Source organism: Dictyoglomus sp. GBS, assembly GCF_055179815.1.
In genome coordinates, this window is sequence record NZ_CM143687.1 from 1,035,625 (window position 1) to 1,093,295 (window position 57,671).

At 32.1% G+C, this 57,671-nt stretch carries 60 protein-coding genes, 5 tRNA genes and 1 other RNA gene (2 of these 66 only partly in view); 54 read left to right on the forward strand and 12 right to left on the reverse strand.

Translation table 11 applies throughout. The features are described from left to right. From dnaB to ACY3IT_RS05220, 53 genes are all read left to right on the forward strand, one after another. On the forward strand, window positions 1–888 hold the 3' portion of the coding sequence (gene dnaB, locus ACY3IT_RS04960; protein WP_463081878.1) for a replicative DNA helicase. The gene continues 474 nt to the left of window position 1, outside the view; the window shows 888 of its 1,362 coding nt (coding positions 475–1,362); its start codon lies off the left edge, out of view; its stop codon occupies window positions 886–888. 75 nt (window positions 889–963) lie between these two features. Further along, entirely contained in the window at window positions 964–1,446 is a 483-nt protein-coding gene (locus tag ACY3IT_RS04965; protein ID WP_148807469.1) for a roadblock/LC7 domain-containing protein, read from the forward strand. Window positions 1,447–1,471: 25 nt separating this feature from the next. Next, window positions 1,472–2,059, forward strand: coding sequence for a GTP-binding protein (locus ACY3IT_RS04970; protein ID WP_463081879.1), 588 nt, complete (start codon window positions 1,472–1,474; stop codon window positions 2,057–2,059). Further along, complete coding sequence (argB, locus tag ACY3IT_RS04975) at window positions 2,052–2,825, forward strand: acetylglutamate kinase (protein WP_463081880.1); 774 nt, start codon at window positions 2,052–2,054, stop codon at window positions 2,823–2,825. Before ACY3IT_RS04970 ends, argB begins: the two co-directional genes overlap by 8 nt. Window positions 2,826–2,843: 18 nt before the next feature. Next, window positions 2,844–4,235, forward strand: coding sequence for a GumC family protein (locus ACY3IT_RS04980; protein ID WP_463081881.1), 1,392 nt, complete (start codon window positions 2,844–2,846; stop codon window positions 4,233–4,235). Beyond that, a complete protein-coding gene (locus tag ACY3IT_RS04985) occupies window positions 4,235–5,338 on the forward strand; it encodes a DegT/DnrJ/EryC1/StrS family aminotransferase (protein WP_463081882.1) in 1,104 nt (367 codons plus the stop codon). Before ACY3IT_RS04980 ends, ACY3IT_RS04985 begins: the two co-directional genes overlap by 1 nt. A gap of 15 nt (window positions 5,339–5,353) precedes the next feature. Continuing rightward, a complete protein-coding gene (gene galE, locus ACY3IT_RS04990) occupies window positions 5,354–6,343 on the forward strand; it encodes a UDP-glucose 4-epimerase GalE (RefSeq protein WP_463081883.1) in 990 nt (329 codons plus the stop codon). A 24-nt stretch (window positions 6,344–6,367) separates the two neighbouring features. After that, window positions 6,368–6,829, forward strand: a complete 462-nt coding sequence (smpB, locus tag ACY3IT_RS04995; RefSeq protein ID WP_463081884.1) for an SsrA-binding protein SmpB — start codon at window positions 6,368–6,370, stop codon at window positions 6,827–6,829. 1 nt (window position 6,830) lies between these two features. Continuing rightward, window positions 6,831–7,182, forward strand: a transfer-messenger RNA (tmRNA) gene (ssrA, locus tag ACY3IT_RS05000). Between the two features lie 42 nt (window positions 7,183–7,224). Beyond that, window positions 7,225–8,907 (forward strand): N-acetylmuramoyl-L-alanine amidase, encoded by a 1,683-nt coding sequence (locus ACY3IT_RS05005; protein ID WP_463081885.1) that lies wholly within the window; start codon window positions 7,225–7,227, stop codon window positions 8,905–8,907. Further along, on the forward strand, window positions 8,900–9,700 hold the full coding sequence (gene murI / locus ACY3IT_RS05010; RefSeq protein ID WP_463081886.1) for a glutamate racemase: 801 nt from the start codon (window positions 8,900–8,902) through the stop codon (window positions 9,698–9,700). Before ACY3IT_RS05005 ends, murI begins: the two co-directional genes overlap by 8 nt. Next, window positions 9,690–10,787, forward strand: a complete 1,098-nt coding sequence (locus ACY3IT_RS05015) for a M20/M25/M40 family metallo-hydrolase (RefSeq protein ID WP_463081887.1) — start codon at window positions 9,690–9,692, stop codon at window positions 10,785–10,787. The genes murI and ACY3IT_RS05015 overlap by 11 nt, the downstream gene beginning before the upstream one ends. Window positions 10,788–10,792: 5 nt before the next feature. Then, window positions 10,793–11,209, forward strand: a complete 417-nt coding sequence (glmS, locus tag ACY3IT_RS05020; protein ID WP_463081888.1) for a methylaspartate mutase subunit S — start codon at window positions 10,793–10,795, stop codon at window positions 11,207–11,209. A gap of 2 nt (window positions 11,210–11,211) precedes the next feature. Beyond that, complete coding sequence (glmL, locus tag ACY3IT_RS05025) at window positions 11,212–12,579, forward strand: methylaspartate mutase accessory protein GlmL (RefSeq protein ID WP_463081889.1); 1,368 nt, start codon at window positions 11,212–11,214, stop codon at window positions 12,577–12,579. Between the two features lie 12 nt (window positions 12,580–12,591). Continuing rightward, the gene (locus ACY3IT_RS05030; protein ID WP_463081890.1) at window positions 12,592–14,043 is read left to right on the forward strand and encodes a methylaspartate mutase subunit E; all 1,452 of its coding nucleotides are present in this window, start codon (window positions 12,592–12,594) and stop codon (window positions 14,041–14,043) included. 4 nt (window positions 14,044–14,047) lie between these two features. Next, the gene (locus tag ACY3IT_RS05035) at window positions 14,048–15,298 is read left to right on the forward strand and encodes a methylaspartate ammonia-lyase (RefSeq protein WP_463081891.1); all 1,251 of its coding nucleotides are present in this window, start codon (window positions 14,048–14,050) and stop codon (window positions 15,296–15,298) included. Next, on the forward strand, window positions 15,291–16,631 hold the full coding sequence (locus tag ACY3IT_RS05040; RefSeq protein ID WP_463081892.1) for an acyclic terpene utilization AtuA family protein: 1,341 nt from the start codon (window positions 15,291–15,293) through the stop codon (window positions 16,629–16,631). Before ACY3IT_RS05035 ends, ACY3IT_RS05040 begins: the two co-directional genes overlap by 8 nt. 5 nt (window positions 16,632–16,636) lie before the next feature. Then, window positions 16,637–16,951 (forward strand): DUF4387 domain-containing protein, encoded by a 315-nt coding sequence (locus tag ACY3IT_RS05045; RefSeq protein WP_463081893.1) that lies wholly within the window; start codon window positions 16,637–16,639, stop codon window positions 16,949–16,951. Continuing rightward, on the forward strand, window positions 16,944–17,786 hold the full coding sequence (locus tag ACY3IT_RS05050) for a fumarate hydratase (protein WP_463081894.1): 843 nt from the start codon (window positions 16,944–16,946) through the stop codon (window positions 17,784–17,786). The genes ACY3IT_RS05045 and ACY3IT_RS05050 overlap by 8 nt, the downstream gene beginning before the upstream one ends. Next, window positions 17,783–18,310, forward strand: coding sequence for a FumA C-terminus/TtdB family hydratase beta subunit (locus ACY3IT_RS05055; RefSeq protein ID WP_463081895.1), 528 nt, complete (start codon window positions 17,783–17,785; stop codon window positions 18,308–18,310). Before ACY3IT_RS05050 ends, ACY3IT_RS05055 begins: the two co-directional genes overlap by 4 nt. 6 nt (window positions 18,311–18,316) lie before the next feature. Beyond that, entirely contained in the window at window positions 18,317–19,237 is a 921-nt protein-coding gene (locus ACY3IT_RS05060; RefSeq protein ID WP_463081896.1) for an alanine-tRNA synthetase second additional domain-containing protein, read from the forward strand. Window positions 19,238–19,239: 2 nt separating this feature from the next. Next, on the forward strand, window positions 19,240–19,962 hold the full coding sequence (gene rph, locus ACY3IT_RS05065) for a ribonuclease PH (RefSeq protein ID WP_463081897.1): 723 nt from the start codon (window positions 19,240–19,242) through the stop codon (window positions 19,960–19,962). Continuing rightward, a complete protein-coding gene (rdgB, locus tag ACY3IT_RS05070; RefSeq protein WP_463081898.1) occupies window positions 19,959–20,561 on the forward strand; it encodes an RdgB/HAM1 family non-canonical purine NTP pyrophosphatase in 603 nt (200 codons plus the stop codon). The genes rph and rdgB overlap by 4 nt, the downstream gene beginning before the upstream one ends. A 3-nt stretch (window positions 20,562–20,564) precedes the next feature. Then, window positions 20,565–20,942: a RidA family protein gene (locus tag ACY3IT_RS05075; protein ID WP_463081899.1), complete on the forward strand. Its 378-nt coding sequence runs from the start codon at window positions 20,565–20,567 to the stop codon at window positions 20,940–20,942. Window positions 20,943–20,968: 26 nt separating this feature from the next. Then, entirely contained in the window at window positions 20,969–21,646 is a 678-nt protein-coding gene (locus tag ACY3IT_RS05080; RefSeq protein ID WP_463081900.1) for a rhomboid family intramembrane serine protease, read from the forward strand. A 15-nt stretch (window positions 21,647–21,661) separates the two neighbouring features. Continuing rightward, window positions 21,662–22,504 carry an SDH family Clp fold serine proteinase gene (locus ACY3IT_RS05085; protein WP_463081901.1) on the forward strand — a complete coding sequence of 281 codons (843 nt, stop codon included), beginning with the start codon at window positions 21,662–21,664 and terminating at the stop codon, window positions 22,502–22,504. Window positions 22,505–22,601: 97 nt separating this feature from the next. Beyond that, a complete protein-coding gene (gene hrcA / locus ACY3IT_RS05090; protein WP_463081902.1) occupies window positions 22,602–23,639 on the forward strand; it encodes a heat-inducible transcriptional repressor HrcA in 1,038 nt (345 codons plus the stop codon). An 8-nt stretch (window positions 23,640–23,647) separates the two neighbouring features. After that, complete coding sequence (locus tag ACY3IT_RS05095; RefSeq protein ID WP_463081903.1) at window positions 23,648–24,388, forward strand: RsmE family RNA methyltransferase; 741 nt, start codon at window positions 23,648–23,650, stop codon at window positions 24,386–24,388. Between the two features lie 4 nt (window positions 24,389–24,392). Beyond that, window positions 24,393–25,646 carry a MiaB/RimO family radical SAM methylthiotransferase gene (locus tag ACY3IT_RS05100; protein ID WP_463081904.1) on the forward strand — a complete coding sequence of 418 codons (1,254 nt, stop codon included), beginning with the start codon at window positions 24,393–24,395 and terminating at the stop codon, window positions 25,644–25,646. Between the two features lie 16 nt (window positions 25,647–25,662). Further along, a complete protein-coding gene (gene rpsU, locus ACY3IT_RS05105; protein ID WP_148807442.1) occupies window positions 25,663–25,833 on the forward strand; it encodes a 30S ribosomal protein S21 in 171 nt (56 codons plus the stop codon). 7 nt (window positions 25,834–25,840) lie between these two features. Continuing rightward, window positions 25,841–26,737, forward strand: coding sequence for a PhoH family protein (locus tag ACY3IT_RS05110; RefSeq protein WP_463081905.1), 897 nt, complete (start codon window positions 25,841–25,843; stop codon window positions 26,735–26,737). Next, a complete protein-coding gene (gene ybeY, locus ACY3IT_RS05115) occupies window positions 26,734–27,165 on the forward strand; it encodes an rRNA maturation RNase YbeY (protein ID WP_463081906.1) in 432 nt (143 codons plus the stop codon). Before ACY3IT_RS05110 ends, ybeY begins: the two co-directional genes overlap by 4 nt. Next, the gene (locus tag ACY3IT_RS05120; RefSeq protein ID WP_463081907.1) at window positions 27,153–27,530 is read left to right on the forward strand and encodes a diacylglycerol kinase; all 378 of its coding nucleotides are present in this window, start codon (window positions 27,153–27,155) and stop codon (window positions 27,528–27,530) included. The genes ybeY and ACY3IT_RS05120 overlap by 13 nt, the downstream gene beginning before the upstream one ends. Window positions 27,531–27,572: 42 nt before the next feature. Then, complete coding sequence (locus ACY3IT_RS05125) at window positions 27,573–28,823, forward strand: hemolysin family protein (protein WP_463081908.1); 1,251 nt, start codon at window positions 27,573–27,575, stop codon at window positions 28,821–28,823. After that, complete coding sequence (locus ACY3IT_RS05130) at window positions 28,820–30,421, forward strand: CTP synthase (RefSeq protein WP_463081909.1); 1,602 nt, start codon at window positions 28,820–28,822, stop codon at window positions 30,419–30,421. The genes ACY3IT_RS05125 and ACY3IT_RS05130 overlap by 4 nt, the downstream gene beginning before the upstream one ends. Beyond that, entirely contained in the window at window positions 30,421–30,813 is a 393-nt protein-coding gene (gene cdd, locus ACY3IT_RS05135; RefSeq protein ID WP_463081910.1) for a cytidine deaminase, read from the forward strand. Before ACY3IT_RS05130 ends, cdd begins: the two co-directional genes overlap by 1 nt. Further along, on the forward strand, window positions 30,813–31,706 hold the full coding sequence (gene era, locus ACY3IT_RS05140) for a GTPase Era (protein WP_463081911.1): 894 nt from the start codon (window positions 30,813–30,815) through the stop codon (window positions 31,704–31,706). Before cdd ends, era begins: the two co-directional genes overlap by 1 nt. Before the next feature lie 17 nt (window positions 31,707–31,723). Beyond that, entirely contained in the window at window positions 31,724–32,383 is a 660-nt protein-coding gene (deoC, locus tag ACY3IT_RS05145; RefSeq protein ID WP_463081912.1) for a deoxyribose-phosphate aldolase, read from the forward strand. Further along, entirely contained in the window at window positions 32,367–33,080 is a 714-nt protein-coding gene (recO, locus tag ACY3IT_RS05150; RefSeq protein WP_463081913.1) for a DNA repair protein RecO, read from the forward strand. The genes deoC and recO overlap by 17 nt, the downstream gene beginning before the upstream one ends. 5 nt (window positions 33,081–33,085) lie before the next feature. Then, window positions 33,086–33,973: a glycine--tRNA ligase subunit alpha gene (gene glyQ / locus ACY3IT_RS05155; RefSeq protein ID WP_463081914.1), complete on the forward strand. Its 888-nt coding sequence runs from the start codon at window positions 33,086–33,088 to the stop codon at window positions 33,971–33,973. Window positions 33,974–33,977: 4 nt separating this feature from the next. Further along, window positions 33,978–36,041 (forward strand): glycine--tRNA ligase subunit beta, encoded by a 2,064-nt coding sequence (gene glyS, locus ACY3IT_RS05160; protein WP_463081915.1) that lies wholly within the window; start codon window positions 33,978–33,980, stop codon window positions 36,039–36,041. Between the two features lie 92 nt (window positions 36,042–36,133). Then, window positions 36,134–38,803, forward strand: coding sequence for a pyruvate, phosphate dikinase (gene ppdK / locus ACY3IT_RS05165; RefSeq protein WP_463081916.1), 2,670 nt, complete (start codon window positions 36,134–36,136; stop codon window positions 38,801–38,803). Between the two features lie 51 nt (window positions 38,804–38,854). Further along, window positions 38,855–39,889, forward strand: a complete 1,035-nt coding sequence (locus ACY3IT_RS05170; RefSeq protein WP_463081917.1) for a deoxyguanosinetriphosphate triphosphohydrolase — start codon at window positions 38,855–38,857, stop codon at window positions 39,887–39,889. After that, a complete protein-coding gene (gene dnaG, locus ACY3IT_RS05175; protein ID WP_463081918.1) occupies window positions 39,890–41,632 on the forward strand; it encodes a DNA primase in 1,743 nt (580 codons plus the stop codon). It begins immediately after the preceding gene. 26 nt (window positions 41,633–41,658) lie between these two features. Then, window positions 41,659–42,684 (forward strand): RNA polymerase sigma factor RpoD, encoded by a 1,026-nt coding sequence (rpoD, locus tag ACY3IT_RS05180; RefSeq protein ID WP_463081919.1) that lies wholly within the window; start codon window positions 41,659–41,661, stop codon window positions 42,682–42,684. Window positions 42,685–42,722: 38 nt separating this feature from the next. Beyond that, a complete protein-coding gene (infC, locus tag ACY3IT_RS05185; protein WP_463083627.1) occupies window positions 42,723–43,262 on the forward strand; it encodes a translation initiation factor IF-3 in 540 nt (179 codons plus the stop codon). Further along, window positions 43,255–43,455 (forward strand): 50S ribosomal protein L35, encoded by a 201-nt coding sequence (rpmI, locus tag ACY3IT_RS05190; protein WP_463081920.1) that lies wholly within the window; start codon window positions 43,255–43,257, stop codon window positions 43,453–43,455. The genes infC and rpmI overlap by 8 nt, the downstream gene beginning before the upstream one ends. An 18-nt stretch (window positions 43,456–43,473) precedes the next feature. Further along, window positions 43,474–43,815, forward strand: coding sequence for a 50S ribosomal protein L20 (gene rplT, locus ACY3IT_RS05195; RefSeq protein WP_463081921.1), 342 nt, complete (start codon window positions 43,474–43,476; stop codon window positions 43,813–43,815). 11 nt (window positions 43,816–43,826) lie between these two features. Beyond that, window positions 43,827–44,633: a TrmH family RNA methyltransferase gene (locus ACY3IT_RS05200; RefSeq protein WP_463081922.1), complete on the forward strand. Its 807-nt coding sequence runs from the start codon at window positions 43,827–43,829 to the stop codon at window positions 44,631–44,633. Next, window positions 44,626–45,645: a phenylalanine--tRNA ligase subunit alpha gene (pheS, locus tag ACY3IT_RS05205; RefSeq protein ID WP_463081923.1), complete on the forward strand. Its 1,020-nt coding sequence runs from the start codon at window positions 44,626–44,628 to the stop codon at window positions 45,643–45,645. Before ACY3IT_RS05200 ends, pheS begins: the two co-directional genes overlap by 8 nt. A 12-nt stretch (window positions 45,646–45,657) precedes the next feature. Next, the gene (pheT, locus tag ACY3IT_RS05210) at window positions 45,658–48,054 is read left to right on the forward strand and encodes a phenylalanine--tRNA ligase subunit beta (RefSeq protein WP_463081924.1); all 2,397 of its coding nucleotides are present in this window, start codon (window positions 45,658–45,660) and stop codon (window positions 48,052–48,054) included. After that, complete coding sequence (locus tag ACY3IT_RS05215; protein WP_463081925.1) at window positions 48,055–50,385, forward strand: endonuclease MutS2; 2,331 nt, start codon at window positions 48,055–48,057, stop codon at window positions 50,383–50,385. It abuts the gene before it with no gap. A 3-nt stretch (window positions 50,386–50,388) separates the two neighbouring features. After that, the gene (locus ACY3IT_RS05220) at window positions 50,389–51,459 is read left to right on the forward strand and encodes an LptF/LptG family permease (protein ID WP_463081926.1); all 1,071 of its coding nucleotides are present in this window, start codon (window positions 50,389–50,391) and stop codon (window positions 51,457–51,459) included. Between the two features lie 2 nt (window positions 51,460–51,461). On the opposite strand, the gene ACY3IT_RS05225 is transcribed toward ACY3IT_RS05220, so the two are convergent. The 11 genes from ACY3IT_RS05225 to ACY3IT_RS05275 form a co-directional block, all read right to left on the reverse strand. After that, window positions 51,462–51,926, reverse strand: coding sequence for a 23S rRNA (pseudouridine(1915)-N(3))-methyltransferase RlmH (locus ACY3IT_RS05225; protein WP_463081927.1), 465 nt, complete (start codon window positions 51,924–51,926; stop codon window positions 51,462–51,464). Next, a complete protein-coding gene (locus tag ACY3IT_RS05230) occupies window positions 51,926–53,095 on the reverse strand; it encodes a S1C family serine protease (protein ID WP_463081928.1) in 1,170 nt (389 codons plus the stop codon). Before ACY3IT_RS05230 ends, ACY3IT_RS05225 begins: the two co-directional genes overlap by 1 nt. Continuing rightward, window positions 53,092–53,910 (reverse strand): pyrroline-5-carboxylate reductase, encoded by an 819-nt coding sequence (gene proC / locus ACY3IT_RS05235; protein WP_463081929.1) that lies wholly within the window; start codon window positions 53,908–53,910, stop codon window positions 53,092–53,094. The genes ACY3IT_RS05230 and proC overlap by 4 nt, the downstream gene beginning before the upstream one ends. Window positions 53,911–53,928: 18 nt before the next feature. Continuing rightward, complete coding sequence (locus tag ACY3IT_RS05240) at window positions 53,929–55,176, reverse strand: glutamate-5-semialdehyde dehydrogenase (protein ID WP_463081930.1); 1,248 nt, start codon at window positions 55,174–55,176, stop codon at window positions 53,929–53,931. Between the two features lie 57 nt (window positions 55,177–55,233). Continuing rightward, window positions 55,234–55,482 carry a putative signal transducing protein gene (locus ACY3IT_RS05245; protein WP_463081931.1) on the reverse strand — a complete coding sequence of 83 codons (249 nt, stop codon included), beginning with the start codon at window positions 55,480–55,482 and terminating at the stop codon, window positions 55,234–55,236. Next, complete coding sequence (locus ACY3IT_RS05250) at window positions 55,475–55,888, reverse strand: SoxR reducing system RseC family protein (protein ID WP_463081932.1); 414 nt, start codon at window positions 55,886–55,888, stop codon at window positions 55,475–55,477. Before ACY3IT_RS05250 ends, ACY3IT_RS05245 begins: the two co-directional genes overlap by 8 nt. An 18-nt stretch (window positions 55,889–55,906) precedes the next feature. Next, a tRNA-Thr gene (locus ACY3IT_RS05255) sits at window positions 55,907–55,981 on the reverse strand. Between the two features lie 28 nt (window positions 55,982–56,009). Continuing rightward, a tRNA-Asp gene (locus ACY3IT_RS05260) sits at window positions 56,010–56,088 on the reverse strand. Window positions 56,089–56,115: 27 nt separating this feature from the next. Then, window positions 56,116–56,191, reverse strand: a tRNA-Val gene (locus ACY3IT_RS05265). Between the two features lie 4 nt (window positions 56,192–56,195). Beyond that, window positions 56,196–56,273 (reverse strand) — tRNA-Glu (locus ACY3IT_RS05270). An 8-nt stretch (window positions 56,274–56,281) separates the two neighbouring features. Next, a tRNA-Lys gene (locus ACY3IT_RS05275) sits at window positions 56,282–56,357 on the reverse strand. 170 nt (window positions 56,358–56,527) lie between these two features. Between ACY3IT_RS05275 and ACY3IT_RS05280 the strand changes: the two genes are divergently transcribed. After that, window positions 56,528–57,514: a Gfo/Idh/MocA family protein gene (locus tag ACY3IT_RS05280; protein WP_463081933.1), complete on the forward strand. Its 987-nt coding sequence runs from the start codon at window positions 56,528–56,530 to the stop codon at window positions 57,512–57,514. Here the strand turns inward: ACY3IT_RS05280 and ACY3IT_RS05285 are convergent. Further along, window positions 57,506–57,671, reverse strand: partial view of a DUF362 domain-containing protein gene (locus tag ACY3IT_RS05285; RefSeq protein WP_463081934.1) — the 3' end only. It continues 974 nt past the right edge of the window; only the last 166 of its 1,140 coding nucleotides appear in the window; the start codon falls outside the window, past its right edge; its stop codon occupies window positions 57,506–57,508. The genes ACY3IT_RS05280 and ACY3IT_RS05285 overlap by 9 nt on opposite strands.

Here is a 57,671-nt window from a genome sequence, read left to right on the forward strand (position 1 = left end):
AGAACTTTAGTACCTCTTAGAGATATACTTGCAAAAAGTTTTAAAGAAATAGAGAGATTACACCAAACTGGAAAACCGTATACGGGTATTCCTACTGGATTTTGGGATTTGGATAGAAAAACTGGGGGTTTACAACCTTCTGATCTTATTATTGTGGCTGCAAGGCCTGGTATGGGAAAAACATCCTTTTGTTTAAATATTGCCCAACATGTAGCCTTAGAAGAGCATTTACCCGTTGCTATTTTTAGTTTAGAAATGTCAAGTTTTCAATTGGCTTTAAGACTTTTAGGGTCAGAAGCCCAAATAGATATTCACAGGTTGCGAACTGGTCAGATTAAAGAACATGAGTGGCCAAAATTAGCAAGAGCTTTTGGTAAACTTGCTGAAGCACCTATTTTTGTTGATGATACTCCTGATTTGAATGTTATAGAGATGAGAGCAAGAGCAAGAAGATTAAAAGCAGAAAGAGGACTTTCTCTTATAATTGTGGATTATTTACAGCTTATAAGGTTGCTCGATAGAGATAAGAGCGAGCATCAACAAATATCAGAAATCTCAAGAGGATTAAAATCCTTAGCCCGTGAATTAGAGGTTCCAGTAATAGCTATATCTCAGTTATCAAGGGCTGTGGAAACAAGAGCAGAAAGAAGACCACAACTTTCAGATTTAAGAGGGTCTGGAGGCTTAGAGCAAGATGCTGATGTAGTAATTTTTATATATAGAGAAGGATATTATAAGGCTCAAGAGTCAGAAGTAGAATCAGATATGCCAGAAGAGGTGGAAATCATAATAGCTAAACAAAGAAATGGACCCACAGGAACTGTGAAATTGCTGTTTCTCAAAAATTCTACTTCCTTTAAATCGCTAAGCCTAAGAGAAGAATTCTAAGTTTGACTATAGGCTTTTAAAGGATTATAATTTTTGTAAAAGTTTTAATTAAGTAATATCTAAGGAGGGTTCTAAATGGATGAAAGAGAACAGATATTATCTTTAGTTATATCATTGGAGGACCAGGAGGAGATTGAGCGTTATTTGGGACAATTTTTATCGGAATCAAAAGCTAAGGCTGCTCTATTGATAGATAAAAGTGGTACTGTTATTGGTGGTAGAGGAACTGCTTCTCAGTTTGATTTTGTAACTATATCTGCCTTGGCTGCAGGAGCTTTCTCTGCGACTCAAGAACTGGCAAAACTTCTTGGAGAAGAAGAGTTTTCTTTAATATTCCATCAAGGTAAAAGAAACCATCTGCATATATCCCATATTGAAAAACAAGTATTGCTCTTAGTTATTTTTGATGATTCTACTACATTAGGAATGGTAAGACTTTTTGCACAAAAAGCTTGCGAAAATTTAGCTAAAATAATCAAGAAAATTAAGGAAAAACAGAAAGATATTCCAAAAGCTGAATTCAATTTTAATGATATAGAAGATTTCTTTAAAAAGTAAAAATTTTTAGAAAAGGTGAAAGTTTATGGCTGTTTTAAATTATGCTGCAAAAGAGATTACTTGTAAGATTGTTTATTGTGGTCCCGGTTTAAGTGGTAAGACTGTAAATTTACAACAAATATACAAAATGGTTTCTCCTGATAGGAGAGGAGAATTAGTTTCTTTAGCTACAGAAACAGAAAGAACTCTATTTTTTGACTTTCTTCCTTTAGATTTAGGAACAGTTCAAGGTTTTAAATTGAGATTCCAATTGTATACAACCCCAGGTCAAGCTTTATATGAGGCAAGTAGAAAACTAATTTTAAGGGGAGTGGACGGGTTAGTTTTTGTAGTGGATTCTCAGAGAAGCAGATTGGAAGAGAATGTTAGAATTTTTGAAGCATTAAAAAGGGAGTTGGCAGCTGTTGGTTATGAGTTTAATAATTTACCATTTATTTTCCAATATAACAAAAGAGATTTGCCTGATATAGTAAGCGTTGAAGAGTTAAATGAGAAGCTAAATCCTGAAGGTAAATATAAATATTTTGAGGCGGTTGCAATAGAAGGAAAGGGAGTAATGGAAACATTGAAAGCTATATCTCAGGAGGTTTTGTTAAAGTTAACCCGTGGATAAGAAAAATATTAACTTAATAAAAATAGGTGGAAATCTTTTAAATAAGCTACACCTTTTTTTAAAAGAGATAAAAAATTTGCATGAAAAGGGAGAAAATTTTGTTTTGGTTCACGGTGGAGGAAAAGAAATTAATTTTTGGATGGAGAAATTTGGATTGGAGCCCAAATTTATAAAAGGAAGAAGAGTTACAGATGAGGAAACACTAAAAATTGTAGAGATGGTCCTATCTGGAGATATACAAGGAAAGGTTTTATCCCAAATGAAAAAAGAAAATATAAAGGCTGTTGGGATCAATGGTAAGTCTATTTTTTATTGTAAAAAATTATATATTGATGATATTGATCTTGGTTTTGTAGGAGAGGTTATTAATGTGGAATTGGAACCTATTAATGCTTTGTTAGAAAAGAGATATGTGATTGTAATATCATCTATAGGGGTGGATAACGAGGGAAATTCTTACAATATAAATGCTGACACTGCAGCATTATCCTTAGGAGTTTTTCTTAGAGTTAATAGGCTTATTTTCTGTACTGATGTTCCAGGAGTTATGATCAAAGAAGATGGTAAAGAAATAGTTATAAAATCTCTTAATGTAGATAAGGCTTTAGAACTGATAAAAAATGGAAAGGTAACTGGAGGAATGATTCCTAAGATTGAATCTTCTTTATTTGCTGTTAAAAATGGAGTAGAAAAGGTACAAATATGGGGAGGAGATGATTTCTCAAAAGTTTGGAATTATGAAGAGGGAACTTTATTCTATGTTTGAGAATAAGGGGGAAGGGTAATGAATGAAACAAGATATGATGACGAAATAAGCTTAGTAGAGCTTTTTTTTGTTGTTTGGCAAAGAAAAAAGCTCGTAATATCTTTATTTTTAATATCAACTATTATAGCTCTTCTTTATAGTTTACTTTCTCCTAAAATTTATGAATCTAAAGCTGTTATACTCCTTCCTACTCAAAATACTAGTAGTTCTTCCTTAGCAGCTTTGGCTCAAAGTCTTCCATTTTCTCTTGGTATTGGTTTTCCTACAACACCTTCAGCTAATTTGGTGGCCATTTTAAAAAGTAGAACAGCCGCAGAATATGTTTTTGATAAATTAAATTTAGAAAATTATTTTAAAGAGAAAACTAAAGAAGATGCTTTAGAAAAATTGATGAAAAGCGTTAAAATCACAACTAATGATAAAGAAAATACTATAACCATAACTGCAGAAGCCAAGGATCCAAAACTCGCATCGGACATAGCAAATACTTATATAGAAGCCTTAGAGAAGATAAATGCATCTCTTAATATATATTCAGCGAAGAGAACAAGAGAATTTTTAGAGAAGCAAATAGAGAGGGTTAAGAAAGAGCTTGAGATGGCTGAAAATCGCTTAAGAGAATTTCAAGAAAAAAATCTTATTTTTGATGTGAATGAGGAGGCAAAGACTGTTATTGATAATTTGGCAAAGCTGGAAGGTGAAAGACAGATAACTTTGGTATCTTTAAATGTAGCAAAGGAAAGTCTTGAAAATCTTAAAAATGAGCTTATAAAACAGCAAAAATTACAAAAAAAAGATTTACTTGCTATTACTTCTCTTACAGCCACATCAACTATTCTTTCTGATCTAAGAAATAAACTTATTTCTCAAGAATCAGAATTAGCTATGCTTACTATTGATTATGGGGAAAATCACCCCAAGGTAGTTTCAATGAAATATGCAATAGAGCAAACAAAGAAACTTTTGAGAGATGAATTAGAGAGAATATATAAAGCCATAAATGATACTTCCCTTTATGATCTGTTTAGCCTTCAGATTAATATTTTAAGTAATGAAGCAAAAGAAAAAGCGCTGAGTAGAATTTTAGAAGAATATCAAAGAAAACTTTCTAATCTACCAGAATTAGGTTTGCGATTAACAAAATTATTAAGGGATGTAAAGGTACAAGAAACCATTTATACCATGCTTTTGTCCCAATATGAACAAGCAAAAATAGACGAGACTAAGGAGATGGTTAACATATCAGTTCTTGATCCTGCAAAGCCACCCATAAAAAAATCAAAACCTTCTACCGTTCTTAATGTGCTTATAGCAGGAATAAGTAGCGTATTTTTAGGTATCTTTCTTGCTTTTTTCCTCAATTTTTGGGAAGGATTTAAAAGAGAATGGAGTAAATTGGGAGGTAAATAATGAATATTCCAGCTTTTGATTTGAAGAGACAATATAAAAAACTATCTTCTGAGTTATTGCCTGTTTTAGAAGAAGTAATGGCAAAGGGGCAATTTATATTAGGTGAGAATGTGGAACTTCTTGAGAAAGGACTTGCAGATTATTGTGGTACAAAATACGCAGTAGGAGTTGCTTCAGGTACTGATGCCCTTTTATTGTCTTTAGAAGCCTTGGGTATTGGAGAAGGAGATGAAGTTATAACAACTCCTTTTACTTTTTTTGCTACTTCAGAGATAATTTCTCTATTAAAAGCAAAACCAGTTTTTGTAGATATAGATTCTAAAACTTTTAATATAGATCCTAATAAGATAGAAGATGCAATAACCCCAAAGACAAAAGCTATTATTCCTGTACATCTTTTTGGACAGATGGCAGAGATGGATGATATTGAATATCTTGCTGAGAAATATAATCTTTATGTTATAGAGGATGCTTGTCAAGCTATAGGAGCGGAGTATAAAGGTAAGCGAGCTGGAAGTATTGGGAATACTGGATGTTTTAGTTTTTTCCCTACGAAAAATTTAGGTGCTTATGGTGATGGTGGTTTAATTACAACTAATGATGAAAAATTGTATGAAAAGATAAAGCTACTTAGAGTACATGGAAGTAGGAAAAAATATTATCATGAATTAATAGGTCATAATAGTAGATTAGATGAAATACAGGCTGCTATTCTTAGGATAAAATTGAAGTATTTAGATCATTGGATTGAGAGAAGAATAGAAATTGCGAAGATCTATTCGGAGGGTCTAAAAGATTTAGATATTAAAGTACCTGAAGTAAAGCCATATGTGAAACATGTATTCCATCAATACGTGATAAGAACTAAAAATAGAGATGAATTACAGGAGTATCTCGCTAATAAAGGTATTGGTACTGCTATATATTATCCTTTACCTCTTCATCTACAAGAATGTTATAAGGATTTAGGTTATAGAGAGGGAGATTTTCCTGAGGCTGAAAAAGCAAGTAAAGAAGTTATTGCATTACCGATGTGGCCAGAGCTTACCAATGAGGAAGTAGATTATATTATTGAATCAATCAGAGAATTTTTCATAAATTGAAGGAGGACTATCATAATGGGATATATACTAGTAACTGGTGGCGCAGGATATATAGGAAGTCATGTAGTTAAAGATCTTCTTAAAAAGGGATATGAAGTTTTGGTTTTGGATAATTTAGAGAAAGGGCATAAAAAAGCCATATTGTCTAAATATTTTGAGAATATAGATTTAAAAAATAAAGAAAAGGTAAAAGAAGTTTTTAATAAGTATAAAATTGATGCAGTTATGCATTTTGCAGCTTTGAGTACTGTAGGAGAGTCTATGCAAAATCCTGCTAAATATTACGAAAATAATATATTAGGTGGATTGAACATTTTAGAATCGATGAAAGATTTTGGAGTTAAATATTTTATTTTTTCTTCGACTGCAGCTGTATATGGCGAACCTAAAATTATTCCAATTCCAGAAGAACACCCTAAAAATCCTACTAATGTTTATGGATCTTCGAAATTGATGTTTGAAGAAATATTAAATTGGTATGATAAGCTTTTTGGGATTAAGTATATTTCTCTTCGATATTTTAATGCTGCTGGTGCAGATATGGAGGGAGAATTAGGAGAGGATCATAGACCTGAAACACATTTAATACCTATAGTCTTAAAAACAGCCTTAAAGCAAAGAGAATATGTAGAAATATATGGTACAGATTATCCGACCCCTGATGGTACATGCATTAGGGATTATATACATGTATCCGATCTTTCGAAGGCACACATTTTGGCTTTAGAAGCTTTATTAAATGAAAGGAATTCTGAGGTTTTTAATCTTGGTAATTCAAAAGGATATTCTGTCAGGGAAGTTATAAAAACTGCTGAAAAAGTTGTAGGTGAAAAAATTCCAATAAAAGAGGCACCAAGAAGACCTGGGGATCCGGCAGTGCTTATAGCAAGCTCTGATAAGATTAAAAAAGAATTACAATGGCAACCTGATTTTCCAGATTTAGAAACCATGATTTTATCTGCATGGAATTGGATGAAAAATCACCCCTTTGGATATTCGGAGTAAAATTTGATATAATTTATATAGAAAATGGCAAAGGAAAAAAAGATTGTAGCAGTAAATAGAAAAGCGAAGCATGATTACTTTATCTTAGAGACTTTTGAGGCTGGTATTTCCTTGACAGGTACTGAAGTAAAGTCTCTAAGAAGTGGTAAAGTAAGTATGCAAGATAGTTATGCTGATGTTAAAAACGGTGAGGTTTGGATTTATAATCTTCACATAAGCCCTTACGAGCATGGTAATATATATAACCATGATCCTAAGCGACCAAGAAAGTTATTGCTGAATAAGGATGAGATTGCTTATCTTGTAGGTAAAGTTAAAGAAAAGGGCTTGACATTAATTCCTTTATCTATATACTTTAATGAACGTGGTTGGGCAAAAGTAGAGTTAGGATTAGCAAAAGGTAAAAAGTTGTACGATAAAAGAAAAGATTTGGCAGAAAAAGCTGAAAGAAGAGAACTAGAAAGATTATATAAGATGAAGTATTAGTGGGGGCGATTGGTTTCGACAGGGAGTACAAGGATCAAAAGCTGCAAGCCGAGGTGCCGTTGCCTCGTAAAACAACGGCAAAAAAGAAGTGCCAACACAAATTTAGCATTAGCTGCTTAATTTAGCAGCTACGCTCTTCTAACCCGGGCTGGCAGGGTTAGAAGAGTGTCATAGTTAGCCAGCTGCCCCTCCTGATTCCCGTAAGGGAGGGTAAGATAATAGGGGATAGGCGCTTACAGAATCCTGCGGGAGGGAGTCTGTAAGGGCCGAAAATCTTAAAACTCCCGCTAAGCTTGTAGAGGCTTTTGGTTCTTGCTCTCTGGACGCGGGTTCGACTCCCGCCGCCTCCACCAAAATTATTAAAGTAACCATAATGAATTGAGGAGTTAACAAAGTTGAAGAAAGTAAGCATATATATTTTATTTTTTTTGTTTTTTAATATTCATCTTTCAGCAATAATTTTGGGAGAAGAACCCTCTTCTCTTGAAATAAATTTTTTGGGCGAGAAAACTAAAATTCTTACTGTTTTGAAAATAAAAGATTCAGAAATATATATGCCTTTACCCTTGTTTGCATCAACCTTTAAATATGATTTTTCCCAAGAAAATAATAAGGTAGTTCTTTATCGAGAAAAAAAAGAGGTTTTTTCCGCAAACATTGGAGATAAAAAGTGCATAATAAATAAGAAAGAAACTACCCTTTTATATCCTATTATAAGAGAAGATGTTATATATTTTCCTTTGTCATCTTTTTTTAGATTATTGGGGTATAGAATCTATCTAAAAGAGAATACTATTTTTATTGTTCATGAAGTTTTAGAAATAAAATATTCTAAAAATTTACTATCTATAGCTTTTAAAGCAGAATCCCCTGTTGAAGTAAAAACTTTAGTATTGCAAAATCCTTCTCGCCTTGTGATTGACCTTTTAAATACAGTTTATATAAACAACAAAGGAGAAATTATACCTAAAGATGCTAATATTAAAAATATTCGTTTTTCCCAATTTAATGTAGCTCCTTATATTGTTAGAGTTGTAATAGAATTTAAAGATAAAATCCCTAATTATGATATTAAACTAAATGATGGTAATATTTATGTCAGATTTTTGGGAAATGATATAACAGAAGAGAAAACCCAAAAACAAAATACTAATGTTCAATCGGTATTAACAGATTTAAAATGGAAAGAGGAAAAGGATAGTGTAGATTTTTTTCTTACTTTTCTTGGAACTTATACCTTTCAGGAAAAAAAGATTTTATATGATCCTCCAAGAATTTATTATGATTTCATAGGTTCGACTTTTTCTTTGACTTCTCAAGAGTTAACCATAAATGTATATCCTGTTAAGATTTTAAGATTTGGTTTAAGAGATGAAGGTAAAAAGATTATGAGATTAGTTTTTGAGACATATACAGATTCAATTCAAACTGCGGAAGAAATAGGGGAAAATGCACTAAAAATATCTTTTAGAAAGGAAGCGCTAAGTTCAGAGGAAAATAAATTAGAAAATAATGATTTTACTATTTTTATTGATCCAGGACATGGAGGTACTGATCCTGGTGCTATATATGGAGATATTAAAGAAAAAGATATTAATTTGAAAGTCTCACTTAAACTTGCCGAAACCCTCAGACAGAAAGGTTACAATGTTATTCTAACACGTAGTGATGATTCTAATATTTCCTTGGATGATCGTGTAAAAATTGTTAATTCTTCTATAAACTTGAATAATAATCTTATCACATCTGCTTTGTTTATTAGTATTCATTCAAATGCAGCTTTTTCCAATGATGTTAGAGGTATTGAGATTTGTTATGCTACTGATTTATCAGAGAGATTAGTTAATATGCTTTTCAATATTTTCAACAGTAGTGGGTTTCTTGTTAGAAGAAGTATAAAAGGAAGGTTCTATGTACTTTCCAGAGTTCCTATACCATCTGTAATTATAGAAATGGGTTTTCTAACCAACGATGAGGATAGAAAATTATTGTTAAGAGATGAATATCAGGATAAACTTATAGAAAAGATTATTGAAGCTATAGAATTATATAGAAAGGGAGAAGTAAAAAATGAGTAAGAAGATTGGTATCTTAGATTCTGGTGTCGGTGGTCTCTCTGTTCTTAAAGAAGTTGTTGAAAGAAAAATTTACGATGAAGTTTATTTTTTAGGAGATACAAAATATTTCCCCTATGGTATTAAGAAGGTAGAATTTATTCAGGAAAGAGTATCAGAAATCGTAGAGTTTTTTACAAGATTGGATATTGGAGAAATTATAATTGCATGTAATACTGCATCAGCTGTTGCTTATGATTATTTACTCGATAAGTTTAAAGATTATGATATAAAGATATATAGTATTATATTAAGTGCTATTGACGGAATAAAAAATACAAATTGGAAAAAAATGGGCGTTCTTGCAACCCGTAGAACAAAAGAAAGTAAAATTTATCCTACTTTAATAAATAAATTTGTATCCCAAGATATAGAAGTATATGTAAAATCTTGTAGTGAAGGCTCTCTTTTGGAAACTATTGAAAATGGGATAATAGATGGTGAAATAATAATAAACGAGCTTAAAAAATGTATAGATCCTTTAATTGATAAAGATATTGATGGATTAGTTTTAGGATGTACTCATTTACCTTTTATCAAAACTGTTATAGAAAGACTATATCCCCAAATTCCAATTATAGATCCATCCCAAGAGATATTAAGAATTTTGTCAAAAGAGGATTTGGCCAATCCTATTGTAAAAGTATATACCACAGGGGATTCTGTGGGATTTGAAAGAATATTAAATAAATTGCTTAACGTAGGATGGAAAGTAGAGCAGGTTGAAATTGAAAGGAGTGAAATGATTGCTAAGTAAAGAAAGACTCATTAATACTTTTTTTCAAATAATCAAAATACCTTCCCCTTCCCTTAAGGAAAAAGAGTTTTCTCAATTTTTAAAGAGTAGGTTAAAAGCATTAGGTTTGGAAGTTTATGAGGACTTTGCAGGTGAAAAAATAGGTGGGAGTTCAGGGAATTTAATAGCAATTATGGATGGTGAAGGAGAACCTTTTTTAATATCCGCTCATATGGATACAGTAGATCCCGGTGAAAATATAAATCCAAAGATTGAAGGTGATTACATAGTTAGTGACAAAAACACTATTTTGGGGGCTGATGATAAAGCTGCAATAGCAGCTATAATAGAGGCTATAACTGCAATAAAAGAAAATAATATTAAAAATAGAAAAGTAGAATTTCTTTTTACTGTTAGTGAAGAGATCGGACTTTTAGGGGCTAAAAACGTGGATCTTTCACTTTTACACGCAAAAGAGGGATATGTCTTAGATGGAGAAGGTGATGTTGGTACGTTAATACTTAGTGCCCCATATCATGATAGGTTTTATTTAAAGATATTTGGTAAAGCCTCCCATGCAGGTACCTCTCCTGAGAAAGGAATAAATGCTATTCTTCTTGCTTCTGAGTTTTTATTGAAACTTAAATGGGGAAGAATAGAAAAAGATGTAACCTCTAATGTTGGTATTATAAAAGGTGGAAGAGCTACAAATATAGTTCCAGAGGAAGTTTATCTGGAGGGTGAGTTTAGAAGTATAGATAAGAGTAAACTTAGTACACAATGGCAAAATATGGAAAAAGAACTTTCGGCATTAAAGGATAGAGGGGGAAGTTTTGATTTAAAGAAAGAAAGTCTTTACAAAGGTTTTTCTATTGATCCTAATGAAACATTAGTAAAGTATATAGAGAGCATATTAAATAAAATGGGAAAGAATCCAGTATTTACTTATACTATGGGAGGAAGTGATGCTAATATTCTAAATTCTTATGGTATAAAGGCTATAAATGTGGGGATAGGTATGGAGAATGCTCATTCTAAGGAGGAGAAAATTAAATTAGATAATCTTTATAATACATCTCTATTAATATTTAATCTTATTAAGGGGTGATTTTAGTGGGTGAGAGGACGGTGGTTCTCGGAGTAATAGGGGCGGATGTACATGCGGTTGGTTTAAGAATTTTGGATTATGCTTTAAGATCTGCAGGTTTTGATGTGGTTAATATTGGAGTTCTTTCTTCTCAAGAAGATTTCATAAAAGCAGCGATTGAATCTGATGCAAGAGCTATTTTAGTTTCATCTTTATATGGACATGCTGAGCTTGATTGTAGAGGATTCAGGGAAAAACTACAAGAGGCAGGTCTTGATAATGTATTGTTGTATATAGGTGGAAATTTGGGAATAGGCCAAAAAAATTGGGAAGAAGTGGAAAAGAAATTTAAAGAATTAGGATTTAATAGAGTATATCCACCAAAAACAATGCCAGATGAAGTTATTAGAGATTTAAAAAAAGATTTAGGATTAGATAAATAATTATGAAGGCAATCATATTTGATATAGGAAGTACATTTACTAAAGGTGTAGCTTTTGATTTAGATAAAAGTGAAATTATAGGGAGAGCAAAATATCCATCTACTGTAAATGAAGATGTAACGATAGGTCTTCAAAATGTAATTTCTGAAATAGAAAGACAAACTGGACTAAATATAAGGGATTTTAATATTAAAAAAGCTACAAGCAGTGCTGCTGGAGGTTTAAAAATAATTGCTATAGGTTTAGTTCCAGATTTAACTACTGAGGCAGCTAAGAAAGCAAGTTTAGGAGCAGGGGGAAAGGTAATTAAGATCTATTCCTATGAACTTACAAGTTCGGATTTGGACGAGATTCTTTATTTAAAGCCAGATATTATAATTTTGGCTGGGGGAACAGATGGGGGAAATAGATACTATCCAATAATAAATGCTAAAAAATTATCAAGGCTTCCCTTAAATATTCCTTTTATCTATGCTGGAAATAAAGATTTACAAGATGAAATAAAAAATATTTTTTTATCTAATAGTAAAGAAATATACATAACAGAGAATGTAATGCCTGAATATGGAGTTATAAATATAGAAAAGGTCCAAAATATTATCAGAGAGGTCTTTTTAAGAAACATTATACATGCAAAGGGATTAGATAAAGTGCAAGAAATAATAGACGGTATAGTAATGCCTACACCACTTGCTGTATTAAAGGGTTTGGAAAGTTTCTCAGAGATATATGGTGAATGTTTATTAATTGATGTGGGAGGAGCAACTACCGATGTTTGTTCTGTAGCAAAGGGAGAACCTACCCAGAATAATGTAATCTTAAAGGGATTAAAAGAGCCATATGTAAAAAGATCTGTGGAAGGAGATTTGGGGGTTAGAGTATCTGCACTATCTTTATTTGAGTCTGCAAAAAAAGATATTATAAAAAGTTTTTCACATGATAAGGTTAAAGTTATAGAGGAAAAAGTAAAATTTTTAAACATAAATACGAGTTATATTCCAAAAAATGATGAAGATTTACATTTAGACGCTATTCTTGCTTATTTTGCTGTAAAGATTGCTACAGAGAGACATGTAGGGCATATAGAAATGGTGTATACCCCTATGGGAACATTGCTTTTCCAATATGGGAAAGATTTAAGGGAATTGGATAAAGTGGTATGTACAGGTGGGCCTTTAATATATAATCCTTATAGAGTGGAAAGTTTAAAGGGTGTAATATATTCTAATGATGAACCTTTTATATTGAAGCCTAAAAATCCTACCTTTTATGTAGATAAGGAATATATAATGTTTGCTATAGGAGTAATCTCGGAGATCTATAAGGATAAATCTATGAGTCTTGTAGAAAAATATATAAACAAAGTATAGAGGGATGAGATTATGTTTATAAAAAATAAGAAATGGGATCATAAATATTTTCTTAATATGAGAGAAGATGTCTTGAATTCATGGCCTACAGGTAGAGAAGTTGATTTAAAAGAAGCCTTTTTATATTTAACATCTTTACCTAAAGAAAAGCAGACCGATTATGTATTGAGAGAAGCATCTCAGAATAATAAAACCTTATTACAACCAAGAGCAGGTATTCCAATTTTAAAAGATCATATTGTTCTTCTTCAATATTTACAAGATGAGGGAGGAGCAGATATCTTACCTACAACTATTGATAGTTATACTCGACAGAATAGATATAAAGAAGCACAATTGGGAATAGAAGAAAGTTTAAAAGAAGGAAGATATCTTCTTAATGGTTTTCCAGCTGTTAATTATGGAGTAAAAGCTTGTAGAGAAATCATAGAAAGTGTAAAAGTGCCTGTTGAAGTAAGACATGGTACTCCAGATGCAAGACTTCTTGCTGAGATTACTTTGGCTGCAGGTTTTACATCTTTTGAAGGGGGAGGAATTACTTACAATATTCCTTATGCTAAGGATGTTCCATTGGAAAATTCAATTTTATATTGGCAATATATAGATTATCTAGTAGGAATATATGCACAAGAAGGAATATTAATAAATAGAGAATCTTTTGGCCCTCTCACTGGTACTTTAGTTCCACCGTCTATCTCAATAAGTATTGGAATAATAGAAGCCATTCTTGCAGCAGAACAAGGAGTGAAAAGTTTTAGTGTAGGATATGGACAATGTGGTAATATTATTCAAGATGTAGCTTCAATAAAAATTTTAGAGAAACTAACAAGGGAATATCTTGCGAGTTTTGGTTATTATGATGTTCATATAACTACTGTTCTACATCACTGGATGGGAGGTTTTCCAGAAGATGAAGCTAAAGCTTACGCAGTTATAAGTTTCGGGACTATAGCTGGGGCTATATCGAAGGTAACAAAGATAATTGTAAAAACACCCCAGGAAGCTATTGGTATTCCCACAAAAGAAGCAAATGCTTCAGCCCTTAAGAATACTCGTCAGGTTTTAAATATGTTAGAAAACCAAAATTTTATAGATGAAGAGAAGTTAAGCCAAGAGGAATATATTATTGAAAGAGAAGTAAGATCTATCCTCAATAGGGTTTATGAAATAGGGAAAGGGGATATAGCTGTGGGAGCTGTTAAGGCTTTCTCTTCAGGAATTTTGGATGTACCTTTTGCACCAAGTAAATATACTTATGGAAGAGTAATGCCAGTACGGGATAATGAAGGTGCTGTTAGATTTTTTGATTTTGGAAATCTACCTTTTGACGAAGAGGTAAAAACTTTTCATAAGGAAAGATTGGAAGAGAGAGCTCGTTTTGAGAAAAGAGATGTAAGTTTTCAAATGGTACTTGATGATATCTATGCAATCAGTAAGGGAAGATTAATAGGAAGACCGAGGTAAATAAATGATTAAAGATGTACTATATTCGATAGGACTTTCTGGTTTCTATTTTGATGACCAAAGAGCTATTAAGGCAGGGGCTCGTGAAGATGGTTTCGCCTATAGAGGAGTACCATTAACTGAAGGTTATGAGGCTATAAGGCAGAAAGGAGAAAGTATATCTATTATCTTCATTTTGGAGGATGATCAGATAGCTTATGGGGATTGTACTGCTATTCAATATTCTGGTGCAGGAGGAAGAGATCCTCTCTTTAAAACTAGTGAATGGTTACAAATTTTGGAACAACATGTTTTTCTTTTTCTGTTAAAGGATGAATGGAAAAGTTTTAAGGATTTATGTGTTAAGATTGACAATTTCAAAATAAATGATCATAAGTTACATACCGCAGTAAGGTACGGAATTTCTCAAGCAATTCTTGATGTGTTTTCAAAACATTATAGGAAGACTATGACTGAGATAATAAGAGAGGAGTATAATTTAAATTTTGATATAAAGAGAATTCCAATTTTTGCTCAATCAGGAGACGATCGTTATATTAGTGTGGACAAAATGATACTGAAGAGAGTAGATGTTCTTCCACATGGTTTAATAAATAATGTAGAGACAAAATTAGGGTGGAGAGGAGAAAAACTAATAGAATATTTAGGCTGGCTCAAAGAAAGGGTAAGAATATTAGGAGAGGAAGGATATTTACCAATTTTTCACATAGATGTATATGGAACTATAGGTATAGCATTTAATTATAATATTGATGAAATAGTAGAATATTTAGCGAGGCTTGAAAAAATTTCATTTCCACATAAACTCAGAATAGAAGGTCCTGTTGATTTAGAAAATAGGGAGAAACAAATTGAGTTTTTAAGCAAATTGAGAAAAGAGCTAAAAGGAAGAGGTTTGGGAGTAGAAATAGTTGCTGATGAATGGTGTAATAGTCTTGAAGATATTAGAGATTTCATAAAAGCAGAGGCGGTTGATATGATACAAATAAAAACTCCTGTTTTAGGTAGTATTCATAATTCTATTGAGGCAGCTTTATATTGTAAAGGACATAACATTGGTACTTATATAGGAGGAAGTTGTAATGAGACAGATAGGTCTGCTCAAGTTTCTGTGCATATAGGTCTTGCAGTTCAAGCAGATCAGATATTAGCAAAACCTGGCATGGGAGTAGATGAGGGTTTAATGATAGTAAATAATGAAATGAATAGAACACTTCAAATTCTAAGAAGGAAGGGCTTAGTAAAAAGTGTTTAAAATCTATTCACCCACAGCAATTCTTGGATATGGTTTTCCAGAACAAAGTTATTATAATGCTTTAGAAATAAAGCCAGATTTAGTTGCTGTTGATGCTGGGTCTACTGATCCTGGCCCATATTATCTTGGAAGGGGTATCTCATTTGTAGATCGTGGTGCTACAAAAAGAGATTTAAAATACCTAATTAATATGGTTCATAAATTGGATATTCCATTATTTATAGGAAGTGCTGGGGGATGTGGCAGTAAATCATCTGTAGATTGGACCTTTGAAATAGTAAAGGAGATACTGGAAGAAAATAATTGGCACATGAAAATAGCTATAATATATACGGATATTCCTAAGGATAAAATAAAGGAATCCATAACTAACGGAAATATTAAAACCTTGGATGGTTCCTCAGAAGTTGGGGTAGAGGATTTGGAAAGTATTACGAATATTGTAGCACAAGTTGGTATTGATCCTTTTATAGAAGGTTATAAAAAAAGTGTGAATATAATAATTTGTGGACGAAGTTATGACCCTGCACCTTTTTCTGCTTTACCTATACATTATGGTTATTCTAAGGGATTATCTCTTCATTTAGGTAAAATATTAGAATGTGGGGCTATTGCAGCAGAACCAGGAAGTGGAAGAGATGGACTTATAGGTGTTCTCTTTGATGATCATTTTGAAGTATTTCCCATAAATGAGAATAGAAAGTGTACAGTTACATCTGTTGCTGCTCATACATTATATGAAAAAAGTGATCCTTATTTCTTACATGGACCAGATGGAATTATTGATTTGACAACTACCACTTTTACTCAAAAGGATGAGAAAACAGTTATTGTAAAGGGTTCAAGATTTATAGAAGGAAAAGAAAAGTGGTTAAAAGTAGAAGGGACAAAGTTTGTTGGAATAAGAGGTGTATGTATAGCAGGTATTAGGGATCCTATCATGATTTCACAAATAGATGAAATATTGGAGATTCAGAGAGAATTAGTAAGAGAAAACTTTAGAGATATGACGGATGATTACCAAATTTATTTTCATGTATATGGAAAGAATGGAGTAATGGGTGAATGGGAAAGATTTAATGGTGTATCTCATGAATTAGGTCTTGTTATAGAGGTCATAAGTAAGGATATTAATATAACAAAGATGATATTAGGATATATAAGATCTACGTTGCTTCATTATGGTTATAAAGGAAGAATAGCAACAGCAGGTAATCTTGCCTTTCCTTTCTCTCCTTCTGAGGTTATATGGGGGGAAGTTTTTGAGTTTAAATTATATCATCTTATAAAACTTGACGAATATGAATTTCCTATTAAAGTGGTAGAGGTATAGTTATTATGAGGAGTATGGTGGAATTAGCAAAAGTTATAAGAACAAAAAATAGTGGTCCTTTTATTTTAACTATCGATATAATCTTTAAGGAAAAGGAAGTATATGAAAAACTTAAAAATATGGACTATTTTTCAAAAAATTTTTGGGCAAACTTGTATGGGCTCAAAGGATCAGATGTAATTTCGGTTATTTACTTTGATCCTGTATGTGCAGTTAAAGCAAATATTAAAAGAAAAGTTCCATCAGGAAGTCCCGGAGATTCAGATGTTTATGGGGCTCAGCAACATGCTCCTTTACTTGAGGTGAAAATAGATGTTTAGAGTTATAGAGGGAGACATAATTTATAATAAATTAGTCCATGTCATAACAAAAGCTAACTTTGAATTACCTAAGGATGTGGAAGATGCACTTTTAGAGGCATATAATATTGAAAATAATGAGAATGCAAGAATTGTTCTTGATATACTTATTAAGAATGCAAAGATAGCAAAAGAAAAAAGAATTCCTATATGTCAGGATTGTGGGATGGTGATTGCCTTTGTAGAAATAGGAGATAAGGTATGTATAAAAGGAAATCTTAACGATCTCATAAATAGGGCTGTATCAGAGGTTTATAAAAAAAATTATCTTAGGCCTTCTGTAGTTAAAGACCCTCTTAAAAGGATAAATACACAAGATAATACACCTGCAATAGTGCATTACGAAATAAAAACTGGGGATAAATTAAGGTTTTATATATTGATAAAAGGTTTTGGGAGTGAAAATGCCAGCATTGTTAAAAGCCTTATACCAACAATAACTGAGGATGAGCTTATTAGTGAGATAGTCAATCATGTAAAAAACCATGGTCCAAATGCATGTCCTCCATTACTTGTTGGAATAGGTATAGGAGGAACTTTAGAAAAGGCTGCTTTATTGTCCAAAAAAGCTACTTTAAGACCTCTGAAAGAAAAGAATAATGATCCGTATTGGGCCAAAATGGAGGAAAAATTGTTAAAGGAGATTAATGAGTTAAATATAGGTCCAGGAGGTTTAGGGGGTAAGACTACTGCATTAGGAGTACATATTGAGGTATTTCCTGTTCACATTGCTGGTTTTACTTTGGCCATAAATATGCAATGTTCTGCTATAAGACATGGGTGGTTTGAAATATGAAATTTAAAAAGATTAATCTTCCAAATGAGATAAATGAACTTAAATCTTTAAAAGTAGGTGAATGGTTATTATTAGATGGTCCTATATATTCTGCTCGAGACCAAGCATGTAAACTTCTTGTTGATCTAATAAAAGAAAGGAAAGATATACCTTTAGAACTAAAAAATAGTCTTATTTATCATATGGGGCCATCACCCGCACCTCCTGGAAAAGCTTCAGGATCAGCTGGCCCTACAACAAGTAAAAGAATGGATCCTTTTGTGCCATGGCTACTTTCTCAAGGAATAGTCGGTTTTATAGGAAAAGGGAAAAGAGATAAAGAAACAGAAATGTATTTTAAAAAGTATAAGGGAGTTTATCTTGTAACAGTAGGGGGTGCAGGAGCCTATTTGGGAGATAAGATAAAGAAAATGGAAGTTTTTGCTTTTCATGAATTAGGACCAGAAGCTATCTATTATCTTGAGGTAGAAGATTTTCCTGCTATGGTTGCCATAGATTCTGAGGGTAATTCTTTTTGGAAATAATAAAAAATGATTCATACAAAAGTGCTTCTAAAGGAAGCTATTTATTATGCCCCTCGTGGAGAAGCAAGACTTATGCTTCTTGGATCTGTAATTTCTCAGAATTTTTTACTTTCTGATGATAAACTTATTGGAGTAATTGGAGATTCTGGTTCAGGAAAATCCTTACTTATAAGAGGATTGTTTCCAGGGTTAAGTTTAACTAATGATGATGAAGGTATATATAGACGTCCAGCGCCTATAATAGAAGATTTTCAAAGAAGTATGTTTTATGATTTTATTTATCATGTGGATGTTAGGTTTGAATTAGCTTTCTATCCCATATATATATTGGCAGAATCTATTCTAAAAGCCTTGGAAAATGAAAAAAAAGTTGTTTGTGAGCATTTTGAACTTATTTATCCTTATTTAAAAAGAAACGCAGATCTTTTGATAGGGATTGGAGAGGAAGTTATAGTAACGAGACCTAATGTATTTGGTCCTTTACCTCAGGAAATAGTAAATATAGTATTTCCTTCTTTGACATATAGATTACAAGCTCATACTGCTGAGGACTTAACAGGTATGGTGTTAGAAGAATATGGCTTATATCGATATATTGAAGGGCATAGTGATATCAAACATGGATTTGTTATTAAGTTAAAAGAAAAACCTAATATAGATATCAAAGGAATAGAAGAAAAAGTTAAAGAATATATTGATATGAGTTTAGAAGTTTCTTATTGGGATAAACAACATATTAAAATAGGAGACAAAGTAATACATTGTACAGGGCCAAGACTTCATGTTAAGAATACTAAAGAGATAAAGGAATTTTATTTATATCCAGAACTTATTTTTTCAGAAGGACAAGAATACTTGCTTGTAGGTTTTGTGAATAAAGAGGAGTATGATAAAATGGTTAATAAACTTAAAGAAAGAGGAAGGTGACAATGATCAGGATTGATAAAAGATCAAACACAGATCTTAGGCCAGTTAAAATTACAAGGAGATATTTAAAATATCCTCTTGGTTCAGTTCTTATTGAGATGGGCGAAACTAGAGTAATATGTACTGTATCCATGGAGGATAAAGTACCACCATTTTTGAAAGGAACTAACCAAGGATGGCTTACTGCAGAATACGGAATGCTTCCTGGATCTACACCAGAAAGAAAAGTAAGAGATATAGTAAAAGGGGCAATAAACGGAAGATCTCAAGAGATACAAAGACTGATAGGACGTTCTTTGAGAGCTGTTATAGATTTTTCTAAGTTAGGTGAAAGAACTCTCTGGATTGATGCTGATGTTATTCAGGCTGATGGGGGAACAAGGACAGCTGCAATTACTGGAGCTTTTGTTGCTTTATACGATGCATTAGAAAAATTAAGAAGGGAAGGACTTATAAAGGAGATACCTATAAAGGAGTTTGTTGCTGCTATAAGTGTTGGAATTGTAGATGGTGAGATTTTGTTGGATCTTTCATCAAACGAGGATATGAGGGCAGAGGTTGATCTCAACGTTGTAATGACAGAGAGTGGAAGATTTGTTGAGATCCAGGGGACTGCTGAAAAGGTACCTTTTACTCATGAACAATTAGAACAGATGTTAAGTTTGGCTAAACAGGGTATTCTAAAACTAATAGAAATCCAAAAAAAGACATTAGGTTTATTATGAGGTATATAGTATTAGCTACCAAAAATAAAGGAAAAATAAAAGAAATTTATGAGATTTTAAAAGAATATAAAGATTATTTAAAAACCTTGGATGAATTTATAGAGATATCTTTACCGGAAGAAATAGGAAAAACTTACGAAGAAAATGCTTTTCTAAAAGCAAAATTTATTTCTGAAAAATTAAATCTACCAGCTATAGGTGAAGATTCTGGATTAGAGATAAATATGTTAAAGGGTATATTGGGAGTTTACTCCTCAAGGTTTGAAGAGGATTTAAGTTATAAGGAAAGAATGAATATTATACTTGAAAAATTAAGAGATGTGCCTTGGGAAAAAAGGACAGCAAGGTTTATTTGTAAAGTAGTATACTATGATCATAAAAATGATATAAAAATAGTGACAGGAGGAGTTGTGGAAGGTTATATAGCTTTTGAAATAAGGGGAGATTCTGGATTTGGTTATGATCCAATTTTTTATTATCCTCCCCTCGGGAAAACTTTTGGAGAATTGAAAGAACAGGAAAAGAATGAGATAAGTCATAGAACTATAGCATTTAAAAAATTAAAAGAGTTTTTTCCAATTTTAATTAAAGGAGGTTAATTTATGAAGGAGATTATATCAACTTCAAAAGCTCCTTCTGCTATTGGTCCCTACTCTCAAGCTGTAAAGGTAGGAAACTTAATCTTTATATCAGGACAAATTCCTATTGATCCTTCTTCTGGAAATATGGTGGATGGAGATATAAAGGAGCAAACTAAAAGGGTATTAGAGAATATAAAAGGTATTTTAGAGGCTGTAGGAGCAAGTTTAGCAAATGTGGTGAAAACTACAGTATTCATGATAGACTTATCTGAGTTTTCTCTAATGAATGAAGTTTATAAAGACTATTTTCCAGAAAAACCTCCAGCAAGATCCACTATACAAGTATCAGCATTACCTCGTGGTGCAAAAATTGAGATAGAAGCAATAGCTATACTATAAAATATATTATTAAGAAGGTTAATAGAATGATCCCTCTAAGAGATGATATTCCTTCAAAAAAATATCCTTTTGTTAATACCTTACTTATATTTATTAATATAGCCGTTTTTTTATGGGAAATTACATTACCATCATATATTAGGGAAAATATCTTCTTTAAGTTTGGTATTTTGCCTTATCGTTTCTATAATCCAAATTTGTTATCCTCTGCGATTTTATCTCTTTTTACATCCATGTTTCTTCATGGGGGATGGTCTCATATTATTGGTAACATGATATATCTTTATATATTTGGGGATAATGTGGAAGATGCTATGGGACATTTTAGATATTTACTTTTTTATCTTTTTTCTGGAATTGTTGCTGGTTTAGTCCAAGTCCTATTTAGTGTAAATCCATATATACCTGCTATTGGAGCAAGTGGTGCTATAGCGGGAGTTTTAGGAGCTTATATCAGATTCTATCCAGGGGCAAGAATTTTAACTATAGCTTTTTGGGGTTTTTTTATTGATTTTATTTATGTTCCTGCCTTTATTTATTTGGGTTTATGGTTTATTTTGCAATTATTTTCTGGTTTTTTCTCATTGATATTTTTAGACTTAAGCGGTGGAATAGCATGGTGGGCTCATATAGGTGGCTTTGTTTTTGGGTTTATGATTTCTAAATATTTTAGAAAAAGATATTGGTATTACTATTATTTTTAAATAGGAGGTGATTTTATGGGTTTTTGGGATATATTTTGGATAGTCTTTATATTAAGTAGTTTGTCTCCCATAGTAAGACAAAGGGTTATTGAGGCTGAAAGATTTAGGTTAATACAGCTTATAGAGAGAAAAAGAGGATCAAGAGTTATAACCCTGATTCACAGACAAGAAACAATGAATCTTTTTGGTATTCCCATAGCAAGGTATATAAATATTGAGGATTCAGAAGAAGTTTTAAGAGCAATAAGATTGACACCGGAAGATATGCCTATTGATCTTATTTTACATACTCCTGGTGGACTTGTACTTGCAGCAGAACAAATAGCTCATGCTTTGAAAAATCATAAGGGGAAAGTAACAGTTTTTGTTCCCCATTATGCTATGTCTGGTGGTACATTTATAGCTTTGTCAGCAGACGAGATCATTATGGATGAAAATGCGGTTCTTGGTCCAGTAGATCCACAACTTGGTGAATATCCTGCAGCTTCCATATTAAATGCAATAAATAGAAAAGGTGCAGATAAGGTTGAGGATAAAACTCTTATATTAGGAGATGTGGCAGAAAAGGCTATTAAACAAGTAAAAGAATCGGTTTATGAACTGTTAAAAGACAAAATGTCAGAAGAAAAAGCTAAAGAACTTGCAGAGATCCTTGCTACAGGTACATGGACTCATGATTATCCTATAACTGTTGAGGAGGCCATAAAATTAGGTTTACCTGTTAAGGTAGGATTACCGAAAGAGATATATGCCCTTATGAACCTTTATCCTCAAAATCCAGGAACAAGACCTTCTGTTCAGTATATACCAGTTCCCTATCAACCATATAAAGGAGTGCATAAAGGTAATGAAAAATAATAACAAATTAAACCTTTTAATCTTTTTTTAAAACTTGACATAAAATTAAAATTAGTGCTATTATGTTAAAGGAAAAATTAGCAGTCTTAAAGGGAGAGTGCTAAGGTTGTTAGACGATAGAAAAAAGATCATACTAAAAATTACAGTAAAGGATTATATAGAGTCTGCTCAGCCGGTAAGTTCAAGAATATTAGCTAAAAAATATTTACTGGGATGGAGTCCTGCTACTATTAGAAATGAGATGGCAGATTTAGAGGAAGAAGGTTATCTAATACAACCTCATACTTCGGCTGGTAGGATTCCATCTGATAGAGGTTATCGTTTCTATGTGGATTTTCTTTTAGATAATTACGAATTATATAATGAGGACATAGAGGTAGCTAATAGTATAATTTTTTCTTCAATTAATTGGGAAGGGCTTCTTAGAAGAGTTGCTGAGTTAATTTCTGAGAGAACTGCATTTATTGGTGTGGTTCTATTCCCCCAACTTGATAAAACTACCTTGAAAAAGATTGAGTTTATAGACTTGAAAGAAGATGCTGTTGTTATAATTGTTACTACTTCTACAGGTGTTGTTAAGGAAAAGATAGTAAGATTGTCTAACTCTATGTCTGAAGAGGAATTTAATGATTTGAGGGTGAAACTTAATACAAGGTTTGAAAATAAGGAGCTTCAGGAGATTTATTGGACATTATCTAAGGAAAAACTAGATTTTAAAATGCCGATAGAAATAAAAACTGGAGTTTTAGATATTTTACAAGACTTATTATATACAGAAAGGGAAGAGGGCGTAATTGTAGCTGGTGTTTCAAAGATATTACAGTATTTAGAGTTTCAGAATATAAATAAAGTAAAAACCTTATTAGATGTCTTAGAGGAGGAAAAAACTATCTCCTCTTTGCTTTTTACTTCCTATCTTAGAAAGGGTTTAACAATACTTATTGGAGGAGAGATTAGTATTCCTGAACTAATCGATTGTAGTATTATTACAACTGTATATTCTTTAGGAGAAAATACTATAGGGTCTATTGGTATGATAGGTCCAAAGAGAATGAAATATGAAAGATCTTTAGCCTTTGTAGAACTTATAGGTAAAACTTTATCAGAAAGGTTAACCCAACTTTTAGGAGATTAATATTATTTATGTCTCCAACTTTCTTTGCCTCAAAACTGAAACCTCCAGACTATTTGATAATTGATGATAAAAATGATGTTTACCATATTTCTAAGGTGTTGAGAATAGAAAAGGGAGATCAACTACAGGTAAATTATGATTCTAAATTGTATCTAACATTAGTTGAAAAAGTAAATGACAAAGAAATAACTTGCAAAATTGTTTCTGAGATTGGAGACAAAGAAAGCAAGGTAAATATTTATCTTTGTCAAAGTTTACCAAAGAAAGATAAGTGGGAGCTAATTTTGGAAAAATGTACCGAGTTAGGAGTTTTTGCTTTTATTCCTTTACAAACCCAAAGAAGTATTGTAAACTTAACAAAAGAGGAATTTGAGAAAAAGTATGTTAGGTGGAATAAAATAATAAGAGAAACAGTTAAACAGTGTGGAAGGAATTTTGTACCAAATCTTTTTAACGTATTGAATTTGGAAGAATGTCTTAGGTTGGCTAAAGAAGAAAAGGCAGATATATTGGTAGCATGGGAAGGGGCTAAAGAGGACTTAAAAAAAGTGTTTGAAAATGGAGTTAAAGATAAAGTTTTTCTTTTTATAGGTCCAGAAGGAAGCTTTAGTGAAGAAGAGATAGAGATGATGAGAAATTTTGGGGGAAAATTTTTTAATATGGGACCAAGAATATTAAAAGTGGACACTGCTGCTATTGTTTCTTCTGCTCTCCTTCTCTATGAGAAAGGAGGCTTAGGTTTACTATAATACCTTGAGTAGAAAAGTTGCTTTTTATACTTTCGGATGTAAAGTAAATCAGTATGAAACAGAGAAGCTTAAATATTTAGCTATAAAAGAGGGATGGGATGTAGTATCTTTAAATGACGAACCTGATCTTTTCTTTATTAATAGTTGTGCTGTAACTCATGTAGCAGAGAGAAAAGCAAGAAGACTCATTAATTACATAAGAAACCATTATAAAAATACTAGAATTGTACTTGCTGGTTGTTACTCAGAAAGGATTAAACTTTTACCAGAAGAATTGAAGGTAGATTTTTTGTTGGATAATAAAAAAAAGTGGGAATTTTTCGGGGGTAATGAAGATTCTGTATTCTTGGTATCTGAGGATAGAGCAAGAGCTATTCTTAAAATACAAGATGGTTGCAATCAATTTTGTAGTTATTGTATAGTTCCTTATCTTCGTGGTAGAGAAAGAAGTAAAAGTTTGGATTATGTAATCAGGGAAGTTGAAGAATTGGTAGCTCGTGGCCATAAAGAGATAGTATTAACAGGAATAAGATTAGGTGCATATGGGCATGATTTAGGAGATAAAAATGCTTTAGTAAAGCTTCTTACTGATATATTTGAAATAGAAGGACTTTACAAAGTAAGACTAAGTTCTTTAGAACCAATGGATATATCTGATAAATTGATTTCTATTGCTTCTCATCCTAAGCTTTGTAGGCATTGGCATATACCTCTTCAAAGTGGATCTGATGAGATCCTTAGAAAGATGAATAGGAAATATGATACCAAATATTTTTCTGATCTTGTCAATAAGTTAAGGGAAAAAGTGCCTGATATTGCAATTACTACAGATATAATAGTTGGATATCCTGAGGAAACCGATGAACATTTTAAACAAACCTTAGAATTTGCTAAAAAAATTAGGTTTATGAAAATACATGTTTTTCCTTTTTCTCCTCGCCCTTTTACTCTTGCTGGAAAGCTTACCCCTCTTCCTCCTAAGATAATAGAAGAGAGAAAAAGGAAATTGTTAGATCTGAGTAATTTATTATGGGAAGAATATGTATCATCTTTTATAGGTAAAGAAATCGAGGTTATGATAGAAGAGAAAGAGAGTAATATATACAGGGGTACTACTGATAATTATATAAAGGTGGAGTTTGAAGGTCCATACTATTTGGAAGAAGGTAATTATGTAAAAGTAATATTAGAAGATATAGATGAGGAAAAGAGTAAAGTTTATGCAAAATTATTGAAAGATGAGTTAAAAATAAGATAAGAAAGGAGGGAAGAATGTGACAGAAGTAAGAGTAGGAAAAGATGAAAGCTTGGATAGTGCTTTAAAAAGATTTAAGAAAAAGTTACAAGAAGATGGAGTATTGTCAGATATACGTAGACATGAATATTATGAAAAACCTAGTGAAAAAAGGAATAGAAAAAAAGCTCAATCAAAGAAGAAAAAGTAAGTGATATATGGAAAGGACTATAATTAAAACAGAGATAATAATACCAAAAGAATTACAAGCATATAAGGAAAATATTGCTAAAAAGTTAAAAGAAATAGAGGTTATAGAAGAAAACATAGAAATAAAAATATTAGAGGATAGGATTACAATGAATGGATCTCCTGAAGTTATAAAAAGGGTTGAGCAGTATTTATTGGACCAGATAAATAGTTTTTCTATGAAAGGGCCTACTGATGGAAGTAAACTTCTAATTTTTGACAAAAAAATAGTAAAAGTATTAACCCCGGGGCAGAAAAAATATGTGGAAGCTATAGAAAAAAATGAAATTGTTATTGCAAAAGGGCCCGCAGGAACAGGTAAGAGCTTTTTGGCTATAGCTATGGGTATTTCTTTTTTGAGGAATAATATAGTAAAGAAGATAGTATTGACAAGACCAGTAGTTGAAGCAGGTGAGAAGCTTGGTTTTCTCCCTGGGGATATACAACAAAAAGTAGATCCATATGTTAGGCCGTTATATGATTTTTTAGAAGAACTTTTAGGACTAGAAAGGCTTTTAAAATATATAGAGAGAAATATGATAGAGATAGTTCCATTAGCATATATGAGAGGGCGGACCTTCAAAGATTCTTTTGTTCTTCTAGATGAGGCACAAAATACAACTCCAATGCAGATGAAAATGTTTTTAACAAGATTTGGTTTTGGGAGTAAAATGGTTGTTGCAGGTGATGTTACTCAAACAGATCTTGATACTAATAAAATGTCTGGTCTTATACATGCTTGGAATATTTTGCAAGGAATAAAAGGTATTGCTTTTGTGGAACTCACGGAAGAAGATGTGGTTAGACATGATATCGTGAAAGAGATAATTAAAGCTTATGAAAAATGGGAGAAAAAAATTAAATGAGTGTAAATGTATTTGATTTGAAGAATAAAATTAATAAGAAGGAACTTGATAAAGTAAAAGACTTTATTAAAGAGGTTTTTAAGAAAAAGGGATTTTTACCTAATAAATATGATTTATCTATTGTTATAGTTGATGATGATAAGATTAAAGAGCTAAATAGTAAATATAGAGGGAAAGACATACCCACAGATGTTTTGTCATTTTCCTTAGGAAAAGATCCCAAGGGTAGACTTATTGGTGAAATATATATCTCTTATGATACTGCTACAAAACAGGCAATAGAAAATAATAAAGATTTATTAGATGAAATAGCTTTTTTAAGTCTTCATGGCACTTTACATATTCTTGGTTATGATCATGAAGAAGAAAAAGATTTTGAAGAAATGGAAAGAGAAACCTTAAAATTAATAAGTCTATGGAAAAAATGAAAAATAGAAGTCTTAGGGAAAGTTTCACTAAAGCAATAGATGGTCTTGTATTTGGTATTAAATACGAAAGAAACATTAAAATTCAGATATTAATTACAGGTATATTAATTCTCTTTATGCTTTGTTTTCATTTTAGCTTAAATGATATACTTGTTGTGTTATTATGGATTGGAGTTGTTATAAGTGCTGAGTATATGAATACAGCTATAGAAAAGGCTATGGACTTTATAAATAATAGTTATTCTCCTCAGATAAAAATAGTTAAGGACTTGTCAGCATCAGCTGTTTTTATATTGTCGCTTTTGGCTTTTATTTCAGGTATTTTAATATTTATAAAATATATAAAAATCTTTAGACTTCAATAAAAGGGGTGTGAGGAAAAGCTGGAATATTTTACGATATTAATTTTGTTATTTATTTCTGGTTTTCTTTCTGCTTTAGAGACATCGCTTCTCTCATCACCTAAGATTCGACTTCACCATTTAGCAGAGAATGGTGATAAAAGAGCAAAACGGTTGATGAAATTGATGGAAAATTCTCAGAAGCTCTTAGGTACGATTCTTATTGCTAATAATCTTGTGAATATCTTGATTTCTTCGATTGCTACAAGAATAGCTCTAAGTATAACTCAAAATTTTGGTATAGCTATTGCTACAGGTCTTTCTACCTTCTTTATAGTAATTTTTGGAGAAGTGATCCCTAAATCTTTAGGATTAAGATATAAAGAGAGGTATGCTCTATCTGTAATCTATTTATATTATCCCATATATTTAATAATGCTTCCTATTACCAACTTTGTACTGACTTTTAGTAGTCTTTTTTATAAAATAATTGGTGGAAGCCAAGAAAAGATTTCACCCTTTGCTACTATAGATGAATTTTTAACCTTGGTAAATGTAGGTGAGAAAGAGGGAATAATAGAAAAAGAAGAAAAGGAATTAATTAATAATGTCCTTGAGTTTACAGATACAGAAGTACATGAAGTTATGGTGCCAAGAATAGATATGGTATGTATAAGCTCTGATGCTTCCTTAAAAGAGGCATGGAAAAAAATAATTGAAGAAGGTCATTCAAGGTTACCCGTATATGAAGGAAGTATTGATAATATTATAGGTATTGTACATGCTAAAGATATTTTGAAAGCTCTTGCCGAAAAGGATCAAAATATTGGCTTAAAAGATCTTATAAGAGAAGTAATATATGTACCTGAGAATATGAAGATTAATGAGCTTTTTAATGAGATGAGAATGCGAAAGGCACATATGGCTATAGTAGTAGATGAGTATGGTGGTACCGCAGGTTTGGTAACCTTAGAGGACCTTTTAGAGGAGATTGTAGGAGAGATAGAAGATGAGTATGATAAAGAAGAAACTAAATTCTCTTTTATAGATGATCACACATTATTAGTGGATGCTAAGATGAATATTTATGAACTTAATGATGTATTAGAGGAGTCTTGGGGTATAAGATTGCCAGAAACAGAATATGATACCTTAGGGGGGCTCATTTTGGATATTTTAGGGCGAGTGCCATCAAAAGGTGAAGAGATTGATTTAGGGGATGTAGTTATTAAAATAGAGAGTGTAAGAAGACAAAGAATTGAGAGAGTAAAAATTATTAAAAAAACTAAGAAGGATGAGGGAGAAGAGGAGAAATGAAGGATACAAAATTCATTTTTATAACTGGCGGAGTTATATCATCCTTAGGAAAAGGTCTTACAACGGCATCTTTGGGACGTATCTTAAAAAGTAGGGGTTATAAAGTAACAGCACTGAAGTTCGATCCATATATAAATGTGGATGCTGGTACTATGAATCCATATCAACATGGAGAAGTTTTTGTAACTGAGGATGGTGCAGAAACGGATCTTGATTTGGGTCATTATGAAAGATTTTTGGATGTAAATTTGTCTGCTCTAAATAATGTTACGACAGGCAAGATATATTCAAGAGTGATAAAAAAAGAAAGAGAGGGAAAATACTTGGGTTCAACTGTACAAATAATTCCTCATATTACAGAAGAAATAAAAGAAAGCATTAAACTAGTAGCAAACGAAACCCAAGCTGATGTAGTTCTTGTGGAGATAGGAGGTACAGTAGGTGATATTGAAGGCTTACCTTTCTTAGAGGCTGCAAGGCAATTTAGAAAAGATGTAGGTAAAGATAATGTTATTTATCTTCATGTTACTCTTGTCCCATCTTTATTTCCTACAGGAGAATTAAAAACTAAACCTACCCAGCATAGTGTTAAAGAATTAAGAAGTATAGGAATTCAGCCGGATATAATCCTTTGTAGAGCAAAGGATAAATTACCAAAGAGTATTAGGGAAAAGATTGCCTTATTTACAGATGTAGAGCCTGAAGCAGTAATAAGTGGGGTGGATGTAAATGATATCTATGCTATACCTCTTTATTTTGAAGAAGAAGGATTAGGAGATTTGGTATGTAATATTTTGGGGTTGGAGAAAAGAGAGAGTGACTTAAGAGATTGGTCTGAAATGGTAAATAAAAAACTTCAGAGAGAAATAAATGTAACAATTTTAGGTAAGTATGTAACATTACCAGATGCTTATTTAAGTGTAGTACAAGCCCTTAATCATGCAGCGAGATTTTATGGGGTAAAATTAAATATAAGATGGATAGAAAGTGAGAAGGTAAATTCACTAAATGTAAATGAAATCTTAGAGGGTACTGAAGGGCTTTTGGTACCTGGAGGATTTGGAGCAAGAGGTGTTGAGGGAATGATAGAAGGAATTAGATGGGCAAGAATAAATAAGATTCCTTTCTTGGGTTTATGTTTAGGACTTCAATGTGCAGTTATAGAATTTGCAAGAAGTATTGGGTTAAAGGATGCAAACAGTAGTGAGTTTGATGAAAATACTAAAGATCCAGTAATAGATCTTATGTCTGAACAAAAAAATATTCAAGATAAGGGTGGAACTATGAGACTTGGAGCTTATCCTTGCGTAATTGATAAATCTTCCTTAGCTTATAAGTATTATCAGCAAGAGATTGTTTATGAAAGACATAGACATAGATACGAATTTAATAATAAATATAGAGATCTTTTTGAGAAAAACGGTCTTAAAGTAGTGGGTACTTCTCCTGATGGAAGATTGGTTGAGATGATTGAGCTTATAGATCATCCATGGTTTGTGGCTACCCAATTTCATCCTGAATACAAATCAAGACCTCTTAATCCTCATCCCCTTTTTAAAGGGTTCATAGAAACTATAATAAAGGAGAAAGCTAAATAATGGAAGATAAAGACCTTCTTGAAATTGCAAGAGATGTTTTGAAATTTTCCTATTCTCCTTATTCTAACTTTCCTGTAGGAGCTGTTTTGTTAACTAAGAGTGGAAAGATATATACTGGAGTAAACATAGAAAATGCTTCTTATGGTCTAACTATTTGTGCTGAACGGGTTGCTATTTTTAAAGCAGTTAGTGAGGGTGAGGAAGAATTTTTGAAAATTGTGATTGTTGGTAAAGATGGAGATGGAGTACCACCTTGTGGGGCTTGTAGACAGGTTATGATGGAATTTTCTCCTAAGATGGAAGTATTATTGTATAATTCTAAAGAAGAAAGATTTTATAGATATAAAGTAGAAGAGTTATTACCTCACAGTTTTAAATTGGAGGAAAAATAATGGGCAATACTAAACTTGCTTATGTAAGTATTATAGGTAAGCCCAATGCTGGTAAATCCACCCTATTGAATCTTTTAGTAGGAGAAAAAGTTTCTATAGTAGCTGACAAACCTCAAACAACAAGGCAAAGGATATTAGGAGTTTTGACTTTAGAAGACGCACAATTTATTTTTTTAGATACTCCTGGATGGTTTCCTCCAAAACATTTACTTGGGGAGTATATGCAAAAAACTATTAAACAGACTATTGAAGACTCTGATATTGTATTATATGTAATTGATGCAACCTTAGAACTTGATGAAGATAATAAAACCCTTCTTCATTTTGTAAAAGGGCAAAAAAAACCCTGTTTAGTATTACTCAATAAGATTGATGCTGTATCACCGAAAATTTTGGAAGAAAGAAAAAATAAGATTATCTCCTTAGGAGTAGATCCAAATAATATAATTGAAATATCAGCTCTATATGGTACTAATAAAGATTTACTTTTAGAAAAACTAAAGGAATTATCTCCAGAAGGTGAATTTTTATATCCTCCAGATATGTTAACTGATCAAACAGATAAATTCTGGATTTCAGAAATAATAAGAGAAAAGATCATTCATCTTACTCATCAAGAAGTACCTCATTCGGTTGCAGTATATGTAGATGAAATTGATGAACGAAAAAATGGACAACTTATTTATATTCGTTCAACTATTATAGTTGAAAGACCTACTCAGAAGGCTATCTTAATTGGAAGAAATGGTCAGATGTTGAAGAAAATAGGTACTCTTGCAAGAATGGAGTTGGAAGAATATTTTAAAAAACAAGTGTATTTGGATCTTTGGGTGAAAGTTAGAGAAAAATGGAGGAAGAAACCCGAAATTTTGAGAGAGCTTGGATATATTTAATATTAGGGAGAAATTATATGGATAAAAAGACTTTAGCAAAAATGATAGATCATACCTTACTAAGACCTAATGCCTCTTCAAAGGATGTGACTGATTTTTGTAAAGAGGCATTAAAATATAGTTTTGCTTCTGTATGTATTCAACCTTATTTTGTCCCCTTAGCATATAGTATTTTAAAAGACTCTGATATAAAAGTTTGTACAGTCATAGACTTTCCTCATGGTCTAAACTCTTCTTCATCAAAAGCTTTTCAGGTTGATGATCTTTTAAGAAAAGGTGCAGAAGAGTTTGATATGGTAATTAATATTTCTGCTATAAAAGATAGAAATGAAAAAGTACTTAGGGAAGATATAAGAAAAGTTTTAGAGGCTTCACAAGGAAAAGTAGTAAAAGTTATTATTGAGACATGTTATCTAACAAATGAAGAGAAAATTTATGTTACAAATATAATAAAAGAAGAAAAAGCTCATTTTGTAAAAACATCTACAGGTTTTGGCCCCTCAGGAGCTACATTAGAAGATGTGTTGCTTCTTAAGAAAATTGCAGGAAAAGAGTTAAAGGTTAAGGCAGCAGGAGGTATAAGAACTTTAGAACAAGCTCTACAAATGATAGAATCAGGTGCTGATAGAATAGGTACATCTAATGGGATAGCTATAATAAATGAACTTAGAGAGTAGATATTATTATGAAGAAGGGTTAATTATAGATAGAAGGAAAATAGGAGATGGAGATTTGGTTTTACTTTTTTACGGAAAAGAGAAAGGAAAGTATTGGGTGAAGGCTCCAGGTGCTTTAAAAATAAAAAATCGCCTAAGAGGAAAGGTTGAGGTTATTACTCTTGGAAAAGGATATTTTGTGAAAAGGAAGGAATTAGATCTTCTTATAAATTGGGAGGTAATAGAAAGATTTGCTAATATAAAAAAGGATGTAGATACCTTTATATATGCTACTACTTATATAAAAAGGGCTGAGAAATTTCTTCCTGAGGGGGTAAAAGATAAGGAAGTTTTTGATCTATTATATAATTTTTTAAAGGAAATAAAAAAGAATAATGCTACTACTTCAGGGGATATCTTCTTAATTAAACTTTGGCAAAAACTTGGACTTTTACCTTTCCTCCCAACTAACTGTGAAAAGTGTGGAAGAAAATTTAATAGCGATGAAAAATTGTTATTGAATATCGAAGATTATAAAGTTTATTGTGTGGGTTGTAATAATTTGGATATAGAAATAGATTTAGAGATTATAAACAAATATAATGAGATTTTAACTTATGATTTTAATTATATAATTGGATCTAATATTATTACACGCTTTGAAGAAATAAAAAAATTAATGCCTATTTTGACAAAAAGGATAGAACAGGAGGTATAGAAAAAATGCTTTTTCAAGAGATTATTTATAAACTTGATGAGTTTTGGCATAAACAAGGGTGTATAATTCAACAACCGTATGATATAGAAGTTGGTGCTGGTACTATGAATCCTGCTACTTTTTTTAGAGTATTAGGTCCAGAACCTTGGTATGTTGCATATGTAGAGCCCTCGAGAAGACCTACTGATGGTAGGTATGGAGAAAATCCAAATCGTCTTCAACATTATTATCAGTATCAAGTAATCCTTAAGCCTTCTCCAGATGATGTTCAAGAAATCTATATTGAAAGTTTAAGATATTTAGGTATTGATATAGAAAAGCATGACATAAGGTTTGTTGAAGATAATTGGGAATCTCCTACCTTAGGAGCATGGGGGATAGGTTGGGAAGTTTGGTTAGATGGAATGGAGATTACTCAATTTACATATTTTCAGCAGTGTGGGGGATTTGATTTGTTTCCTATATCTGCTGAAATAACCTATGGTCTTGAAAGAATTGCTATGTATATACAGGGAGTTGATGATTTCAAAGATATAAAATGGCAAGACAATGTAACTTATGGAGATGTACACCTGCAGGGGGAAATAGAGCATTGTAAATATAATTTTGAATTAGCTGATGTTGAGAGATTAAGATTATTATTTAATGAATATGAGAAAGAGGCAGAAAGATTGTTAGAAAGTGGATTAACTTTTCCTGCTTATGATTACGTTTTGAAATGTTCTCATACATTTAATTTATTAGATGCAAGAGGTGCTATAAGTGTGGTACAAAGAACACAATATATATCACGGATTAGAAAATTAGCATCAAAAGCTGCTGAAAACTATTTAAAAAGTAGAGAAGCTTTAGGATATCCTCTTCTAAATAAGGCGTGGAGAAAGGGGGCATAAAATCTTGGAAAGAGATCTCTTAGTTGAAATAGGCACAGAAGAGATGCCAGCAAGTTTTTTAGAACCAGCAATTAAACAAATAAAAGATTTTTCTGTTGATTATTTTGAAAAAAATTATTTAAGATACAGTGATTTAAAAGTTTGGGCAACACCAAGAAGGTTAGTTATATATGTGGAAAAATTAAAGGATTTTCAAGAATCTCAAGAAGAAGAGATAAGAGGACCTGCAGCCCATATAGCATATAAAGATGGTGAATGGACAGATGTTGCTAAAAAGTTTGCTGAACAAAATAAGGCAGATTTAAAAGATTTAATTATAAAAGATACTTCAAAAGGAAGATATGTTTTTTTAAAAAGGGTAAGAGAAGGAAAACCTACAATAGAAATTATCCAGTCTTTTGTAGTAGATATGCTTAAGAGTATAAGATTTCCTAAGATGATGAAATGGGGAAATGTTAATTTTACTTTTGGAAGACCCATACGCTGGATTCTATCTCTTTATGGAGATGAATTGGTACCTATAAGTGTGGCAGGGGTAAATTCATCAAAATACACAAGACCTCCAAGATTTTATTTAAGATCCTTCATAGAAGTTAGTGATGCAACAAAATACTTAGATATCTTAAGAGAAAATTTTGTAATTGTTGATCATATAGAAAGAAAGGATAATATTTTAAAACAAATAAAAGAAATAGCTGAGGCTAATTCTCTCATATTAGATTATGATGCAGAACTATTAGATGAGGTTAATTTTTTAGTAGAATATCCTACTGCTTTATTAGGACACTTTGATGAAAGATATTTAAAATTACCAGATATAGTTTTGAAGGTGACATTGGAAAAGAAACAAAGATATTTTCCATTGAGAAATGAAGATGGTAATTTAGTTAACAGGTTTATAGTAATAAGAAATGGGACAAAGGAATATGCGGATATTGTAATAGAGGGTAATGAAAGGGTTTTGAAAGCAAGACTTGCTGATGCAGAATATTACTTTAATGAAGATATTAAGAATCCTTTGGAAAGTTATACGTCAAAATTAGAAGGTATTATTTTCCAAGAAAAGCTTGGTACTATTAAAGATAAAGTAGAAAGAGTAAAGAAAATAGTTTATGAAATTTCAAGGATTTTGTCTCTTTCTGAAGATGAAACAAAAATATTGGTACGGTGCGTTGATTTATATAAAGCAGATTTGGGGACTTTAATGGTTAGTGAGTATCCTGAACTACATGCTATTATGGGAAGCATCTATGCTAAAATTTCAGGAGAAAAAGAACCTATTCCTACAATAATTGGTGAATATATCTATCCAAGAACCTTAGATGAAAAGATACCATCTCACTATTTAGCATCTCTCTTAGGAATTGCGGATAGAATAGATAGCCTTGCTGGATATTTCTTTTTAGGTCTTTTCCCTACTGGATCTGAGGATCCTATTGGACTAAGGAGAATTACAGGAGGTCTTCTTAAGATATTTTTAGAAAGTGATATTAGGCTTAGTATAAAGGAGCTTCTTGAGTATGCTTGGAAGGTATATGGTTTTGGTGAGAGTAGAGATAGACTTTATCAAGGTTTTATTTTTATAGGTCAAAGATTAAGGAATATTTTATTAGATATGTATCCTCTTGAGGTAGTGGAAAGTGTTTTGAGTGTGGATTTTGATCCATTATGGAAAACAAAAAGAAGAATTGCTTTTATTATTGAAACAAAAAAGGATCCAAATTTTAATAGTGTGGTTAAAGCTTTCAATAGACTTTATAGGATCTTACCAAAGGAGTTAACCTTGAAAGAAATCAGGCCAGAACTTTTTGTCTCAAATTATGAGAAAAAGTTATATGAGGATTTTGTTAAAATAAAAAATGATTTAGAAAAAGATTTAGAAAAAGGTGATTATCTGAATCTTTTTAAGCATGAACTATTAATTACTTTTGCTAATGACATAGAAGCATTCTTTGACAACGTTTTAGTGATGTCTCCAAATGAAGATGAGAAGAATAATAGGCTTTCTTTAATTTGGAATATTAAAACCTTTTTATGGGAATTTTGTGATTGGAGTAAACTTTCATAACTTTAAACTTTCATTAAAATTAGTCTTGATACGTTTATGATATAATCTCATAAGATAACTTTAAAAAAATATAAAAGTAAGGAGGATGACATATGTCAAAGAAAAGAGTATATCTATTTGAGGAGGCAGATGGTAAAAATCGTCTTCTTTTTGGTGGAAAAGGTGCAGGATTAGCAGATATGACCAAAGCAGGTCTCCCAGTTCCTCCAGGATTCATTATCACCACTGAAGTATGTAAAGAATATTACGAAAACGATAAGAAACTTCCAGAAGGTTTAATGGAAGAAGTTTTAGCAGCAATGAAAAAATTGGAGGAAAAGACAGGTAAGAAATTTGCTGATCCTGAGAATCCACTACTTGTTTCTGTAAGATCTGGAGCACCTGTATCAATGCCAGGAATGATGGATACAATTTTAAACCTTGGACTTAATGATGAGACTGTTAAAGGTTTAGCAAAAAAGAGTAATAATGAAAGATTTGCTTATGATTCTTATAGAAGATTTATACAGATGTTTGGAAATGTAGTTCTTGGTATTCCTCATGAGAAATTTGAGGAAATTTTAGATCACTATAAGAAAGAGCAAGGAGCTAAATTAGATAGTGAACTTACAGCCGAAACTCTTAAGAAAGTAGTAGAAGCCTATAAAGAGCTTGTTAGGAAAGAGAATGGTAAAGATTTCCCTCAAGATCCATATCAACAACTTGAAATGGCTATAAAAGCAGTTTTTGATTCTTGGAATAATGAAAGAGCCATAATTTATAGGAAACTCCATAATATTCCAGAGGACTATGGTACAGCAGTAAATATTGTAACTATGGTTTTTGGAAACATGGGTGATGATAGTGGTACAGGAGTAGCCTTTACGAGAAACCCATCTACAGGAGAAAAGGAATTCTATGGTGAATATTTAACTAATGCACAGGGTGAAGACGTGGTAGCAGGAATAAGAACTCCTCAACCAATCTCAAAATTAGCAGAAGAAATGCCTGAAGTTTATAAGCAACTTCTTGAAGTTAGAGATCTACTTGAAAAGTATTATAGAGATGTTCAAGACATAGAATTTACAATTGAGAAAGGAAAACTTTACATGCTTCAGACAAGAAATGCAAAAAGAACAGCTGCAGCAGCAGTTAAAATAGCTGTAGATATGGTCAAGGAAGGATTAATTACAAAAGAGGAAGCTATATTAAGGGTTTCTCCAGAACAGATAAATCAGTTGCTTCATGCCCAAATAGATCCAAAGGCTGAAAAGAAAGTAATTGCAAAGGGTCTTCCTGCATCTCCAGGTGCAGCTTCTGGAAAAGTGGTATTCTCTTCTCGTGAGGCAGAAAAGAGAGGAAAAGAAGGAGAAAAAGTCATCCTTGTAAGACCTGAGACCACACCAGATGATATTGGTGGTCTTGCAGCAGCTCAAGGTGTATTAACAAGTAGAGGTGGAATGACAAGCCACGCAGCTGTAGTTGCAAGAGGAATGGGTAAGCCCGCTGTAGTAGGATGTGAGGCAATAAAGATAGATCTTGAGAAAGAAGAATTTCGTGTGGGTGATGTGGTAGTAAAGAAAGATGATGTTATTACAATAGATGGTTCTACTGGTGAAGTAATTTTAGGAGAGGTTCCAATGATTCCACCTACTTTAAGCAACGAATTAATAGAGCTTCTTTCTTGGGCTGATGAAATAAGGAAGATTGGTGTAAGAGCTAATGCAGATACTCCTGAAGATGCCCAAAAAGCATTTGAATATGGTGCTGAAGGGATAGGTCTTGCAAGAACAGAGCATATGTTCTTAGGAAATAGGCTTCCATTAGTACAAGAGATGATTCTTGCAGAAACTGAAGAAGAAAGAAGAAAGGCTTTAGAAAAATTATTACCAGTACAAAGAGAGGATTTTATAGGATTATTCAAGGCTATGCAAGGAAAACCTGTAACAATCCGATTAATTGACCCACCATTACATGAATTCTTACCACCATTACTGGATTTAACTGTAGAAGTTGAAATTATGAAAGCAAAGGGAATTACAGGAAAAGAATTAGAAGAAAAAGAAAAATTACTTTCTGTAGTAAAGAGATTGCATGAGTTTAACCCTATGATGGGATTTAGAGGTTGTAGATTGGGAATGATTTATCCAGAAATATTTGAAATGCAGGTAAGAGCAATTATGGAGGCGGCTGTTGCAGTAGCTAAAGAAGGACTTCCTGTAAAACCAGAAATTATGATCCCTCTTGTAGCATTAGAGTCTGAAATGAAAGTTCTTGGAGATTTAATACATAGAGTAGCAAAAGAAGTTTTAGAAAAGAGTGGAGTTAATATTGAATATAAGGTTGGGACTATGATTGAGGTTCCAAGAGCTGCATTGATTGCTGACAAACTTGCTCAAATTGCTGAGTTCTTCTCCTTTGGTACTAATGACCTTACTCAGATGACCTTTGCTTTCAGCCGTGACGATGCTGAAGGTAAGTTCTTAGGAAGATATAGAGAAAAGGGATACATTGAGGATGATCCATTTGAACACTTAGATACACAAGGTGTAGGAGAACTAATGAAAATAGCAATTCAAAAAGGAAGATCTACAAGACCTGACTTAAAAGTTGGAATCTGTGGTGAACATGGTGGAGATCCTAAGTCTATAGAGTTCTGCTATCAAATAGGTTTGAATTATGTAAGTTGTTCACCTTTCAGAGTACCTGTTGCAAGACTTGCTGCTGCACAAGCTACATTGAAATATCAAAAGCAAATGGAATTTGTAGATAGGACAGCTTAAAGAGGTGATAAATTTAGGGGGGAGGAGTAAAAACTTCTCCCCCCTAAGAGAATGTTAATCAGGGAGAGATTAGAAGAACAAGAAAAAATTTTATTTTCACCTTATGCTACTTTGAGTAGTAAAAGCAAGGGTAGAATTGTCTTTGAAGAAGAATGTCCTTTAAGGACATGTTTTCAGAGAGATAGAGATAGGATTATCCATTCTAAGGCTTTTCGAAGGTTAAAACATAAAACTCAAGTGTTTCTTGCTCCAGAGGGAGACCATTATAGAACTCGTTTAACTCATACCCTTGAAGTATCACAAATAGCTCGAACTATTTCAAGGGCTCTTTCTTTAAATGAAGATCTCACCGAGGCTATAGCTTTAGGGCATGATTTGGGCCATACTCCTTTTGGACATATGGGAGAGGATGTTCTTGACGAGATTTTAAAGTCTTATGGTTATTCTGGTTTTTCTCATGCTGAACAAAGTTTAAGAGTTGTTGATAAAATAGAGAAAGGTGGCAAGGGGTTAAATTTAACATATGAGGTAAGGATGGGTATATTACAGCATAGCAAAGGGCAAAAAGATCTTAGAATTTGTTTTAGTAACAAGGTTTGCGAGACTTTAGAAGGGGAAGTTGTAAGATTTTCAGATGTTATAGCTTATTTAAATCATGACCTTGATGATGCCTTAAGAGCAGGAGTGATAGATGAGAAGTATATACCTGAGAAGATTATAAGGATTCTTGGGAAAACACACAAAGAAAGAATAGATACCATGGTAAAGAATTTAGTCTTTAATAGCCTAAATAAAGATCATCTTGAATTTGAATATGATATTCTTGATGCTATAGAGGAGCTTAGAAATTTTTTATATGAGACTTTGTATATAAATCCGCATGTTAAATCAGAAAATGAAAGGGTTAAACTCTTATTATATGGACTTTTTGATTACTTTATGAAAAATCCTAAAAAACTTCCTCAAAATCTTCCAGAAGATGATTTAGTAATAAAAATTAAAGACTTTTTGGCAGGAATGACAGATAGATATGCAATAGAGTTATATGAAAGTATCTTTATCCCAAAGCCATGGAGGTTCTTCTAAATGGGTTTTTTGATGGAAGATTTTGTAGAGGAAGTTAAACAAAGGATTAATATAGTAGATGTTATTTCAAGATATGTGAGTCTTAAAAAAAGTGGGAAAAATTATGTGGGCCTTTGTCCTTTTCACCAGGAAAAAACGCCATCTTTTTATGTGAGTCCTGATAAAGGACTTTACCATTGTTTTGGGTGCGGGGCTGCGGGAGATGTTTTCTCCTTTCTTATAAATTACAGAAATATAACCTTCAGAGAAGCATTAGAAGAATTAGCACATGAGGTAGGTTTAGAATTGCCAAAAAAATCAGAGACTATTACAGCAGAAGGTAATGTTTTATTAGAAATTTATAAGTCTGCTGGTGTGTTTTATCATCTTTATCTAACAAGTAAATATGGAGCAGAAGGAAGGTTATATTTAAAAAAAAGGGGTATTTCACTAGAGACTCAAGAAAAATTTCTTTTGGGATTTTCTCCTAAAAATTCCTTGCTTCTTCTTAGATATCTTATTAAAAAAGGTTTTCAAAAAGAGGATATCATTAAATCTAAAATTTTATATAACGTAAAAGATGAATGGAAGGATCCTTTTGCTGGAAGAATAATTTTTCCAATATTTAATCTTAGAGGTCATATAATAGGTTTTGGGGCAAGGACCATAACTAGCGAAGACCCTAAATATATAAACTCTCCAGAGAGTGAGATATTTAGTAAAGGTAAAAATCTATATGCCCTATTTCAAGCAAAGGAAGTTATAAAAAGAGATGGGGAGGCAATTTTAGTTGAAGGATATATGGATGCTATCTCACTTCATCAAGAAGGTATAGGTAATGTGGTGGCTTCTTTAGGTACTTCGTTAACTTCTTCACAAGCGAAGCTTTTAAAAAATTATACTAATAAAGTGATATTAGGATATGATCAAGACCCAGCAGGTTTTCAAGCAGGGAAAAGAGCATTATCTATTCTTGAGTTGGAAGGTTTAGATGTATATTGGTTATCTCTTCCATCTGACGTAAAAGATCCAGATGAGTTTATACAAAAATATTCAAAAGATGAATTCTTGAATCTTATTAAAGATAGTAAACCTTCTTTAGATTTTCTTGTTGATCATGTATTAAATTTACCCATGACCTTTAAAGAAAAATTAGAAGAAATAATTGAAATATTGACATCTTCCATTCTTCGTAGTAAAAATATACTTGTCCAGCAAGAAAAAGTAAAGCAATATTTACCATTAATAAGTAAGAGAATAGGAGTGCCCGAAGAAGGGCTTCAAAAAGAGATACAGAAGAGAATTTTTTCTGGTAGAATAACAGAGGATAAAGCTAAGGTTCAAATAACACGTTATTATGGAGTATCAAAAACGGAAGAAGCTTTGTTAGGATTGATTTTATTGGGTGTTGAACATACACAAATAAAGAATATGAGTCCTGATGATTTTACCTTTGTGTTGTATCAGGATGTTTTAAAAAAGTGGAGGATTTGGGATAAAGAAAAGGGTTTAGAAGAATTTTTAAGTCAATGGGAAGAAGATAAAAGAATCCTTATAGAGAGGGCAATTTTATCAGGTGAAGAGTTTATAAAACAAAAAGATATAATTCCCTACTTGTGGGATCATTTTCAAAAGCTTAGAATAAAAAAGGAGATAAACAGATTGATAGAGGAGTTATCAAAATCATTGACTGATCTTGAAAAAGAAAAAGAAATTATGGAAGAAATATATTTCTTGAGGAGTCTTTTAGAAGTAAAGAAGTGAAATTTTTAAGGAGGAGATGATTTTAAATGACTAAGAAAAAGCCTAAAAAAGTAACTCCTGATGAAGTTTTGACGGAATTTCCTTATCCTGAGGATAATATAGAGGAAGTAGAAAAATACTTGGAAGACCATGAATTGATAGATGCAGAAGATTTATTTGTGGATATAAAAGAGGATAGTATACCTGAAACTATTGAGGAAGATTTAGAGCTTCCAGAAGAGATAGAATTAGATGATCCTGTAAAGATGTATTTAAAAGAAATCGGAAAGATTCCATTACTTACCCCAGAGGAAGAGATAGAACTTGCCAAAAGAGTAGAAGAAGGAGATGAAGAGGCTAAGAAGAAACTTATTGAGGCTAACTTAAGGTTAGTAGTAAGTGTAGCCAAAAGATATATTGGAAGGGGTTTATCTTTTTTAGATCTTATACAAGAAGGGAATCTTGGTCTTATTAAAGCTGTTGAAAAATTTGATTGGAGAAAAGGATATAAGTTTTCTACCTATGCTACTTGGTGGATAAGACAAGCAATTACAAGAGCTATTGCTGATCAAGCAAGGACTATAAGAATACCAGTACATATGGTAGAGACAATGAATAAGATACATAAAGTTACAAGACAGCTTACACAGGAACTTGGAAGAAAGCCAACTGAAGAAGAGATTGCAGAAAGGGTAAGGCTTCCTGTAGAAAAGATAAGAGAGATAAGTATGATAGGACAAGAGCCATTATCCTTGGAGATGCCTGTAGGTGAGGATGAAGATAATAGATTGGCTGATTTCGTGGAAAACAAAGGTATGAGTCCTGCTGATATTGCAATTCAAAAATCTTTGAAAAAAGATATAGAGGAATTATTGAATGAGCTTTCTGAGAGGGAAAGGGAGATTCTTAAATTAAGATTTGGGTTAGAAGATAATCAACCAAGAACTTTAGAGGAAGTGGGTAAACTTTTTAATGTAACAAGGGAAAGAATAAGGCAAATAGAAGCCAAGGCCTTGAGAAGATTGCGCCATCCAAGCAGAAGTAAAAAAATAAAAGATTACTTAGAAGAATAATTTTAAGGAGGTGTATTTCAATAGAGAAAGATTATAGAATCAATGAGAAGATAAGAGCAAAGGAGGTAAGAGTAGTAGGGGAAGATGGTAAACAACTTGGTATAATGCCTATTGATCAAGCTATTAAATTGGCGAGAGAAAGACATTTAGATCTTGTAGAAGTTGCACCTAATGCAAATCCTCCTGTCTGTAGAATAATGGATTATGGTAAGTTTAAGTATGAATTAACAAGAAAGGAAAAAGAAGCTAAAAAGAGCCAAAAAATAGCTTCAGAAGTAAAGGAGATCAAGATAAGACCAAATATTGAAGAGCATGATTATCAGGTTAAACTAAAGAAAATAAGGGAATTTCTAGAAAAAGGATATAAGGTAAGACTGATAATACTTTTTAAAGGTAGACAGTTGATTTATAATGAGTGGGGTGATAAACTTTTAGAAAGAATTTTGCAAGACATAGCAGATTTGGGCACAGCAGAAAAGAAAGGACAACAAGTTGGAATGACTATGGTTACAATGCTTGTGCCTACAAAAAAATCTTCAAATAAAAAAGTAGTATTAGAGGAGGTAAAAAATGAGTAAGCTGAAAACAAGATCTTCAGCTGCTAAGAGGTTTAAGGTAACTGCTACTGGCAAAATCTTGCATAAGAAGGCTGGAAAAAGACATAATTTAAGTAAGAAGAGTTCTTCCAGGAAGAGAAGATTAGATATTCCTGGAGAAATTAAAAGTGTTGATCGTTGGAAGGTAGAAAGAAATCTACCATATAGTCTATAAAATAGGGGAGATGAAGAAATGAGAGTTAAAGGTGGTACAATTACAAGAAGAAGACATAAAAAGGTTTTAAAACTTGCAAAGGGTTTTAGAGGAAGAAGAAGCAGAATATTTAAGATAGCTAACCAATCTGTAATTAAAGCTCTTTATGATGCTTATATAGATAGAAGAAGAAAAAAGAGAGACTTTAGAAGACTTTGGATTATTAGAATCAATGCAGCTGTAAGAAAATTTGGCCTTTCTTATAGTAAATTTATGGGACTTTTGAAAAAAGCAAACATTAAATTAGATAGAAAAGTTTTAGCAGATCTTTGTGTTAATGAACCAAAAGTTTTTGAGGAGATTGTAAATCAGGTAAAATAGTAAAATATGAGATGAAATATATCTCCAGCATCTCTAATCCAGAGGTCAAAGAAATTTTAAAGCTTCATGATAAGGAGAAACGCAGAAAGCTAAATAAATGCATAGTTGAGGGCTGGAGATTGATTTTAGATGCGATAAAAAGTGGAGTTTTAATTGAGAAAGTTTTTGTCTCAAAAAGTTATTGGGAAGAAAAAAGGGATGAAATAGAAAAATTAGTTTCCTTTAGTATAATTAGGATTGTAGATGATTCATTAATGAAGAAAATATCGCTTCTAGAAACACCCCCAGGAATTATGGGGGTGTTTCCTTTATTTTTTAGTGAAAAATGGGAGATTTTAAAAGATAAAAATAATATAACGGTTCTTTTTGTGGATAATGTGCAAGATCCTGGGAATCTTGGAACTATTATAAGGGTCTCAGAAGGAGCAGGAGTTACAGCTGTGATTCTTAGTAAAAATACAGTAGATCCTTATAATTATAAGGTGATTAGAGCCTCTACAGGTTCCATATTTAGATTACCCATATGGTTTGCAAATAAAGATGAGATTAAGGAAAAATTTAAAGGATGGAAAGTGATAATTGCAGATCCTAAGGCAGAAAAAATTTATTTTAGAGAAAATCTTGTAGGTTCTTTTTTACTGATTGTAGGAAATGAGGCATGGGGTGTTAAAAAAGAGGAATATTTAGATATGAATCCTATTTTACTAAGAATTCCTCTAAAAAAAGAAGTAGATTCTCTTAATGTTTCAATTGCCACTTCTATTTTTCTTTTTGAAGCTCAAAGACAAAGATATGAAGGGGGAATTATAAATGAATGAAGATTATATTAAGAAGTTTGAAGAGGCAAAGGAAAGAATCATTAGAGCAGAAAATTCAAATGAGCTTGAGGAAATAAAGAGAGAAGTATTAGGGAAGCAAGGTTTTCTTACTCAGCTATTAAGATCATTAGGTAAACTACCTCAGGAAGAAAGAATAAAGCTTGGTAGACTCGTTAATGAATGGAAAGAGGTTTTAGAAAAATTGTATGAAGAAAAGGAAAAAGAATTAAAATACAAAACATTGCAAAATAAGTTGCATCAAGAGAAGATTGATATTACACTTCCTGGAAGAAAAAAAATAGTAGGAAAAATTCACCCCATAAATCAAGTTATAGAAGAGATTTTATCTGTTTTTAAAGAGATGGGATTTCAAGTGGTTTATGGACCGGAATTAGAGACAGATTATTATAATTTTACTGCATTAAATATACCAGAAGATCATCCAGTAAGAGAATCCCATGACTCTTTTTATATTGATAAAGAACATTTATTGAGAACCCAAACTTCACCTGTACAAGTTAGAGTTATGGAAAAGAAAAAACCTCCATTAAGGATTGTTGCCCCTGGTAAATGTTATAGGAGAGATATGCCAGATGCCACTCATAGTCCCATGTTTCATCAAATAGAGGGTTTGGCTGTTGATACAGACATAACTTTTGCAGAATTAAAAGGTGTTCTTACTATTTTTGCTCATAGGTTGTTTGGTAAAGATAGAAAAGTATACTTTATACCAAGTTATTTCCCCTTCACAGAGCCAAGTGCAGAAATGTATGTAGAGTGTGGAGTATGTAAGGGTGAAGGATGTAAGGCTTGTGGATATTCTGGTGTATTAGAAATTCTCGGGTGTGGAATGGTACATCCTCAAGTATTTAGAGTGGTAAATATTGATCCTGAAATATACTCAGGATTTGCTTTTGGTATGGGACCAGATAGAATAGCCATGCAAATATATGGAATAGATGATATAAGGTTGTTTTATGAAAATGATGTAAGATTTTTAAAACAATTTTAAAGGGGGTATAAGATGCTGATCTCATATAGATGGTTAATGGATTATCTAAAAGAGAATGTTCCTGTAAAAGAATTGGTAAATGCATTAAGAAATCTTGGTCTATATGCTACTATTCAAAAAGAGATAGGTAAAAACTGGAATGAGATATTAATTGGAGAGATAAAAGATATAAATAAACATTCTAAATATGATCATCTTTTAGTGTGTAATGTGGATGTACGGGATAAAAATTTAAGTATTGTGACAGGAGCAAAAAATATCAATATTGGTGATAAGGTGCCTGTAGCATTACCCAATACCCAAATATTAGGTGCAACTTTAGAAAAGAGAGATTTTGGAGGCATTATTTCTGAAGGTATGCTCTGCTCAGAATATGAATTAGAATTTTCTGATGATAAAGAAGGAATTATGATTCTACCTCAAGATTTTAAGGTTGGATCAAAATTTAGTGAATATTTTGGGGATGGAGACTATTTGATAGAAATAGAAGTACCATCAAATAGAGGAGATTGTTTAAGTTATATAGGAATTGCAAGAGAAGTATCTGGGTATTTTGGTATTCCTTTAAATTTTGAATATAAGAAACCGAAAGATTCTACTTATTCTATAAAAGAGTTTGCAGAGTGTGAGGTATGGGATTATGAACTTTGCCCTCGTTTTACTTTAAAGTTTATAAAGGGGGTCAAAATAGGTCCTTCTCCTTTATGGTTAAGATGGAAAATAGAAAGAGTTGGACTTAGATCTATAAACAATGTAGTTGATGTTACTAATTATATAATGCTAGAAACAGGCCAGCCTTTGCATGCTTATGATTTTGATCTTATTAAAGGAGGAAAATTAATTGTCAGAAGAGCAAAACAGGGAGAAAAGATTATATTAATAAATGGGGAAGAAAAAGAATTGGATGAAAATGTATTAGTTATAGCCGATGCGGAAAGGGCTGTAGGTATTGGTGGTATTATGGGAGGAAAAGAAACAGAAATAAATGAAAACACTGAAAATGTACTTCTTGAAGCAGCCAATTTTATGCCTGTTAATATTAGAAGAAGTGCAAGAAAATTAGGTTTAAGAACTGATGCTTCCTTGCGTTTTGAAAGAGGTGTAGATATTTATAGGACTGCAGAGATATTAGATTATGCTGCTGAGATGGTAAGATTGGTTGCTGAAGGTGAGATATCAAAAGATAAAATAGATCTGAATCAAGGATTGCCTCCTTTACCAAAAATATTTTTAAGACCTCAAAGAGTAAATAAGATTCTTGGTACAGAATTAAAAGAAAATGAAATTATAGAAATATTATCAAAAATAGAATTTAAAGTTATATCTCATAATCCAATATTAGAGATAGAAATTCCATCTCATAGACAAGATATTAAGGAGGAAATAGATTTAATTGAAGAGGTTGCACGTTTTCATGGATACAATAGCATAGCATCTTTACCACTCCAGAAAGGAATGGTTGTAGATCCACCTTTGGTAGAAGAGATTGTTGAAAGAAAAATAAGAGAACTTCTATCTGATATAGGACTTTATGAGACCATCAATTTTAGTTTTATGTCCTACGAAGATCTTAAAAACTCAGGTGTATTAGACATCTCTCCATTCAATAATTATATAAATATACAAAATCCATTAAGTTTGGAAAACTCTGTATTAAGAACTTCCCTTCTTCCATCTCTTCTGAAGGTTGCTCAAATCAATAATAATAGACAAAATAAAGATGTATTTCTATTTGAAATTGGAAAAGTATTTTACAAAAACACTAGCGGTTATATTGAGGAAAAACATTTGGCAATTTTGCTTTCTGGGGGATGGTATACAAATACATGGAATATACCATATGAGATTAGAAAAGTAGATTTTTATGACTTAAAAGGAATAATAGAACTTCTTTTTGAAAAGATATGGGGTATTAACCCTGATTTTCTAAATAGTACTTATTCTTTTCTACATCCTTTAAGACAAAGCCAAATATCTTTAAATGGAGAAATAATAGGATATCTGGGTGAAGTAAATCCATGGATTACTCAAGAAATGAGTTTAAGGGAGAGAGTGTATTTTTCTGAGATAAATTTAGATAAACTTAATTTTGTAAAAGAAAAGACAAAATATAAACCTATACCAATATATCCTGGTATTAAGCGAGATCTTGCTCTTCTTATTCCAGAAGATATGCAAGTAGTAAACGTAGAAAATGTTATAAGAAAAGTTTCTGGAAATTTATTAAAGAATTTAAATGTTATTGATGTATATAAAGGGGAGAAGATAGAAGAGGGATACAAAAGTGTTACTTTCTCTATGTTTTTTGTTTCGGAAGATTATACCCTTACTGATAATGAAGTAGATGATATTATCAAAAATATACTGTTAAATCTTTCAGAAATAGGAGTGTATTTAAGACAGAAATAAATGGAAAAAGCCTTAAAAGTATTAGAATGGGAAAAGATTATAAAAGAGATAGAAAAAGAGACTGAAACTACAGGTGGAAAAGAGCTAATTTTAAGCTTGAGGCCAATTACAGAGATAGATATTATTAGTAGATGGCATTTATTAAATGAAGAGGCTTTAAAAACAGTCTATTCTTTAGGTTATCCTACCTTTTCTGGAGTAAAAGATTTAAGAAGTTATATTGAGAAGGCAGAGATAGGTGGAATAATATATCCTGAAGAATTTGAGGAGATTGCTAATACATTAGAGACTTTTAAAAAATTGAAAGATTATCAGAATAAAGCTAAAAATTTAGCACCAAATCTATGGGGAAGGAATATATTTGTATTATCAGATCTTTATTCACAGATAAGAAAAGCTATTCAAAATGCTGAAGTACTTGATACAGCGTCTCCTGAGTTAAAGTCCATAAGACAAAAGAAGGAGAGAATCCAACAAAAAATCAAAGAAACTTTAAATAATATTATAAATAAAGATTGGCGTATATATTTACAAGATCAAATTGTTACTATAAGACATGGAAGATATGTGGTTCCTGTAAAACAAGAATTTAAGACTAAAATTTCTGGAATTGTACATGACCAATCTACTTCTGGACTTACAGTATATGTGGAACCTCTTTCTATCGTTGAGTTAAATAATCAGTTAGCTTTATTAGAGGTTGAAGAAAAAAAAGAGATAGAGAAGATACTAAGAAAGCTTTCTTTACAATTCTTAGAACATAAAGAGGAAGTTTTAGAAACCTTAAATACTGCTTTCTATTTGGATTTTGTATATGCGAAAATTAAATGGGCACAAAGGTATAATGCTACAATACCCATTATAGATGAGAATCCTGTAATAATTATAAGGGAAGGCAGACATCCGTTTCTTGGAGAAAAGGCTGTTCCTATAAGTTTAGAAGTAGGAAGAAAATTTAATACCTTAGTTATTACAGGTCCTAATACTGGAGGAAAAACTGTAACATTAAAAACTATCGGTCTTTTTGTACTTTTAAATCAAGCAGGAATTCCTGTACCTGCTAAAGAAGGCACTGCTCTTGGAATATTCAATCAAGTATTTCCAGATATAGGAGATGAACAAAGTATTGAGCAAAATCTTAGTACCTTTTCTTCCCATATGACTAACATAATTTCATTTATAGATTATTTGGAGAAAACTGGAGATAGAAAAGTTTTAGTAATTCTGGATGAACTTGGAGCAGGTACAGATCCACAAGAGGGCGCTGCATTAGCAGTGGCTTTATTGGAGTACTTTCATAGTAAAGATACAATAAATGTTATAGCAACTCACTTTCCTCAGCTTAAGATTTTGGCTTCCAAATATGAAGGTATGGAGAATGCTTCTCTTGAATTTGATGAGAATACTCTTAAACCTTTATATAAAATAAACATCGGAATACCTGGTAAGAGTAATGCACTTTTAATTGCTAAAAAACTTGGTTTGCCAAGAAAAATTTTAGATAGAGCAATGGGTTTTCTAAGTGAAGAAGAAATAGAATTGGAAGAAGTTATAGGAGAATTACAAAGGGGAAGAAGAAAGCTTCAAGAAGAAATAGAAAAAGTAGAAAAGATTAGGAAAGAGTTACAGGAGGAGAAAAGAAAAATAGAAGAAGAGAAGAGGAGTATACAAAAAGAAAAGGAAGAGTTAAAGGATAAACAGAAAAAGGAGATAATGGAGGAATTAATGGAGGTAGAGAATAAAGTAAAAAATATAATTAGGGAATTGCAGAAAGGGAATATTAGTATGAAAGAGGCACAGAAACTTCAAGAAGATATAAGATTAATTAAAAAGGAGCTTATCTCTCAAGAGGAATTTGTTAATATAGAATATATTCCTCAAGAAGGAGATAGAGTAAGGATTAAAAATACAAAAAAAGAAGGTATAGTACTGGATATAGATAGAGAGAAAAAAATAGTTACAGTACAAGTGGGAATTATAAAAATAAACATTCCTTGGAATGAATTAGAGCAGGTTATATCAAAGGAGGAACATATTATTAATAAATATGTATATATACAAAGAGATAATAAAGAGAATGTTCCTTCTGAGCTTAATATAAGAATGATGACTGTAAATGAGGCATTAGAAGAATTGAAAAAATATTTAGAAAAGGCCTTTTTAGCTGGATTAAGAAGAGTAAGAATAATTCATGGGAAAGGTACGGGTAAATTAAGAAATGCTGTTCACGAATATTTAAAAAGTGTACCCTATGTAAAAGAATTTTATTTAGCCTCACTAGCGGAGGGAGGAGAAGGGGCTACAATTGCCATATTGGAAAGCCCCGTTTAGGCTTTGAAAATAATTTCTCAATATTTTCTCAAAAATTTTATACCTGTGTTTATTGTGGGAGTTTTACTTTTTTCTACCATCCTAATTATTTCTCCCCTTTTTAGTATTATGGATTTGGTTATAGCTCGTTCGGTACCTTTAGATTTAGCTTTTCAGATTTTTCTGACAAAGATTCCCCCATACTTAACTTATACTTTTCCTATGGCTATATTTCTCGCAGTTATCTTTGTTATAGGCCAATTTAGTGAACATGGAGAAATTATGGCAATGAAAGCTTCAGGAGCTTCTATAAGATATTTTTTGCCTGCTATACTTATTTTGTCTTTTTCTGTACAGATTATTATGTTTTATTTTAATGAGATCCTTTCTCCTAAGGCCTATGAAAGAGAAAAAATATTATTAAGCAAGGTATATAATACAGTATTAGTTCCTGCACGTGAGGATGTATTTTTCAATGAAAATCATAATTTCTACTTTTTCAGAAAAGTGGATCCTAAAAATAAAAAATTTGAGGATATACTATTAATTCAATTTTTAGAAGATGGGAAGATAAAATTAATTATGTCTGCTAAAAGGGCATATTTCAATGAAGACGTGGGTTGGAGATTTCAAGATGGAGAGATATATGCACTTAATGATAATGGGGAAATGATTTTTCAAGGAAAATTCAAGGAACAAAAGGTTAATCTGACTAGAAATCCAGAACAATTAACACCTTCATCAAAGCCTATTGATGAAATGAGTATTTTTGAGATTATAAATCAGATAAAACTTTTTGAAGGAATTGGATTAAATACAAGAAATCTAAAGACAGAGTTTCATATAAGAATTGCTCTCCCTTTTACTTGTCCAATTTTTGCAATTTTAGCTCTTGGATTAGGCCTTCAGATGGGAAAAGGTGGTAGATCTCTTTCTTTTGGTTTAAGCGTTATTTCTATTTTTGTGTATTACATATTATTTTCTATAGGAAGATCTCTTGCCAAGGCAGGGATTATTTCTTACTTTTTAGGAGCATGGTTAGGAAATATAATCTTTTTAATCTTAGGTATGTATCTTCTTACAAAGAGGAAATAATCTTAATAATGATAAGGTTCGTTTTTTAAAATTTTTATTCCTCTGTATATCTGTTCTAATAGGATTAATAATGCAAATTCATGAGTGAAGGTCATTTTGGAAAGTGATAAGATAAGATTACTGGATTTTTTAATGTCTTCTGGTATTCCGTATATTCCTCCGATAATAAAGATTATTTCATTATTTTGAGAAATTTTGTCTGAATCAAAAAGCTTATAAGCAAATTCTTCAGAGGATAATTCTTTGCCTTCTTTATCTAAGGATATAATATATTTTTTATCTTTAATTATTTTTTTTATAATTTCTCCTTCTTTTGATAAAGCAATTTCCTTAGGTAAATTGGAGAAATTTTGTAGATATTCGATGTCTATATTAAAAAAGGGTAGGAGCCTTTTTCTATATTCATGGACTCCTACCCTGATAAATTCATTTCTTATTTTTCCTACTAATAAAATCTTAATTTTCACTATCCGGATATGTCTTCTGGCATTGCTTCTAACTTAATTTTAACAGTATATTCCTTTCCATTTCTTATGTATGTTATTTCTACCACATCTCCTACTTTTCTTTTTTGTATTTCTGACCTTAGTTCTTCCATACTATCTACACTTTTTCCGTCAATTTTAGTGATGATATCTCCACCTACAATTATTTGAGTACCATCAACATAAATGACTCTGTTTCCTCCTTTTAAGCCAGCTTTATCAGCAGGACTTCCAGGTACTACTTCTGCTATAACTACTCCTTTATTTACAGGGAACTTAATATAATCCAACATATCAGAAGTAATAGCATATCCTCTTATACCTATCCATGGGTAAGTAATTTTTCCTTCTTTAATTAATTTGTTTGCAATTTGTTTAGCTTTGTTAATTGGTATTGCAAACCCAATTCCTTGGGCATCACTTTTTATTGCAGTATTTATACCTATAACTTCTCCCTTTATATTTATAAGTGGTCCACCACTATTTCCAGGGTTAATAGCAGCATCTGTTTGAATAAGATTTTCAAGTCTTACTCCATTAGGTTCAATAATGGTTCTGTTAAGAGCACTAACTATTCCTAAGGTGACTGTCCTATTAAGACCATAAGGGTTTCCTATAGCTATGGCAAATTGACCTGGTTCTAATTTATCAGAATCTCCTAAGGGCAGATAAGGAAGATTTTCAGCATCTATTTTGATTACTGCTAAATCTGATCTTTTATCATATCCTATTACCTTACCTGTATATTTTTTACCTTCCGATAGTGTAACTTCTATTTTTCTTGCTCCTTCTACCACATGATAGTTTGTAAGAATGTACCCCTTAGGATCTATGACGAAGCCTGAACCTACTCCTGACTGAGGATATACTCCAAAGAAAAAGTCTTCAACTAAAGTAATAGTACTTATGTTTACTACTGCTGGCATTGTCTTTTTAACAATAGCTACTACATCTTTTTCAAAAGATCCTAATGCACTTGGTACATAAACCTCTTGAGTGGGAAGAATATTATTGGATATTTCTGTGGATGATGTTTTATTTTTATTACTAACTAAATAGTAACCTCCAACAGTTCCAATTAAGCCACCTATTATAGCTCCCAAGATGAAAATAATAAGTATAACCTGCCATATTCCTCTTTCTCTTCTCATAGCAGTCCCTCCTTAATCTCATTAGTTATTTCAGAGCCTCTATTTTTGGATGACGTTATAGCATTCATAATTATTCCAATAATTCCTTCATTATATAGAACTTCAAGTCCCATGATGGTTGTGCCAGCAGGTGATGAGGTCATTCTAATTATATCTTCAAAGGTTAGATTTTTACTCTTAATATACTCCAATACTCCCTCGAAAAGTTGAATAACTATCTCTTTTGATATATTATATGGTATCCCACCTTTTACACCTGATAATGTAAAACCTTGTAAAATTAAAGCAACAAAAGCTGGACCACTTCCCGTAAGAGCAGTTACTGTATCAAAATATTTTTCAGGCAAAATCCATACTTTTCCAGTTGTTTCAAAAAGACTTTTAGTAAACTTAATATCTTCCTCTTTTGCTTCTGAATATGTAATCGCTATTGTTCCTTTATTAACAGTACAGGGAAGATTAGGCATTACTCTAATAATACTTCTTGCTTCTTTTATATATTTAGATATTAAGGAAATAGGAATACCAGCTGCTATTGATATTATTACATGATGGGATTTTATATGTGGAGAAATTTCTTGAAGTACCTCTTTGAAGTTTTGTGGTTTTATAGCTAAAAGAATATATTCACAATTATTCACCGTATATACATTATCTGAAACCACCCTTATTTCATATTTTTCTGTTAAACATTTTTTTCTCTCTTCAAGAGGTTCTGAGACTAATATATCTTCTTTTTTTAAAAAGGAAGAGGAAAGTATACCCGAGAGAATAGCTTCTCCCATCATTCCTCCACCAATAATACCAAGTTTCATATTACTTCTCCTTTCTTTTTATTCTCTTATCTGACCTTCTCCAAAGATGATATATTTAGTGGTGGTCAGCTCCTTTAATCCCATAGGTCCTCTTGCATGTAGTTTTTGAGTAGATATTCCTATCTCTGCACCGAGCCCAAATTCTCCACCATCAGTGAATCTAGTAGATGCATTAACATAAACAGCAGCTGCATCAACTCTTTGCAGGAAAGTCATTGCTTTATGATAATCTTTTGTTATAATAGCTTCTGAGTGTTTTGTATTGTATTTATTTATGTGTTCTATAGCTTCCTCCAAAGAATTTACTACTTTTATTGCAATAATAAGATCTAAATATTCAGTGTACCAATCTTCTTCTGTAGCTAAAATTGCATCTTTTATAATTTGACATGTTTTTTCACAACCTCTAATCTCCACATTATATTTTCTTAAGTCTTCAACTATTAATGGTATGAATTTATCTGCAATATTTTTGTGAATAAGAAGCTTTTCAATAGCATTACAAACAGATGGTCTTTGAACTTTTGCATTTATTATTATTTTTCTCGCCATATCAAAATCAGCATCTTCTTCTACATATATATGATTATTTCCTGCGCCAGTTTCTATGACAGGTACCTTAGATATATTCATTACATATTTAATAAAATTTGCACTTCCTCTCGGTATGACCACATCTATATAATCTCTCATTTGAAGAAGTTTTTCTACAGCTGAGTGTTCTGGTGTCTCTATAATTTGGATACTTTCTGGGGGTACTTCTGATTCTGATAATGCTTCCTTCATTATATTAGCAAGAACAATATTTGAATATAAGGCATCTGAACTTCCTCTTAGAACTATAGAATTTCCCGATTTTATTGCTAAAATTGCTCCATCAACAGTTACATTTGGTCGTGCTTCGTAGATTAAAGCTAAAACACCAATAGGTACTCTCATCTGTCCTACTAGTATCCCATTAGGCCTTTTTTGCATAGAAATAATTTCTCCAACTGGATCTGGCAGTTTAATTACATCTTCAATGCTTCGAACAATGTCTTTTAGACGTTTCTCATTGAGAAGTATTCTGTCCATTAATGCTTTACTTAAGCCTTTTTCTTCTCCTCTTTTTAGATCTTTTTTATTTTCCTCCAATATTATTGGAATATTTTTTTCTATACCTTCTGCTATTTTTCTTAATGCTTCATTTTTTGCCTTGGTTTTGAGTAATGCTAATTTATAACTTGCAGCTTTAGCTTCTTGTAATTTCTTTTCCATATTCTCCATCTTTTCTCACCCCAGAACTTAAAATTTTTCTGATTATAAAAAGGTTAATAAATTAAGTCAATTATTATCTATGTTTTCTTCTTCTATAACTCTTTTAGCCTCTTCAAACTCGTTTTCTGGTACTATTATGTAAACAGGTAATCCTCTGCCCATATATACAGGATCTGTGTAGGGAAAAGAGGAAGATAAAATTTGAGGATGTAAACCTGAAGTGGTTAATAAGTTATATACTAATTCACCAATTATATAGTTTGGTGCAGTTATGAGTAATTTATATCCCTTTGGAGGCTTAAAATCTTTAAACAACTTTTTTAGCCACCATAATATATTGTTGTTTTTTACTTAACTTACGATCTAAAAATCTTACCAAAATATAACCAAGAGCCATTAATAAGAAGCCTAAGATTAGTCCAAAAAGTTGAGGGTCAAAATGTATTTTGGGATTGAATAAGTATCCCAAAATAACGCCAATAATGAAAAGAATTAAAGGTAATCCGTATATTAAAAATAAGGCCTTATAATATTTTTTTCTTTCTATCTCAATAACGACTGTTTCGCCAACTTTTGCGTTACAATTATCTAAGGCATCAAGATAAAAGTTATATGTACCTTCCGAATGACAAAGACCACATATCTTACACGTAGAGGTAGGGTTTAATTCTATCTTTAAAATATTACCCTTTTTATCTACAACCTTGCCAAATTCAACCATATAAATAACACCTTCTTATGGAGCCGGAGGCCGGATTCGAACCGGCGACATGCCGATTACGAATCGGCTGCTCTGCCTCTGAGCTACACCGGCCCTCAAGGTTCAATTTACTATAAAAAAATGGCGGGGTCGACGGGATTCGAACCCGCGGTCTCCTGCGTGACAGGCAGGTGTGTTAAACCGGGCTACACCACGACCCCACATTATATATTATATCATTTTTTTTATGGTGGGCGGAGCAGGACTTGAACCTACGACCTCCTGCTTGTAAGGCAGGCGCTCTAACCACTGAGCTATCCGCCCACTTTGGCGCCCTCAGGGGGATTCGAACCCCCGTCACCGCCTTGAAAGAGCGGTGTCCTAGGCCGGGCTAGACGATGAGGGCCCTTTCATTGGTGAGCCGCACAGGAATCGAACCTGTGACCCCCTGATTAAAAGTCAGGTGCTCTACCGACTGAGCTAGCGGCTCACACAGGTATTTTTATATACTATATTATTGATAGTTTGTCAACATCTCAAATGTACAATTTATCTTCTGATCTTTCCAAGCTGTATTTTATCAAAAATTATGAGATTTTTCAATGATCATTTCTAAGATATAATAATCATAGAAATTATCTATTTAGGAGGTAAAAAGTAATGAAAATAGTCATTATAGGTGGTTCTGGACATATAAATTACGTGATGGAAGGATTAAAGGAAATTACAGATTATAAAATTGTTGGTGTTGCTCCTGGATCATATGGTGAGGATATAAGCAAAGTTTTAGAAACGATAAAAGCTCTTCCTTATAAGGTAAATGTGTATGATAATTATGAGAAGATGATAGAAGAAACTAAGCCTGATATAGCAGTAGTTGCTTGTCATTTTGGAGACATTGCAAGGTTAAATATGAAAGTATTGAAGTATGGTTGTCATGTTTTTAGTGAGAAACCATTAGCTACTACCATGGAAGATCTAGAAAATCTGAAGAAAGTTTATTATGAATCCAATAAACATCTATGTGCTATGTTTGGAATAAGATACAAATCATGGTTTCTAACAGCTTGGCATAAAATTCAAGAAGGTGTAATAGGTAATATTAGATTAATAAACACTCAAAAATCTTACAAATTAGGGAATAGACCAGAGTTTTATAAACACAGGGAATCTTATGGGGGGACAATTCCATGGGTAGGAATTCATGCTATTGATTGGATTTATTGGTTTACCAATAAGAAATTTAAAAAAGTATATGCTACTCACTCAAGAAAATATAACAAAGATAATGGGGATTTAGAGGTCACAGCTCTTTGTTTTTTTACTTTGGAAAACGAAATATTTGCTTCTTTAAGCATTGATTATTTAAGACCATCTAATGCTCCAACTCATGATGATGATAGAGTAAGAATTGTGGGTACGGATGGTATAATAGAAATCATTTTTAACAAAGTATTTTTAATAAACGAGAAGTATAAAGGTGAAGAGTTACTACTTATGCCAGGAAAAAGGATCTTTGTGGATTTTATCAATGAAATAATGGGGAAGGGAAAATGTATGGTTAGGCCAGAAGATTCCTTCTATGTTACTGAGGTAGCTATTAAGGCAAGAGAATCGGCAGATAGCGATAAAATTATATTACTTTAAATTTTTAATATCCTTTATTGCTTGCTTTGCCATATTAGCTCTTGGGGGACAACCTTGTACATATAGTCCTCTATCTCTATATGGAAAAGTGCAATTCCCAAAAAGAATGATTTTATCTGTCAGTTTAAATTTGTCCAAATCTTCAACAGGGCCTAAT

Bases quoted from the DNA above. Each gene is read 5' to 3' on its own strand.
- ACY3IT_RS05120 (WP_463081907.1), top strand. From the start codon at position 27,153: ATGGAAAAAATGAAAAATAGAAGTCTTAGGGAAAGTTTCACTAAAGCA.
- pheT (WP_463081924.1), top strand. From the start codon at position 45,658: ATGCTGATCTCATATAGATGGTTAATGGATTATCTAAAAGAGAATGTT.
- ACY3IT_RS04980 (WP_463081881.1), top strand. From the start codon at position 2,844: ATGAATGAAACAAGATATGATGACGAAATAAGCTTAGTAGAGCTTTTT.
- ACY3IT_RS05035 (WP_463081891.1), top strand. From the start codon at position 14,048: ATGATTAAAGATGTACTATATTCGATAGGACTTTCTGGTTTCTATTTT.
- ACY3IT_RS05200 (WP_463081922.1), top strand. From the start codon at position 43,827: ATGAAATATATCTCCAGCATCTCTAATCCAGAGGTCAAAGAAATTTTA.
- ACY3IT_RS05060 (WP_463081896.1), top strand. From the start codon at position 18,317: ATGATTCATACAAAAGTGCTTCTAAAGGAAGCTATTTATTATGCCCCT.
- galE (WP_463081883.1), top strand. From the start codon at position 5,354: ATGGGATATATACTAGTAACTGGTGGCGCAGGATATATAGGAAGTCAT.
- ACY3IT_RS05170 (WP_463081917.1), top strand. From the start codon at position 38,855: ATGTTAATCAGGGAGAGATTAGAAGAACAAGAAAAAATTTTATTTTCA.
- ACY3IT_RS05080 (WP_463081900.1), top strand. From the start codon at position 20,969: ATGATCCCTCTAAGAGATGATATTCCTTCAAAAAAATATCCTTTTGTT.
- ACY3IT_RS05050 (WP_463081894.1), top strand. From the start codon at position 16,944: ATGTTTAGAGTTATAGAGGGAGACATAATTTATAATAAATTAGTCCAT.
- ACY3IT_RS05130 (WP_463081909.1), top strand. From the start codon at position 28,820: ATGAAGGATACAAAATTCATTTTTATAACTGGCGGAGTTATATCATCC.
- ACY3IT_RS04985 (WP_463081882.1), top strand. From the start codon at position 4,235: ATGAATATTCCAGCTTTTGATTTGAAGAGACAATATAAAAAACTATCT.
- ACY3IT_RS05095 (WP_463081903.1), top strand. From the start codon at position 23,648: ATGTCTCCAACTTTCTTTGCCTCAAAACTGAAACCTCCAGACTATTTG.
- ACY3IT_RS05250 (WP_463081932.1), bottom strand. From the start codon at position 55,888: ATGGTTGAATTTGGCAAGGTTGTAGATAAAAAGGGTAATATTTTAAAG.
- proC (WP_463081929.1), bottom strand. From the start codon at position 53,910: ATGAAACTTGGTATTATTGGTGGAGGAATGATGGGAGAAGCTATTCTC.
- ACY3IT_RS05075 (WP_463081899.1), top strand. From the start codon at position 20,565: ATGAAGGAGATTATATCAACTTCAAAAGCTCCTTCTGCTATTGGTCCC.
- ACY3IT_RS05030 (WP_463081890.1), top strand. From the start codon at position 12,592: ATGTTTATAAAAAATAAGAAATGGGATCATAAATATTTTCTTAATATG.
- ACY3IT_RS04965 (WP_148807469.1), top strand. From the start codon at position 964: ATGGATGAAAGAGAACAGATATTATCTTTAGTTATATCATTGGAGGAC.
- smpB (WP_463081884.1), top strand. From the start codon at position 6,368: ATGGCAAAGGAAAAAAAGATTGTAGCAGTAAATAGAAAAGCGAAGCAT.
- ppdK (WP_463081916.1), top strand. From the start codon at position 36,134: ATGTCAAAGAAAAGAGTATATCTATTTGAGGAGGCAGATGGTAAAAAT.
- recO (WP_463081913.1), top strand. From the start codon at position 32,367: ATGAACTTAGAGAGTAGATATTATTATGAAGAAGGGTTAATTATAGAT.
- pheS (WP_463081923.1), top strand. From the start codon at position 44,626: ATGAATGAAGATTATATTAAGAAGTTTGAAGAGGCAAAGGAAAGAATC.
- ACY3IT_RS05045 (WP_463081893.1), top strand. From the start codon at position 16,637: ATGAGGAGTATGGTGGAATTAGCAAAAGTTATAAGAACAAAAAATAGT.
- rdgB (WP_463081898.1), top strand. From the start codon at position 19,959: ATGAGGTATATAGTATTAGCTACCAAAAATAAAGGAAAAATAAAAGAA.
- glyQ (WP_463081914.1), top strand. From the start codon at position 33,086: ATGCTTTTTCAAGAGATTATTTATAAACTTGATGAGTTTTGGCATAAA.
- rplT (WP_463081921.1), top strand. From the start codon at position 43,474: ATGAGAGTTAAAGGTGGTACAATTACAAGAAGAAGACATAAAAAGGTT.
- dnaG (WP_463081918.1), top strand. From the start codon at position 39,890: ATGGGTTTTTTGATGGAAGATTTTGTAGAGGAAGTTAAACAAAGGATT.
- cdd (WP_463081910.1), top strand. From the start codon at position 30,421: ATGGAAGATAAAGACCTTCTTGAAATTGCAAGAGATGTTTTGAAATTT.
- ACY3IT_RS05110 (WP_463081905.1), top strand. From the start codon at position 25,841: ATGGAAAGGACTATAATTAAAACAGAGATAATAATACCAAAAGAATTA.
- rpoD (WP_463081919.1), top strand. From the start codon at position 41,659: ATGACTAAGAAAAAGCCTAAAAAAGTAACTCCTGATGAAGTTTTGACG.
- ACY3IT_RS05215 (WP_463081925.1), top strand. From the start codon at position 48,055: ATGGAAAAAGCCTTAAAAGTATTAGAATGGGAAAAGATTATAAAAGAG.
- rpmI (WP_463081920.1), top strand. From the start codon at position 43,255: ATGAGTAAGCTGAAAACAAGATCTTCAGCTGCTAAGAGGTTTAAGGTA.
- ACY3IT_RS04970 (WP_463081879.1), top strand. From the start codon at position 1,472: ATGGCTGTTTTAAATTATGCTGCAAAAGAGATTACTTGTAAGATTGTT.
- ACY3IT_RS05085 (WP_463081901.1), top strand. From the start codon at position 21,662: ATGGGTTTTTGGGATATATTTTGGATAGTCTTTATATTAAGTAGTTTG.
- ACY3IT_RS05055 (WP_463081895.1), top strand. From the start codon at position 17,783: ATGAAATTTAAAAAGATTAATCTTCCAAATGAGATAAATGAACTTAAA.
- era (WP_463081911.1), top strand. From the start codon at position 30,813: ATGGGCAATACTAAACTTGCTTATGTAAGTATTATAGGTAAGCCCAAT.
- glmL (WP_463081889.1), top strand. From the start codon at position 11,212: ATGAAGGCAATCATATTTGATATAGGAAGTACATTTACTAAAGGTGTA.
- ACY3IT_RS05240 (WP_463081930.1), bottom strand. From the start codon at position 55,176: ATGGAGAATATGGAAAAGAAATTACAAGAAGCTAAAGCTGCAAGTTAT.
- rph (WP_463081897.1), top strand. From the start codon at position 19,240: ATGATCAGGATTGATAAAAGATCAAACACAGATCTTAGGCCAGTTAAA.
- ACY3IT_RS05230 (WP_463081928.1), bottom strand. From the start codon at position 53,095: ATGAGAAGAGAAAGAGGAATATGGCAGGTTATACTTATTATTTTCATC.
- deoC (WP_463081912.1), top strand. From the start codon at position 31,724: ATGGATAAAAAGACTTTAGCAAAAATGATAGATCATACCTTACTAAGA.
- ACY3IT_RS05280 (WP_463081933.1), top strand. From the start codon at position 56,528: ATGAAAATAGTCATTATAGGTGGTTCTGGACATATAAATTACGTGATG.
- ybeY (WP_463081906.1), top strand. From the start codon at position 26,734: ATGAGTGTAAATGTATTTGATTTGAAGAATAAAATTAATAAGAAGGAA.
- murI (WP_463081886.1), top strand. From the start codon at position 8,900: ATGAGTAAGAAGATTGGTATCTTAGATTCTGGTGTCGGTGGTCTCTCT.